The sequence below is a fragment of the Lactobacillus pasteurii DSM 23907 = CRBIP 24.76 genome (assembly GCF_000297025.1).
GTDB lineage: Bacteria > Bacillota > Bacilli > Lactobacillales > Lactobacillaceae > Lactobacillus > Lactobacillus pasteurii.
Genome location: NZ_CAKD01000024.1, coordinates 115,344 through 173,014 on the forward strand (window position 1 = coordinate 115,344; position 57,671 = coordinate 173,014).

The following is a 57,671-nucleotide window of genomic DNA, read 5'->3' on the forward strand; positions in this document are numbered from 1 at the left end:
AATAATAAATTGCTTGCCGTCAGCAGTTACCGAAGGAGCATCCTTCAACTTTTGCCATTCAGCCTTTTGCTTAAGGAATGCTTCAGCCTTTTCCTTGTATTCAGTTACTTGGTCATCAGTTGGCAAGATGATAGCTGCACCGTCTAAACCGTCAGCGATCATCATTTGACCATCAGTAATTTCCTTAGTAATTGAATCAGTACCTACTACAGCTGGCAATTCCAATGAACGTGCCATAATTGCTGAGTGAGCTGTTCTACCACCAATATCAGTTACAAATCCCTTAACGTAGTTCTTGTTAAGTTGAGCAGTATCACTTGGAGTTAAGTCGTGAGCTACAACGATAACTTCGTGATCAATTGATGCTGGGTCTGGCAACTTCTTACCAAGCAAGTGAGCCATGATACGCTTAGAAACGTCACGAACATCGGCAGCACGTTCTTGCATGTAAGGATTGTCAACCATGCTTTCAAAAATAGTAATGAATTTTTGAGCTGTTTCATCAAGAGCTGCTTCGGCATTAACTGATTGGTTCTTAATTTCTTCTTCAATTGCACCAGTAAATTCTGGGTCGTTCAAGATCATTAAGTGAGCTTCGAAAACTTGTGCTTCTTCTTCACCCAAGTTAGTCTTGGCAATATCACGAATATGTTCAACTTCGCTAGTTGAGTCGCTAACTGCTTTCTTGTAGCGAGCTACTTCAGAATCAATATCTTCGATTGTTGACTTGCTGAATGAAAGATCAGGTTCAACAAGAAGATATGCTGGAGCAATAGCAATACCATCACTAGCAGCAATACCATTAAGAGTCTTGGACATTATTCAGCTAAACCTTCTTTTTTCATAGTGTCAGTGATTGCTTCCAAAGCATCTTTTTCGTCGTCACCTTCTGCAGAGATGGTAACATCAGCGTTTTGACCAACACCAAGTGACATAACACCCATGATTGACTTCAAGTTAACTGACTTGCCGTTGTATTCCAAGTTAATGTCTGAACCAAACTTTGAAGCTGCTTGTACTAACAAAGTAGCTGGACGTGCGTGAATACCTGTTTCTGCAATGATGTGAAAATCGCGTTTTTCCATTTGAAATATCTCCTTTAAAATCAAAAAAATTAAACGGTAAACTAAAATACCCATTCGGTTAATAGATTATCATTTTTTTGCCGTTTGCACAACGAAAAAAGCGTAATTATGTAAATGTTTTCATTAACTATTTTTGCGCACTAACACTGGTATAGATAATATTTCCACCCCGCTTGGCCTCGCCAGTAATACTCTGCCTACGACCATAACCGCGCAAAACGCTTTGAAATTCAAAAGCATCCTTTGCTTCAACTTCATACTCAGCCAATTTTCCATCGACTAATTGATCTAAAATTTCTTCATACTTGTTCAAATTATCACATCCTCAATCACCAAGAATACCATTAATTCTACTAAATTTTGGCCCAAAAATTAAATTTTATAATTTTCTTACAAAAGATAAGTATTTCAGCTCTTAGCACTTGACTTTGTAGAGTGCTAATCATAAAATTTGAATTAGTAAAAGTGAAAGGCGGTAAAGAAATTGCTTTGTCAAAATTGTAATAGACGGCCAGCCTCCATCCACCTTTATGCTAAGGTGAATGGCCAAGACCGCGAGATGGATTTATGTCAAACATGTTATCAAGAATTTAGAAACAAACAAAGACAATCAGGTACTAATATGAACAATAATGGTAATAACGATTTCCCAGATCAATTCGATGATTTCAACCAATTCTTCGATTTTCTTGGAAACAATTTAAACTCAAATAACCAAAACCCAAGAAATAATGAACCAAAGAGCCAATTAGGCGGCGGTGGTCGCAAAGGCGGTTTGCTTGATCAATACGGTACTGACTTAACAGCTCTTGCTAAGAAAGGCAAGATCGACCCAGTTATTGGACGTGATCATGAAATTGCCCGCGTAATCGAAATTTTGAACCGTCGTACTAAGAATAACCCTGTCTTAATCGGTGAAGCCGGTGTTGGTAAGACAGCTGTTGTTGAAGGCTTAGCCCAACAAATTGTTGATGGTTCTGTTCCTGCCAAGCTTCAAGACAAGCGCATTATTTCATTAAATGTCGTTTCGCTTGTTCAAGGCACCGGTATCCGTGGTCAATTTGAACAAAGAATGGAACAATTGATCAAGGAACTCCAAAACCGCAACGATATCATCCTATTTATTGATGAAATTCACGAAATTGTTGGCGCTGGCAATGCTGAAGGCGGAATGGACGCCGGAAACATTATCAAGCCCGCTTTAGCCCGTGGCGAATTGCAATTAGTTGGTGCAACCACTATTAAGGAATACCGCGAAATCGAAAAGGATTCTGCTTTAGCTAGACGTTTCCAACCAGTAGAAGTTAAGGAACCTTCTATTGATGAAACTATCAGAATTTTAAAGGGTATTCAAAAGCGCTACGAAGACTACCACCACGTAAAATATACTGATAAGGCCGTTGAAGCTGCTGCTAAATTATCTGCAAGATATATTCAAGATCGTTTCTTGCCAGACAAGGCAATTGACTTGCTTGATGAAGCTGGTTCAAGAATGAACTTGACTATTCCTTATATTGATAAGGAAAAGATGCAAGAGCGAATCAACGCTGCAGAAGAATTGAAGCGCGAAGCTTTGAAGAATGAAGACTACGAAAAGGCAGCCTACTATCGTGATCAAATCGAAAAGTATGACAAGATGAAGGACCAAAAAGTTGACCCTGATAAGTCTCCAATTATTACCGACAAGATCATGAACAAGATCGTTGAAGAAAAGACCAACATCCCTGTCGGCGAAATTCAAAAGCAAGAAGAAGCACAATTGCAAAACTTGGCTAGCGACTTAAAGTCTCGCGTCATTGGACAAGATCAAGCCGTTGAAAAAGTTGCTAGAGCTATTCGTCGTAACCGCATCGGCTTCAACAAGTCAGGCCGGCCAATCGGCTCCTTCCTCTTTGTTGGACCTACTGGTGTTGGTAAGACTGAACTTGCTAAGCAACTAGCAAGACAAATGTTTGGTTCTGACGATGCAATGATCAGAATTGACATGTCAGAATACATGGAACAATACTCCGTTTCTAAATTGATCGGTTCTGCTCCAGGTTATGTTGGCTATGAAGAAGCTGGTCAATTGACTGAACAAGTCCGTCACAACCCATACAGCTTGATTTTGCTTGATGAAATTGAAAAGGCTCACCCTGACGTAATGAACCTCTTCTTGCAAATTCTTGATGATGGTCGCTTAACTGACTCTCAAGGTCGTACCGTTTCCTTCAAAGATACAATCATCATCATGACTTCAAATGCAGGTCAAGGAATCAAGGAAGCTAGCGTTGGATTCACTGCTGAAAATAACAGCGATAAGTCCCCTGACGCTGCTAGAAATGCGATGACTCAATACTTTAAGCCAGAATTTTTGAACAGACTTGATGACGTAATTGAATTCAAGGAATTGGACAAGACTGACTTAATTAAGATCGTCAACTTGATGCTTGCTAAGACCAATGAAATGGTTAAGGATCAAGGTCTTCACATCGACGTAACCGATGCAGCTAAGAACAAGCTAGTTGAAGATGGCTTTAACCCAGCTATGGGTGCTCGCCCACTTCGCAGAACTATTCAAGAAGAAATTGAAGATACTGTTGCCGACTTCAAGTTGGATCACACAGATGCTAAGAACTTGAAGGCAGATTTAGTTGATGACAAGATCGTTATCTTTGATGAAGATACTAACAATCAACCAGCTGAGGAAGCTGAAACAGAAGAATAGTATTTTAAAAGGTGGCGTCAGGTCTAGCTTAAGATGAGTGCCACCTTTTTTTGTATATTTGTTAAAAAAATCATTAATTCAACCGGACAATTAGGTTATACTTAAATTGTAAGGTGATAACTAGAGAAACGGGTGAGATCTATGCATTTAATCGATGTAACCAACAGCTACGCAGAATTAGTTCACAGTCAACTTAATACAACCGACGCTACTTATGTCAAGGTCTATTCATTAGGCAATACTTCAGTCGTCTACACTGAAAGCAAGATTGCCATTGGTATCGTTTTAGAGAATCATGATCGTCGCATTCGTGAAAATGAAGTTGAATTTGTGATCAAGCGTTTAGTTAAAAATCATGATGCTACCTACACTCTTACAGTCGACCGTAGCAGACACTTGATTGAAATTCACCTTGATAAGTAATCAAAAAAATCCCAATAGCCAAAAGCTGTTGGGATTTTTTGTTTATAATTTTTCGCTTAATTCAATGTCAGGATACTTATCCTTGAAGAAGCGTTCGGCAAATTCATTTTCGAATAAGAATAATGGGTTGTCATAGCGGTCCTTAACTAGTAAGTTACGTGAGTTAGACATTGATAAATCTAATTGATCTGGATTAATCCAGCGAGCAACACGGTGGCCAATTGGGGTCATTTCAACTTCAGAATTGTATTCGTTCATCATTCTGAATTTGAAAACTTCAAATTGAAGCTGACCAACTGCACCTAAGATGTAATCATCAGTTTGATAATTCTTGTAAAGTTGGATGGCTCCTTCTTGAACCAATTGATTCATTCCTTTGTGGAATGACTTTTGCTTCATCACATTCTTAGCAGTTACGCGCATAAATAATTCTGGCGTAAATTCTGGCAATTCAGGAAATTCCACCTTGCGCTTGCCTGAATAGATACTGTCGCCGATTTGGAAGTTACCAGTATCGTACAAACCAACAATATCGCCTGCAACTGCGTCATTAACTTGAACACGTTCACTGGACATGAATTCAGTGGCATTGTTCAAACGGATCGTCTTGCCAGTTCTAGCCAAAGTAACGTCTAAGCCACGGTTGAATTCACCACTAGCAACTCTTACAAAGGCAATTCTGTCGCGGTGATGTGGGTTCATGTTAGCTTGGATCTTGAAGATGAAACCAGCAAAGCTTGGATCATCAGCGGCTAATTCTTCGCCGCCATTTACTTCATGGCTACTTGGAGCAGGTGCTAAATCAACGAAACTCTTCAAGAAAGTTTCAACTCCAAAGTTAGTCAAAGCTGAGCCAAAGAATACTGGAGTTTGATCACCCTTGGCAATCTTTTCTAAATCAAAAGTATTGCCGGCTTCCTTGATCAAATCAATGTCATCAAGGGTTTCCTCAAATTGTGGGTCATGGCTTAATTCTTCAGAATCTGGCAAAGTGCCATCTTCAGTCAATGGAATAAAGCGGTCTTCCCCATCTTTGTGGTAAAGCTCTACTCGCTTGTTGGCAATATCGTATAAACCCTTTAAGGTTTGCCCTGAACCAATTGGCCAGTCCATAGCTACGCCTTCAATGCCAAGTAGTTCTTCTAATTCCGCGATCAAGTCTAGTGGTGGGCGTCCATCACGGTCAAGCTTGTTCATAAAAGTGAAAATTGGAATACCACGCTTTTTTACAACCTTGAACAACTTCTTAGTCTGTGGCTCGATACCCTTAGCAGAGTCGATTACCATCACTGCTGCGTCAACGGCCATCAAAGTTCGATAGGTATCTTCAGAGAAATCTTGGTGTCCTGGCGTATCCAAGATATTGATTCTCTTGCCTTCATATTCAAATTGCATTACCGAACTAGTAACAGAAATACCACGTTGCTTTTCAATTTCCATCCAGTCACTAGTAGCGTAATTACCAGTCTTTCTGGCCTTAACCGTACCAGCTTGTCTGATTACTCCACCAAACAAAAGCAATTGCTCAGTAATCGTAGTCTTACCGGCGTCCGGGTGAGAAATAATCGCAAACGTTCTTCTTTTATTTACTTTGTCTATTAGTTTTTCAGTCATTAATCTTCAGTCACACTCTCATTTGTTACTTCAGGAATATCCAAAACTACCGTCAATAAGCGGGAGCCCTTCATTCGGCCTGTTGTTAGCGTCATGCCATTGTCTAGTTCAACCGTTAGCTTTTCTCCTTTAGCAGGAATTACGCCTAATTGCGTAATCACATAGCCGGCTACTGTATCTACGTCTTCTACATCAATATCGGTACCAAATTCGTCATTAAAATCATCTAGCGGCATCTTGCCATAAATCACATATTTATGGTCGCTAAGCTTATCAAACAAAACTTCTGCCCGGTCAACTTCATCGTCAATGTCGCCAACGATTTCTTCAATCAAGTCCTCAATTGTGGCCAGACCCACAACTCCGCCGTATTCATCAAGCAAAATTGCCAGCTGCCTTTGCGTTTGTTGCATTTCGACTAACAATTCGCCTAAATCCGCTGTTTCAGGTGCAAATAATGGCTCACCCATCACATCTTCGTAGTCTAGCTGATCAAAGCCTAATTGACGCGCCTTTCTCAAGACGGTACGGATGTGGATGATTCCAATAATCTTATCCTTATCATGTTGATAAACCGGAATTCTAGAATAAGGTTGTCGCAAAATTTCATTCAAATTTTCTTGAAAACTTACGCTTGCATCAACCATAAAAGCATCAGTTCTAGGCACCATGACTTCACGAACCATCTTAGTTTGAAAACTAAGCAGTCCTTCTAACATTGAAAATTCTGTATCATTGATAACCTGTTGCTCATGTAAATCTTTGATTTCTTGAGCTAAATGTTCGATCGTATTTTCGCCTTTTTCATTTGCAAACTTGTTCCTAAGTCTTGCAAAAATATTTTCCGAGGCGGGGTCGCTATTCATCTGAATTATGCTCTCTTTCTTTAAAATGCTTTATAAATAATAACATTATAGCATAGAGACTTAGGATTTTATGCTAAAATACAGTAAAGAAACGAGGTAAAGCGATGAAAAAGAGTCATGTCATACTGGTCTTCACATTTTTATTACTTATTCCCTACATCTGTAGCTTGGCAGTGATTGGAATTGGCTACAATGCACTAGTATTGCACTCAGCTGAACTTGTCAGAAGTTTGACCGGTGCTTTAGTTGGGGCCTTGATCATGTTTGCAATCAAAGCTACGATTCAAAGGCCACTAGACTTATTAGCTATGCAAATCGACGATAGCTTTCTTAAACAATTGTTGCGCTTTTTCAGTATTAGAAGACGCCGTTTATTTTTATTTGGCAACATCATCTTTGACTTTGTACTTTGCTTTTTAAGTACGCAACTTACTCGCAACATCCTGACTTTGGATCAAATCGTCGGCAACGCCACTGGCATTGTTTTGTTAGTCATGTTTGTTTCAACTTGCCTTGGAGCCTACATTGAATATGACAACCTATCGATCGATCCTGATCAACATTAACTATTTAGCTGACTCATACCAAATTTGAGTCAGTTTTTTTGTATCCAAATCTAAAGCTTGAACGAAATATGGAACTTCGCTGTCGCCAGGATTTTCATAAACTTGCATCCCGCTGTCGCCAACCTTTTTCATTACTTCAGGAATAACGAAGTTAAGTGGCATGCTAAAGTTGCTGATCTGGCCATCGATAGTGTCTTCTGCTACTTCAGCTGCTGGAAGTTGGTATTTCATCAATCCTGCAGGAGATTCAACTTCTCCTTTAACTAAGACGCCGTACCAGTACATAAATGATTCTGGTCCAAAGACTACCATACTGGCACGCTTATTTTCTAATTGCTTACCAGCCAAGAATTGCTTGAAGCCTTCATCTGCTTCTACTTCGCTGTTAGCTTCAATATAAGTTCTTTGCGCATCCATCATTGATGGGGCAAATACCTTGCCGACAAAAGTCATTTGCTTAATTTCTTTTTTTAACATATTTTTTCCTTTCAATATTCGTCTAGTTCATCTAAATCTATCAATTCGCCATTTAAAAAGAGATCAATCTCTGATGATGAAAAACCATGGCTAAATAAATAGCGCTTGATTCTCATCGCTCTGTCAGCGCCAGTATAACGCTTGAAACGCTTGTAGGCTTTGATGCCTTGCATTTTCAGGGCTTCAAGTTGCTTTTCGTCATCCATGCCCAGATCAAGTTCTTGAATAACATCCTCAGTTAAATTCGTTGAAAAGCCGTGACTGAGCAGTTTATTATTGATCTTTTGCTTAAGCTCGCGCTCAGAATATCGTCCCAACTGCTGGCGCATCGACTTCAGCAATCTAACAGCCACTTGTAGCCAGTCTGCTTGATCTACTTCTGCTAGGGCTTGATTGATAATCTCTGGAGCTACGCCTTTTCCGGCTAGTTTTTTATTTAAAACTCTTGGTCCATCATTGCCAACTGCTAAGTCATTTTTGATAAACAATTCGCAATATCGCTCATCATCTAAATAGCCTAGTTCGCTTAACTCATTGATTGCATTGTTAGCAGATTCTGTGCTAACTTCGCGCTTGATCAAATATTGCATGACCTCAAAGATCGTTCTTGGCTCATAGCTCAAGTACCTAGCGGCTAGATCGCTAGCCTTGCTGTCGGCATCATATTGCCTAATCTCTTCAATTTGTTCTTGAGTCAGACTCTTTCCTTTGAGCAAAACATATTCGGCCAAAGTCTTTTCGCTAACTGAAAAAGCATACTGCTCATCCAAAAAAATATTGTAGCGCCCTGGACGTTTTTGAGCTGCTACTTTGGTAATAATTGCCATCTTTTCACCTCGACCTAGTAAATCTCGCCATTAGATAATTTTATTGCTTGCTAAGCACTTTTTGCAAGTAATATAATAGATCAGATATAATATGTCAGACAATTTTATTAGTTTTTTGTAGAAAGAATTTATCATGAAGAAAACATTTAACAAGAAGGCTCAGCCTAAAGAAAAGAATGTCATTATTACGATCAAGCGTCTTGGCATCAACGGCGAAGGAATCGGATACTACCGCAAGAAGATCATTTTTGTGCCAGGTGCACTTCCAGATGAAGTTGTAGTGGCCAAGTTTGTTAAGGAATATCCACAATATATCCAAGCTGAATTAGTTCGCATCAAGGAAAAAAGCCCCGATCGCGTTGATTTCCCAGCAGATGTAAATTCTGAAATTGGTGGCCTTGAACTTGCTCACCTAGCTTATGACAAACAGCTTGAATTCAAGCGTCAAAACGTGCTTGAAGCCTTGAAAAAGTACCACCCACGTGGCTACGCTAAGTACAAGGTTAAGCCTACTATTCCTGCTCCTGATCAATGGCATTACCGCAACAAGGCACAATACCAACTTGAGTTTAACCATGGCCACAGCCAACTTGGACTTTTTGCGCCTAACTCACATCGTTTAATCGACTTACCAAGCATGCCAACTCAAAGCAAAGCAACTCAAAAGACTGAACGCGACATCAAGAAGTTAATCGATCAACTTCAAATCCCAATTGCTAACTACCGCAAGCATCTTGATGGGATTAAGACAGTTGTCGTTCGTCAATCAGAAGCCACTAAGGAAATTCAAGTTACTTTAATTACCATTGGCCACAAGATCAAGGATCTCTTGAAATTAGCTGATCGAATTATGAAGCTTGATCACGTAGTCAGCGTCTACCAAAATGAAACTGACTGGCGCAACCCACAAGTTTGGGGCAATAAGACTGAAAAATTGCTGGGCAAAAATCAAATTACCGAAGAAATTCTTGGTCGCAAGTTTGCTTTGTCACCTAGAGCATTCTTCCAATTAAACCCAGTTCAAACTGCGACTTTATACTCAGAAGCTTTGAAGATGCTCGACTTAACTCCAGACCAAACCTTAATTGATGCTTACAGTGGCGTTGGTACTTTGGGAATATTGGCTGCAGATCAAGTTAAGCAAGTGGTTGGAATTGAAACCATCCCTGAAGCTGTGCTTGATGCTAAGCACAATGTTAAGCTCAACCACATCAAGAATGCCGATTACTTCCAAGGCAGCGTTGAAAAGATCCTACCTCAATTGCAAAGATCTGGCTTGCCAGTTGATGCCTTGATTGTTGACCCACCAAGAACTGGATTAGCTAAGAGCTTGATCAAGACCCTATTGCAGGTTAAACCTCAAACTTTCGTTTACATCTCCTGCAACCCTTCAACTTTGGCACAAGACTTAGTCCTATTAAGCGAAGCTTATGATGTTCGCGTCATTAAAAATATTGATATGTTGCCACAAACCCCACGTTGTGAATGTATCGTTAAACTAGTTTTACGCTAGACACAAAAAAGACTCCTATGGAAAAAACCATGGAGTCTTTTTTGATGAAGTGGACGAGGCAAACTCATCAATTTATAGTCACGAATAAACGCGCTATGACACGGCATGTCGCAACAAAAAATTAACATTCACTTGTTCGGGTCTTTACGTAAAACGTAACACTTATTTATAATAGTCGGAATTGCAACAGCCATCTTACAAAAATATCACTTTAGCTGATCTCTATCGATATAGAGAATCTTACTTCCAACAATACATAATTCTGGAGATAAAAACTTACTTATATTGTTAAATTCAAATTTCTACCTCGTCTACATTTCCATCATACCACAAATGTAATCGCTTGCAAATACTATTAGCATTTTTTATCGTGTCTGGCATCCCTATTTATAATTGAGTAGAATATCAATAGTTACAGCTATCCAAATAGCTAATATTGAAGTAAATTGAGGGGTAAAATTATGACTTTAAATAACTTTTTGGAACTAATCCGCAATATTAATCAGAATTCTACTTTTTATGTAAAAGTTGACCAAAAGCAGCTTCCTTTATCCAAATTTACCCTCAGTTCAAGCGAAAGTTATTTTTCTGTTGGACAAAATCCTATGACTAAGCAAAAATTTATCCGCCTAATCAAGCAGATCTATCGGACTAGCTTGCCATTATACGTCAATTATGACAATCGTAAGATCCCTATCTATGGCTTGCAGATTTCAATCGAATTGGGACGAATTATCCTGATGTAACTACTTTACTTGGCGATATTGGCGAACATAATTTTGCGTCCCGGCAAAATACCAAGTCCCAGGAACTTCATCGCTGGTAATTTCTACCCCATCTTCTGGCTCATTCAATGCCTGAGTGAAGATCTTTTCATATTCATCAATTGATAAAGCTTGGCGACGTTTGAACATTTCTTCTTCATGCTCTAAAGCTAATTGCTTGCGGTAGCCATCAACTAAATTGCCTGAGAAAAATTCTGCCATCGCACCTGAACCATAAGAAAAGAGTCCGATTAAGGAATTTGGTGCAAGTTCTGCATGCTCTAGAAGCGACAACAAACTTAAATACAAAGAGGCAGTGTAAATATTGCCCACCTCCATGCTGAGCTGTTTTGAAGCTTCAAAGCTAGCAGAAAGCTCATCTTGAACGGATTTATCTTCATCTTGAATAGCCAAACGATTGGCCTTGAGGCCTTGCTTAGTAAATGGCAAGTGATAAATCAAAGCTGAAAAGTCTTGCGTTGACCAGTTCTTTTCTTTCTTGTAGCTTTCAAAAGTGTGCTTGAAGAAGTCCAAATATACCTGAGTTGAATACTTGCCTTCTACTAAGGCCGTCTTAAAGCCGTTTGGCCTCCAGAAGTCGTTGATATCATCGCTGTAGGCACTGTGTCCTTCATTAATTGTCAAAATTCTTGGATCAGCCTTGATTAGCATACTGATACTGCCGGCACCTTGAGTAACTTCACCTGGCGTATTCAAACCATAGCGAGCAATATCGCTGCCGATTACGATTGCACTGTGGTGAGGATGTGAGCGAACATAGTCGCGGGCTGTCATCAAGGCAGCAGTCAAGCCAAAGCAGGCTTCTTTAATTTCAAAAGTTCTAACTGCTGGATGCAAGTTCAAAGCCTTTTTGACAAACAAGGAGGCTGACTTAGATTGATCAACGCTTGATTCAGTCGCAAAGATCAACAAGCCCACCTTTTTTTGCTCAATTTCGTTAAAGTATTCAAGCGTCGCATTTATTCCCATCGAAACGGCATCTTGACTAACATCAGCGACAGCCATTTTCTTTTGGCCGATTCCAATCAAGAACTTGTTTGGATCGACATTTCTAGCATGCGCTAGTTCGACCATGTCAATGTACTTATTCGGGGTATAAAAACCGATTTTATCAATTCCAATTTTCATTTTTATTCCTCTCTCAACTGTTGCAAAAATTTCTTTGCAGCACTTGCAGTGTATTCCTTAGTTTGAATCATCTTTTGCAATATCTGCTCTTTTTCATCTGAACTAGCATCAAGTTTGGCTACTAAGTTTCTGGCCTGCAACTTCATGTGCCCGGCTTGAATTCCTTTAGTTGAAATTGCTAGTAAAGCAGCCAAATTGTTGGCTAAGCCGACTCCAGCAATAATTTCTGCTAGCTCTTTTGCATCGACTGGACCTAAAATCTTATAAGCATCTTGCACGTCGCTGCGAACAGAAATCGAGCCACCAACTGTGCCAATTGCTAAAGGCAAAGTCAGCTCACCAATTAAGCGATCTGCTTCAATCCGCCATTTGATTAGGCTCTTTTCTTTGGCAAACATCCCTGTTGCTGCTTCAACTGCGCGAAAGTCGTTGCCTGTTGCAAGCAAGACTGCATCAACGCCATTCATAATCCCTTTGTTGTTAGTCACAGCGCGGTAAGGGTCAATTTGGCCAATTTTGCTTAAAAGAACTATTTTTTCGGCTACTTTTCTTCCGCCGACTGTTTCTAGATCCAAGCTGGCCTTAGCAGTTGCAAATTGACTAGGATAATTTGACAAAATGGCAAAGAGCTTCTCTTCAACTCCAATTTCTAATTCAAATCGACTAGCCAAATATTCCAAAATAGCGTTGGTCTTGTTAGCCCCCATGGCTTCAGCTGGATCAACCAATGTCCGCAAATATACTAGATCTTGGTCTTGTCTAGCACTGATCTGCTTTAGTCCGCCTCCATGCTTTACTAAACTAGCAAACTCGTAATTGACCTCATCGATTAATTTAGGGAAACTAGCCTTGAACTTTTCTAAATCAAAGCTACCTGTTACCTTTAAGACAATCTGTCCATAGATGCCATCTCTTTGACTGCTAGTAGTTATGCCGCCATTTTTAGCAAATAAATTAGCTCCATGATTGGCAGCAGCTACGACCGATGGCTCTTCTGTTGCCATCGGCACTTGGTATGACTTGCCATTGACAACTAGGGATTCAATCATCCCCAGTGGCAGACGCAATTGGCCGACAACATTTTCGCTTAATTGATTTAAGTTTTTCAAGACTTTAGGATCGATTGATCCAAGTTCAATTCCCCTATCAGCTAGAATTTCTCGCCTCTTTTGGGGAGATAATTTATAAAATTTCATTGTCAACCTTTTCAATTTCATAAGCAATTGCTTGGCCACCACCGATACATAAAGTAACTAAGGCTCTTTTTCCCTTAACTTGCTTTAAAGCGCTAATAGCTGTAGCAACTAGTCTGGTACCAGTTGCACCCAAAGGATGTCCTAAGGCGATTGCACCACCTAAAATATTCAACTTTTCAGCTGGAATTTCTAAGTCTCTTGCAACAGCTACTGCTTGAGCAGCAAAGGCTTCATTCAATTCGATTGCATCGTAATCAGCAATGCTTCTGTGAGTCTTTGCTAGCAGCTTCTTGACTGCGTAATAAGGCGTATAGCCCATTAGACTTGGATCAAAACCAGCTTCAGCAAATTCACCCAATTTAGCAATTGGCTTCAAGCCGAGTTCTTTAACCTTTTCAGCCGTTGCCAGAATGAGCATGCTAGCTCCATCATTGACTGGGGAAGAATTTCCAGCAGTAACTTGACCATTAGACTTAAAGACAGGCTTTAAGTTAGCTAAAGCTTCTAGACTAGTATCAGGTCTAATGCTTTCGTCAGTCGTTAAAGTTTGACCATGCAATTCTACTGGAATAATTTCTTCTGTAAAAGCTTGCTCTTCAGTAGCTTTAGCTGCTTTTTGATGAGAAGCTAAGGCAAATTCATCCATTTCTTGTCTAGTAACATGGTATTTTTCAGCAACGTTTTCTGCTGTAATGCCCATTGCTTGTCCAGTAAAGGAATCATTTAAGCCATCGACAAACATACTATTTTCTAAGTGGTCAGCTGCCTCATCTTTGTATTTTTTAGCTACTAAAAATGGCGCATTAGTCATGCTTTCAGCCCCGCCCACTGCTACTAAGCCCAAATCGCCCATCAACATTTGTCCTTGAGCTAGGCGCAAAGCCTTAAGACTTGACCCGCAGACATCATTGACCGTTGTAGCCACTGAAGTTTGACTAAGACCGGCTTTTAAAGCAACTTGCCGGGCCATATTTTCGCCTAAGCCAGCAGAAATTACATTTCCCATCATCACTGCTTCAATTTTTTGTGGATCGAGCTTAAGCTCTTTAAGACTTTGACTTAAAAGCTCACTAGCCAAATCAACCGCAGTTAACTCCTGAAAGAATCCCCGATATCTGCCAATCGGTGTTCTTTTAGCTAAAACAATAAAAATTTCGTCCATAAAAACCTCCATTTTACCGCTACTAAGTGTACAACGGGATCTGTAAGAAAAACTTGTTAAATATTTAAATTTTTACAAATAAAGCGAGCCTGAACAATCAGACTCGCTTCAATGAAATTTATTTTGCAGAACGGCGTCTTTGTTGAATATATGAGGCTACTCTACCAGATGAAAAGTTAACTTGACCGTATCGCATGCGAACAATCGTCGCATTGACACAGGTACCAAATAATAACAATAAGGCAGTTAAATGCAGCCACATCATAAAGATAATAAAAGTACCGACAATTCCGTAATTTTCCCAGCTAATTCTGAAATTATGCAGGTAAAAGCTAAATCCAAATGATAAAGCAATCCAGCCTAGTACCGTCGTAATGACTCCAGGCCAAATTACTCGCTTGCGCAGATCAATATTGGGCAAGGCATAATTTAGATAAGCCACTAGCAAAGTAATCAGCGTCAAAAGCACTGGATACTTGTAATTGAACAAGGTGACCATTTTTCCTAAGGAAAAGCCAAAAATCGGCCTAAGCAATCCTAGAATCTGTTGACCAAAAATCAAGGCCAAGCTAAACACGGTAAACAGCATCAAAATTACGCCGGTCAAAAGAATCGTTACTCCGCGGTTCCAAAGAAAACTGAGTAGCGATAAGTTCAACTCAACCTTATGAACGTCATAGATTCGGTTCATGCCGATTCTGATCGCATTTACCAAGTTAGAGAAGGTCCAAAGAGCCGTCACAATACCAAAGGAAATATAACCAGTAGACTTATTCTTAAGCAGGGAATTAATGATCGGAATAATGTAGTGCGATATTTGCTCAGGTAAGATTAGATTCAAATATTCCGCAATGGGGGCTGTATCAATGTGAAATAAAGGCAAGATATTTCCTACGATCATAATTACCGGAAAAATCGAAAACAAAACGTAATAGGCAATTATGATTGCGCCTTGAATAATCTCTCCTTGCGTATAAATTGTTGAGATTGTTTGATAGAATCTCTTGATTCCCCCACCACTTTTTTTCATTTAGCTAACCACTAATCTTCCATTTCATCAAAATGAGGCAAGTACTTTTCGTAACCATCGTATGGCTTTTGCAAAGTCAAAATCTTTGGACCATCCTTGGTAATTACGAAAGTATGTTCAAATTGAGCTGACTTTGAACCATCTGGAGTAGCATAGTATACCCAATCATCGTTAGGATCAGCGACAGTTCTTTGGTCAATTCTCCAGTCTCCACCAGCTTCAACCATTGGTTCACAGGTAATTGTCATACCTTCTCTTAATCTTAAACCGTGGCCTGCCTTTCCCCAGTGAGGAACTTCAGGATCTTCGTGGATAGTTGGTTGAATACCATGACCAACTAATTCACGAACGTCGCCAAAGTGGTTTTCATCTTCAACATAATGTTGAATAGCAGCACCGATATCACCAATTCGATTGCCCAAAACAGCTTGGTCGATACCTAAGTACATTGCCTTTTCGGTTACATCCATCAAGCGTTGGTCTTCTTCAGAGATCTTTCCTACAGGATAAGTAGTACATGAGTCAGTTTCGTAACCTTCTACATTACAAGTTACGTCAACCTTAACCAAATCGCCTTCTTGCAAGATACGATCTTTTCTTGGAGTTTGGTGGGCAATTTCGTCATTGACTGAGATGCAAGTACCATACTTGTAGCCTTCAAAGCCTTGTTCAGATAAACGGCCGCCTCTTTCTTTCATGAACGCCTGACAAAATTCTTCAATTTCCCAGGTAGACATTCCTGGCTTAATCACATCTCTAAGGGCTTCAAACATTGATGCAAGAAGTCTACCTGACTTTTGCATTCCCTTTAATTCACGTATAGACTTAATTGTAATCACGAGTTGTCCTCTCTTCTAAAAATACTTTTTCTCCATTATATCGTTTTATTTCTTTTTTTTAAACTTTACTAAATTTTCGAAAAATAGGCGAAAATCTTGTATAATAGTATGCATTGATAAATCAAGACTGGGAGGTAAGCATAATGAAGGCGAAAATCGTTTACGCAAGTATGACAGGTAATGATGAGGATATGGCTGATATTCTTGAAGAAGATTTGCAAGATTTGGGTTTCGAAACTGATTCAAGTGAGGTAGCATTTGCGGATGCTAGCGAATACTTAGATAGCGATCTTTGTATTTTTGTCACTTACACCTATGGCGAAGGAACCATGACCGACGAAATCGCAGACTTTTATGACCAATTAAAGGAATTGGATCTTTCTGGCAAATATTTTGCAGTGATGGGATCCGGCGACAAGACTTACGGCGAACACTTCTGCGAAAATGTTTTTGACTACCAAAAAGCATTCCTTGCTTGCAATGCTACTGAAATCACTGCTCCAGTGACAATTGAAAATGCTCCTGACGATGAAGCAATCGAAGCAATTGATCAGGCAGCAAGAGAAATGGCTGATAAACTTAATGGATAAAAAACGACTTACAGTTTCTGACCAAGCCAATATTCGTCGTTTAGGCAAAAAAATTGCCACTAGACACCGCAACTTATGGGCATACATGCTTTTTGGCTTTATTGCTGCCTTAATCAACACGCTTATCTTTATGATTATGCACCAATGGTGGCATATCGTGTTGGTGATCTCCAACACGGCAGCCTTTATTATTTCAAATGCTGCCTCATTTTATTTCAACCAAAAAGCAGTTTTTACCAATAATGTTGACCAAGATCATTCAACTTGGCATAAGTTGATCGTCTTCTTCACTTACCGCATTATTAGTTTATTGCCCGATACCTTGATCATGTTAGTAGGATTATCGTGGCTTCACCTCAACCCCTTGCTAGTAAAATTGATTGACCAAATATTAGTTGGTATCTTCAACTATTTGACTACTAGATCAGTTTTTCAAAAGCAAGAAAAAACTATGATTAAGCGTGCTAAAGCTCGGCTAGAAGAAAGAAAATCTAAGACAAAAAAATAAGATGGTATCTTTATCGATACCATCTTATTTTATTCAAAATCGGTTGGGCGAGTTAAACTCTTGTCAAAGTAGTAGGCAATATCGTCCAAAATCCGATCGCTTGCATGACCATCGCCGTATGGGTTCTTGGCATTAGCCATTTGTTCATAAGCAGCTGAATCTTCAAGCAATCTAACCATTTCAGTTCGAACGCTTTCTTCTTGCGTTCCAACTAGCTTCAAAGTTCCCGCTTTTACGCCTTCTGGTCGCTCAGTTGTATCTCTTAAAACGAGTACTGGCTTGCCTAAGCTAGGTGCTTCTTCTTGCACGCCGCCTGAATCAGTCATAATGAAATATGAACGCTTAGCTAAGTTATGGAAATCAACCACATCTAGCGGATCAATCAAGTGAATTCGTTCATCGCCTGAGAAAACTTCCTTAGCAACAGCTTGAACTCTTGGAGAAAGGTGCACTGGATAGATAATTTCGACATCATCATGACTGTCGACCACTTGCTTCATCACCTTAAATACTCGCCGCATAGGCTCGCCTTGATTTTCGCGGCGGTGCATTGTTACTAAGATTACGCGATTGCCATCCTTAATTTCATCAAGCACTTGGTGGTGGTAATCCTTTTGAACTGTTTCTTGCAAAGCATCAATTGCAGTATTTCCTGTTACGAAAATATTGTCAGCTTGATGATTTTCCTTTAATAAATTAGCCTTGGACAGGTTAGTTGGGGCAAAGTACAAATCTGCCAAGTCATCAGTCATTTGACGGTTCATTTCTTCTGGGTAAGGCGAATACTTGTTCCAAGTTCTAAGTCCAGCTTCAACGTGGCCTAAAGTTGTTTGCTCATAAAAAGTGGCCAAAGAGGCAGCAAAACTGGTCGTGGTGTCACCGTGAACCAAAACGATGTCAGGCTTTTCAATTTGAATTACTTTGGACAAATCGATCATTACCTTGGAAGTAATTTCTGCCAAAGTTTGATTTTTATGCATAATATTGAAATCATAATCTGGAGTAATTTTGAAAATATCCAATACTTGATCTAGCATCTCACGGTGTTGGGCACTAACCACGGTCACTGCTTCAAAGCGGTCGTCTTTTTGCAATTTTAATACTAAGGGTGCCATTTTGATTGCTTCTGGTCTAGTTCCAAAAACAGTCATTACTTTTATTTTTGCCATAATAAACCTCCACATATTAACTATAATGATAACGATTTTTGTGGTACTATTCAACATAGCAAAAAACTAAATCTAAGAGAGGAATAAAAATGGCGATATTAATTTTGGCATCTGTGTTTATTGTTATTGGATGCTTCTGCGTAGTCTTTGGACTTGATAAGTCTCGTTCTCCCAAAACGCGCAAATACTTGCTCTATACAGCCTTTATCTGTGTTTTGCTTGTCTGGGGCTTGATCAGCTTGATCATGCTTAACCCAATGACGACAACTCATGGATAAAATAAAAGCATTGCCACTAGGCAATGCTTTTTTGATGATCCCGGTGAGATTCGAACTCACGACACACGGTTTAGGAAACCGATGCTCTATCCAGCTGAGCTACGAGACCAGTACGAATTAACTTTACCATAAAATGTAAGTTAATTCATTATTTTTTAGAATTCTTTGTTTGCCTCTGCTAGCTTGTTAGCCGCAAAGATAAATGGCATCCATATCAGCAAAGAAATCCCGATATTAAGCAGGCTGACAACGATTGCTCTCCAATCATAATTGCAGGCCAAAAACGGACCAATGATTGGCGGCATAAAGGTTGGAATGGCAACTTGAACCGGATTGACCAGCCCCATTACCGTCATCCAATATGCAAAGGCTACATTAACGACCGGTGCTAATAAAAATGGAATTAAATAAATAGGATTTAAGACCACTGGCAAACCCAAAATAACTGGCTCGCCAATATTAAAGACCCCCGGCGCCAAAGCAACTTTAGCCACGGTTCGATCTTGAACCTTCTTAGAGAAAAGCAAAATTGCAATAATCAATGGTAAAGTGCCGCCAGTACCACCAAACCAAGCAAAAACATCAAAACTTGCTCTACCCCAAATCATCGGTGCTATTTTGCCAGCTTTGACAGCAGTAACGTTGATATTTTGAGCTGTTAGCCAGATCGAATCCAAAATCGGCGCCATTACTCCCAGGCCATTGATTCCAAAAAACCAAAAGATCTGGATCAATAAAGTTACAAGTAAAACTAGGCCAAATCCTTGTCCGATCTTAACTAATGGGATTTGAATTGCCTGCAATAGCCAATCGCCAAAGTATTTTCCAGTGACAAGCTGGAATAAATAATTGATTCCGCCAACTGAAAAAATCGCAATCAACCCTGGAAGCAGCGCCTCAAAGGCTGACATTTCCGCATGTGGATAATTAGTATGCAAAGGCAAAATTATTCTCGCCCTGTAGCAAATAAGATAAATACCAAAGCCAAGCGAGCCAAATAAAATTGCTGTAAAAATTCCAGCCGTAGAAAATTGCTCAATATCAAAGGCTTGCCGGACAATAATCGCATCCCCATCAACCTTAGTTTTGACTAAGTTGGCCACGCTCATCATAAAACAAGACAAAGAGATGATCGCCCCAGCTGGACGATTTGCTTCAAAAGTTTTAGCTAATTGATAGCCGAGAGCCACCGCCAAAAATAAAGCAAATAAAGAAAAAGTCCCCCGCCAAACTATCTGACTGATGGATAAGATCGGCTTAAGTGCCACTGTCAATGCATGCCAGCCTAGCTGGTCATTAGCAATTTCAACCAAACTCTTAATCAAAACAGCCAGCGATCCTGCCATTGTAATTGGAATTACAGAAACAAAGGCGTTTTTTAAAGCTACTAGCCACCTAACCTGTCCAAGTCTAGCTGCCAAGGGCAAAACATAGTCTTCAAGCCAAGCAACTATTCGATTCATTTCTTCACCTTCAGATAATGTGGATGGTATCCCTTATTCTTATTCTTGCGCTTTTTATGCTTTTTCTTGCTATCTTTAGGCTTTGGAGTTGCTGTTGGCTTTTCAGCTTGCTCTTTTTTCTTCTTCTCTGGTTTCTTTTCGCTTAAATGATAGCCGGCAAAGTAAACCCGGCTTACTTCTAGTTCATCGGCTAAAAGTGTCTTCAAATCACGAAAATCGTGGTCATCGCCTAAAGTTACTACATGACCTTCCTTGTTCATTCGGCCCGTTCTTCCTGCCCGGTGCAAGTAAGTATTCACTTCGCTTGGAATATCATAATTGATAACATAAGTTACATCAGGAATATCCAAACCACGCGCAGCCAAATCTGTTGCTAAGAGCAATTTATTTCTACCTAAAGCTAAATCGCGCAAAGCTTCTTCTCTTCTACCCTTGCTAAAGTCGTTTGAAAGCAATTGGAACTTAGTCTTAGTATGACCCAATATTCCGGCTACCTTTAACATGGTTTGGTTAGAATCAAAGAACAAAATCCCCTTGAAGGAATCCAGTTTAGTCATTTTTTGCAAAAAATCGATCTTGTGGGCATTGTCAACTTGCAAGAAATAATGCTTAACTTGTGACTTCTGCCGGTTGCGCACATCGATCAATAAGAATTGCCGTGCAAAAAGTTCTTCCGCATTTTTGGTAATCTGGGAGTCAGTTGCCCCAAAGAGCAAAATCTGACTGCTAGATGGCAAGTTTTGGCCTAATGAGCTAAGTAATTCCATCTTGGTAAATTCCAAAATGTCGTCAGCTTCATCAATAATCAAGGTCTTGATTTGCTTAACCTTAATGCGACTACTTGAAAAGAAGTCAAAAAACCGTCCTGGGGTTGCTACAACAACTTCTGGGTGCTTCTTTTTCAAGACTTCTTCTTGTCTTCTGCGATTTCCCGCACCCACTAAGGACACCCCGCTTAGGCCTAAGGCTGCGATATACGGGTTGATTGCATGGCGAATTTGCACAGCTAATTCAGTTGTTGGCGCAAAAATCACCAGCTGATTTGGCTGGCCTTTTTCTACTCTTTCTAAGCTTGGCAAACTATAAGCCAAGGTTTTGCCAGTTCCTGTCTTAGCTAAAGCTACTAAACTGACTCCATTTAAAATCGCTTCATAAGTTTCAGTTTGAATTAAAGTTGGTTTAGTCTTATGTTCTCTAGTCAGAACTGCTTGAATTTTTTCTTGATACATTATTGTGCTAATTGTCCGTACTTCTGTTTATACTGCATAACCGTGCCATTATAAGCATACATGGTTACGCCTCTATCCAATTCACTAACGTTTTTAACTCGTCCGTTAGTGCTATAACGCCAAAATGAATACTGCAATTTATTAGGCTGCTTGGGTGACATTTTCAAAAACTGCGTATTCTGAGGAAAAAGTCGATGATACTTATAATTAAGTGCCACTAAGACATTCTTTTGCCCAGCTTGAAGCATGCTGACAAAATTTGCCATCGATCTAAGATACTTCTTGGACCTACTACTTACAGCTGGCTTGACCATAATCGGCAAGCTGCCAGTATTATTGCCAACTTGTTTGAAAAAGTAATCATAATGCTGTCTTGCAGTCGATTCATTGCTATAATAAATCACCGTGCCAAAAGCCAATTTTGTTCCTAGAATCTGATCTCGGTAGGTCAAATAATCATCATCAAAGTATGACCGCCCTTGCGTGCTGCGCAAATAGACAAATGAGAGGCCGTTTTCCTGCAATTGATGCAGATCTATTCCAGAATAATTTTGATTTAATTCAACCCCGATTGCACTAGGATTTGCATCGCTAGGCAAGGTCGTATCGCGCTTGAAATTGCTATAGCCCCAAAATAAGCCCCCAATTGACAAAGCCAAAAGCAGCAAAATGAGCGGCAAGGTCAAGCGATGATGAAATCTCTTCACAATATGATTCACCTTCCAATTAACTATTTTACCCAAGTTTTCATTCTATACCAAACGACTTTATTCTTGTATAATAGCATAAGTTCACTTTTTAAATGGGGTAACTTTATGAAAAGACAAATTTCTTTTTTTCAAGCTCTTGCAACTGTAGTCGGAGCTGTAATTGGAGCCGGGGTTTTCTTTAAAATTGGAACAATCACCGCTCAAACAGGCAGCACGTCAATGACGCTTTTTGTTTGGCTGATAGCTGGGATCGTTTCGATTGCTTCAGGCCTAACTATTTCGGAATTGGCCGCCTCTTTAAAAACCAATGGTGCAATTAAATATCTAGATTATACCTATGGTAGTATTTGGGGCTTTTTATTTGGCTGGGCACAGATGATCGTCTATTTTCCAGCTCAAATCGGAGCCTTGTCTTCGATCTTCGGCGTACAATTTACGTCACTGTTTAATCTGCCAAGTCATTATAGCAACCTGATTGCTGTGTTGGTGGTCGTCTTTTTGACCATAACTAATTTTATCAGCACCAAGTTTTCTAGCAAGGTTCAATCAGTCATCACAGTTATCAAAATCATTCCAATTGTTTTGATCATCGTTTGGGGCTTGTTCAATCAACACAAGATCGGAATCCAGCTCTTCCCTGTTACGGTGGGCGCTGGTAGAAGTTGGGCCGGTGGAATGAGCCAAGGCTTATTATCTGCTTTATTTGCTTTTGAAGGTTGGATCGTAGTTACTAACTTAGCTAACGAAGTCAAAAATCCTGAAAAAGACCTTTCTGGATCAATCATTTTAGGCCTATCGATTATCACGATCATTTATATCTTGATCAATTACGCCTTCTTGACAGTGCTTCCACTAGCCAAGATTCAAGGAAACGAAAATGCCGCCTTTTTAGCTTCTAGCAAGCTATTTGGAGATATCGGTGGCAAGATCGTCACAATTGGTATTCTGACTTCGGTCTATGGTGCAGCTAATGCCTACACCTTGACGGGGATGAGAACTCCTTACATTTTGGCACAAGATAAGCTTTTGCCATTTTCCGATAAAATTGGCAAAACCAACATCAACACAGGTGTTCCAGTATTTGGGGCTTTGATTGTCAACTCAATCTCAATTGTCATGATTGCCCTTGGCAACTTCGATATTTTGACAGACATGTTGGTTTTGGTAATGTGGGGCTTTAATACAATGTTAGCTGTAGCTGTATTGATTCTTAGAAAGCGCGAACCAGAGCGCAAGCGTCCATTCAAAGTTCCATTGTATCCAGTGATTCCAATCATTGCCATTGCTGGCGGAGCTTTCATTATTGTAACTACGATTATCAATCAATTTTGGCTCTCGCTAGTGGGAATTGGCTTAACTCTATTAGGAATTCCACTTTACTATCACCAAAAGAAAGTTAACCAGAAAAATAACGACTAACCAAAGAAGCGATTTGCAAATGCAAACCGCTTTTTTGTATGACTATTACTTGATATATTTATCAATGATTTCTGGCTTCAAAATGCCAATGTATGGAAGGTTGCGATACATGTTCAAGAAGTCCATTCCATATCCAACTACGAATTCATTACCAACCTTTGAACCGTAATATTCAACTTCAACTTCAGTAGTTCTGCGAGCTTCCTTATCAAGCAATACGCAGCACTTAACGCTCTTAGCGCCACGCTCAATTAAAAGATCCTTCATAAACTTAAGGGTCAAGCCAGTATCAACGATATCTTCTACAATCAATACGTCTCTACCTGCAACGTCAGCAGCTAAGTCATGTACTATCTCGATCTTGCCAGTTGATTCAAAGCCATCGCCATAGCTAGACACATCAATGAAGTCTAATTGTTGTTCAACATCCATTTGCTTAGTCAAGTCAGTCAAGAAGTAAATTGCACCCTTCAAGGCACCAACTACTAAAGGCTTCTTGCCTGCATAATCTTCGGTCAATTGCTTACCTAAACGAACACAAATTTCATGAATGTCTTCTTCTGTAAATAGCTTATGATCAATAATTCGACCCATATTATCGCTTTTTGCCATGTATATTCCCTTCGCTTTACTCAATCTACTACAATATTCTTGATACAAGTGATTATAACATTTTTATTCTAAAAAAGCGCTAAAAATAGCGCTTTTTCTGAATATTTTTATTTTTACTCTTCTGATTGGTCGTCTTTTTCCTGGTCAAGGGCCTTAACGATGAACCAACGCATAAATCCTTGCTCAATATTGTCAAGTTTGAATTCAAAGCCTTCAAATTCAACGCTCTCGTCCTTCTTCAAATCAGGATAGTGTTCCATCATATAACCACCAATAGTGATAATATCACTGTCCTGGAAGCCCTTGATTTGACTGTGGAAGTAGCGTTCAAAGTCATATAAAGTAGTCTTGCCGGAAACATGAATCAAGCCTTGCTTGTCCTTGATAATGTAATCATCAGAAACATCATCAATTTCGTCCTTAACCGTTCCAAAGAGCTCTTCATAAATATCCTTATCAGTCACAATTCCGCTAGTTCCACCATATTCATCAACTACCAAAACAATTGGAGTGTGCTTTTGAATCATTAAATGCAAAATTTCTTGAATTCGCATTGATTCTGGAACTGTAATAATCGTTCGAATGATTCTAGTAACAGGAACGCTGCCATCAGCTTCGTTTTGCTGGATGATGTCGTAGGCATAGACATAACCAACGACGTCGTCTTTGTCATTATCTCTAACAACTGGAAAACGGCTATAGCCCTCTTCAAGATATTCCTTCAAGGCAAAAGAAATCGTATTAGTTGAATCCAAAACATTCAATCTAGTTCTATCCGTCATGATATCTTTGGCAACTTTGTCGTTTAATTCAAAAGCCCGCTCCATATAAGTTAAATCATACTTATCAAGCGAGCCGCCATGAACGGCATTTTGCGACAAACGAATGATTTCTGACTGAGAATAGATCTCGTTTTCTTCATCTGCTGGATTATATCCTAAAAGATGCAAAAGAGCATTTGAAGAAGTATTCAATAACCAAACAAATGGATAAACCAAAGTGTGGAAAAGCTGCAATGGATAAACGATTGCCAAGAGCATTTTGACGGACTTTTCAATCGCAATATTCTTAGGCACGATTTCTGTTACGACAACTTCTAGGTAAGTCAATAAAACAACCCCTAAAATGGCACTAATAGACTTAACCAAAGAATGCGACATGCTCGTCAAATCGAATAATCGAACAAAGATTTCCGCCAAAGTATCCGCAGAAAACCAACCCAGGATTACCCCAACCAAGGTGGTGCCGACCTGCGTTGTTGATAAATATTCATTAAGATTATGTGACATGTGCAAAGCTTTTTTGAGCTTTTTCTTATTGCCTTGGTCATTTGCCAGCATATCTTCAAGCTGACTAGTCCGCGTTTGCACTAGGGCAAACTCAGCAGCTACGAAAAAGGAAGCAAAAACAAAGATAACCAAAGTAGCAATCACATTTGTAATTATTTGAGCGTTACTCAAAGTTGTTATCACCTTTTTAAAATAAAAATATAAAATAGCCTGAGCTATTTAGAAACTTTATAAATACGATCTAAAGGCAAGCGCTCTGGGTAGTAAATCGGCTTATTAACTTCAGCCGCTCTATCTAGATAACCCACAGCGATACCCATTCCAACTGATTCATTTTCAGGGATGCCAGCATATTTGCGAACAAGGTCTGGATATGAAACTAATGAGTGGGCTGGCATGGTAGCCAAGCCTTCATTAATTGCACCTAGCATCAATGTTTGTGCAAAAATACCTAAATCAAAGACTGACCATGCAGGAGACTCCTTAGGTATAGTTAGATATAGGACACATTGAGCATTGAACATGGTGTTGTTAGCCTTATTAAACAAGGCCAATCTCTTATGGTAGAAGTAGCTTTGCGAAGCACCCATAGTTGCCATGTTCTGACTTGGGAAAGTATCCCACTCAAGTGAGAGCATAGTCGCGAAGTCTTCGTCAGGCTTGATGCCTTCTAAACTTCTAGCTTCATGTTCTTTTCTTAATGCAGCTAACTTATCACCCATTACTGCGTAAATGCGCCAAGGTTGAGAATTAAGCAATGATGGAGAATATTGAGCTTGTCGAATAATATCAGCTAATATTTCTTCATTGACTTTACGATTGGTAAATTTACGCGTAGCTCGTTCTGACTTAAAAACTCTTTTAAAATCCATCGGATGAATCCTTTCTAATAGTTTTTTGGTTTTGGTTTTCCTTTTCTCTGGCTAATTCAGCTTCCTTAATTGCTTTTCTAGCTTCTTGATCATTCTTATGCAAATAGATCAAAGAAAGTACTGTTAGTTCTAATCCTCCACAGCAGATCAAAATAATCCCGATTGGAATTAACCAAGCAAGTTTAAGTTGCGAATAAGTGAAAACTGCCAAAAACCACAGCACTAAGCCAACAGCCATTAAGCCAATGCCAATTGCGATTTGCTTGTTGCTTAGTCTATATTTTTTCATTTCATCAATCCTTTTCCCTGCAACAATCCCTACTAGTTGCTAACACTTAAATTATATCAATATTTTCGCCAAAAAAGAAAAAAGACACGATAAATTTTTCTTTATAAAATGATTTATAATATTTATGATAACGATGGTATCGTTTTCCAATCAAGTAATTTAATCAAGGTGGTTATATGCAATTAACTGATAGCCAAATTGCTGCAATTGCACGCGATTTTTATCTTAACGGACTCAATATTGAAGAATTATCACATAAATATGATCTATCGCGCTATTTGATTGCCAAGTCTCTCAAGGATGCTCGCGATAAGCAAATCGTACAGATTTCAATCAATGATGACGACATGCGTCGAAACTCTGAACTAGAGTATTATTTCAGGCAGATCTTCGACTTAAAAGAAGCCTACATCTTGCGTAAGGGCAGCACTAAGACCGAGGATGCGGAGATTTTATCGCGCTTTGTGGCTAATAAATTGCAGCACATGCTTAGAGAAGTGAATAATGTTGGCCTAACTTGGGGAACAACCAGCATGGACATTATTCAGAATTTCCAGCATGAAAATCTGCCTAATCTAACTTTCGTCCAATTGCTTGGAATAGCGACAGAAACTGGTCATAGAAAAAATCCTTTAGCTCAAACTGCTGCCTATAAATTTAATGCAAGTTTTCAGGAACTTCCTGCTCCTTTGTATTGTGCTAATCCACTCACAATTCAGTATCTAAAACAAGAGCCCATGTTTATTAACTTGAAAAAATACTATAACAATTTAGATATGTTGCTAACAGGTTTAGGTACTTTTCAATCAATTGAGGAAAACAAGGACTTATCTATGCAATATAGCTCTGACTTATTCAAAAATATTGATACTAGCAAAATAGCCGGTTTTATTTTGGGGCGACCATACACAGTTGAAGGAAAAATTTTGGATAATCTTGAGCCATATATCTGCGGTATTGACTTAGCAGAATTAGCTAAAGTCCCCGTCCGCTTTATTGTTGAGAAAAGTCAATTCAAGTCTACTGCTGTTCTCGGAGCCCTTAATTCCGGATTAATTACTCATCTTGCTATAACTGAAGGAATTGCAAATAGAATTTTACAAAAAATCGGTACTACTTCTGCACTCCATAAATAGTTATAACTATTAATAATGCAAAAAGCCTTGATCGAAAAACGATCAAGGCTCTTTCACTAGAATCTTCTATAAACCAATAACATTCATCCATAGGCCACCTACTAAACCATAAAGGACCAAGATTGCCATAACTACCATTGGTGACATACCACCGATAGCATGCTTGATAGTTCCTTGAAGCCATGGAATTACGCCACCTGGTTGACTCAATTGACTTGCCATAAAGATCAAGATTGAGAACCAAATAACAACGTTCCAAGCACCATTTTCATTCAAAATATCCTTGGTAGTCAAGATACCTGAAAGAAGCAATAACGCTGTAGCTAAGAAAGCGACCCAAGTTGCATTAACAGCCGGTACAAAACTTGAAACCATCCATAATACTAATGACAAAATAAAGATAGCTAGCATTAATTTTTCAGACAATTTCATTTGTCCCATTTCTGCCAATTGTCCTTCTGCCCAAGATTTTGCATTTGGAGTTTCTTTAATCTCAGGTGGATATAACTTGTACAAAATAAATGGAACAACGATTAAGGCAATTAAACCTGGAACAATAGCTGCTAATAACCATCCAAACCATGAAACATGAACACCGTTAGCAGCTGCCAAACCGATAGCGGCTACATTTGGTGCAGATGCAGTCATGAACAATGATGAAGTAATAGTATTAGCTTGAAATTCGTTATAAACTAGATATGAACCAATTTTCTTTTCAGTTCCATCTCCGACTTTTGAACCAAAAGTATGAGCTAATATTCAGTACAATAAATATCGTTTTAACATTCAAATTATAAATATGAATACAAAAAATAAGGACTAATTCTAAGCGGATTTTAGAATTAGTCCTTATCAAATACTATGTTTATTTATATTGCATTCTATTAGTTACTTAAGGCCTTCCCATTTCCATTCAGTAACTTCAGGAATATCCTTACCGTTGTCACGAATGTATTGGTGGTGCTTAGCCAATAATTGATCCATTTCGTCAATTACACTTGCACTCCTGTCCTTCAATGCTGGAATGCTTTCAACAGCGTCTTTTACCAAGTCGAAACGGTCAAGGTGGTTCAAGACTCTCATGTCAAAGGCAGTGGTGATGTCACCATTTTCTTCATAGCTGTGAATGTGAACATTGTAGCGCTTGCGAGCAAACCAGATTGATTCCATCATGCTCTTGTAACCGTGCCATGCAAAGATTACAGGAACATCAGTTGGGAACAAGCGGTCAAATTCTTCTTGTGAAATTGCCTTTTCGTTATCCTTTGGACTCATCAATTTCATTACATCAACTACATTAATGTAACGGATCTTCAATTCTGGGAACTTCTTGTGCAAGATGTCGATTGCTGCTAAAGTTTCCAAAGTTGGTTCTGTTTCAGTTGACGCAAAGACAACGTCCGGCTTAGCATTTTGGTCAGTTGAAGCCCAATCTACGTAGCTTAAACCTTGATCAACTAGCTTAGCAGCTTCTTCAATTGAGAACCATTGTGGACGTGATTGCTTTGAAGTTACCAAAACATTGATACCTTCACGATCTTGGAATGCCTTGTTTGCTACAGCAAGCAAAGTGTTAGTATCTGATGGCAAGTATTCGTGAATCATGTCTGGACGGTTCTTTTCGTATAAGTGAGTCAACAAACCTGGATCTTGGTGAGTGTAACCGTTGTGGTCTTGTTGGAATACAGTTGAAGTTGCCACAAAGTTAAGTGATGGGTAGTCATGACGCCAGTATTGTTCCTTAGCCTTACGCAACCACTTCATATGTTGAGTAAGCATTGAGTCAACTACACGACCGAATGCTTCATAAGTTGCAAAGAATCCATGACGACCAGTTAAAACATAACCTTCCAAGAATCCTTCAGCTTGGTGTTCTGACAATTGTGAGTCGATTACACGACCGCCAGTTGACAAGTTTTCGTCGTTTGGTTCGTGTACGTCGCCTTCCCATTGACGCTTTTGTTCATCTAATAAAGTAAACAAGCGATTTGACTTAGATTCGTCAGGACCAAATCCGCGGAAAGTGGTTGGGTTCAATTCAACAACTTTGTTCAAGTACTTAGCCCATTCAACCATATCTTGAGCTTCGATTGAACCTGGCTTGTCAAAGTTCAAGGCAAATTCACGGTAATCTGGCAAGTTCAAGCGCTTAGGGTTGATACCACCATTAGTGATTGGGTTCATTGCCATTCTTTGATCGCCGCTTGCAGTGTTACGAGTAACGATTTCCTTTGGTGAACCATCTTCGTTGAAGAGTTCTTCTGGCTTGTAGCTCTTGAGCCAGTCAAGCAAGAGGTCCTTGTGAGTCATGTCGCCTTGTTCAACTGGAATTGGAATTTGGTGAGCACGGAATGAGTTTTCAATTGGGTTTCCGTCAAGATCTTCTTTCGGACCTGTCCAACCCTTTGGTACTTGGAAGATCAATAATGGCCATTTGGGCATGCTTTTGTCGCCAGTTTCGCGAGCGTGCTTTTGGATTGACTTGATTTCTTCAATAATTTCATCCAAAGTCTTAGCCATTTCTTCGTGGATGTCCATGATGTCCTTCATGCCATCGTAGCGGCCACCCTTAAAGGTTGAAACGATGTATGGCTTCCAGCCCATACCTGAGAAGTATTCAGTTAATTCTTCATCGCTCATCTTAGCAACGATAGTTGGGTTAGAAATCTTGAAACCGTTGATTTGTAAGATTGGCAATACAGCACCGTCTTTAACTGGATTGATGAAACGGTTGCTGAACCAACTTGCTGCCAAAGGACCAGTTTCAGCTTCACCGTCACCAATTTCAACAGCAGCAATTACATCTGGGTTGTCCAAGATAGCACCAGTTGCGTGTGACAATGAGTAACCTAATTCCCCACCTTCGTGGATTGAACCTGGAGTTTCAGGAGCAGCGTGTGAAGCAACACCACCTGGGAAGCTGAAGCGCTTGAAGAGCCTTGTCATACCAGCTTCGTCTTGAGTAATTTCTGGGTAACGTTCAGTGTATGAACCGTCAAGGTAAGAGTTTGAAACCATTACTTGACCACCGTGACCTGAACCTTCGACGTAGAACATGTTCAAGTCATACTTCTTCAATACTCTGTTCAAGTGAGCGTAGATGAAGTTTTGTGGAGAAATAGTTCCCCAGTGACCAATTGGCTTTGGCTTAACATCTTCAGCTACAAGTGGGGTCTTAAGCAAAGGGTTCTTCATCAAAAATAGTTGACCAACTGATAAGTAGTTAGCAGCACGCCAGTAAGCGTCAACACTCTTTAAGTAATCTTTTGAATCGTAATCAACTGACATAGTCAACACCTCTTAAAATCTTTATTAATCTTCGTTCTTTCTTTGTTACAAATTAATCATACCACATTTTTTATAAATTTCAACCATTTATAAAATTGGTACCATCCAATTTTTATTAAGCATATTAAGTAAATGCTTATATCAAAAAGCTGATATAATAACTTATATTAAAAATAATTCAGTATCTACTCTTTCAAATACTGATAAACACTGATTTATATCTTCGAAGCACTTAACAAATGCGCAAAAAAATTATTTATCGTGTTAATTTATAGCTGGAGGCAGTTATGCAACAAGAAAAACGGCTCGAATTTATCAAAGAGCAATTAAAACAAACCGACCATTTAGCAACAAAAGAGATTGCAGATTTGTTAGGAGTCTCCTTTGATACTGCTAGAAGAGATGTAATTAAGCTTTGTTCAACTGGACAAGCAATGCGCGTTCATGGCGGCATCATTGAACTGGATCAACAATCCGTTCCAACTTTCTTAGCCAGAAAGCAAATCCAATCTCCTTTAAAAAAGAAAATGGCCGAAATGGCTAAACGCTTCGTGCATCCTGGCGACCTGGATTTCATCGGTCCATCCACTACTTTGCAGCAACTTTGCTATCAACTAAACGGCATGGATTTAGAGATCGTTACCAACTCCATCGACAATGCGCTGGCATTAATGAATGAATCCCTACCTCTAGTCACAATTTTAGGTGGACAAATTGGCAAAAAGAACCGCCTCGTCTATTCAGCTTCTGCTTTAGACGAATTGCGGTACATGTACTTTAACACTGCTATAATTGGTGCTTCTAAAGTCCGTGCTGATGGAAGCTACACCGCTGAAAGCCAGGATTCGAAATTAATCAGGATGGCAACTAGCAGAGCCAAAAAGGTTATTTTAATTGCGGAAAAATACAAGTTCGTCAATAAAAATGTCTCCCCATTTTTATCGACGCCATTAGATAAAATCGACGTTTTGATTACTGATACTGCTCCAAGTCCAGAAATTCGCCAATGGTTTAGACCATCGACACAGATTATTTCCGTTATAAAGGAGTAGAGCCATGTTAAACTTTCAATTCGTTGCCAAGAAAAACAACCATAAACAAGAAACCCATCAGTTACTCGAGAAGTTCTATGAAAGCTTCTTTATTGATATGTACAATGAATTAAACATTGATCCCTACCGCCCACTGCGCGATGCGATCGCCAATGTTTTGTACAAATTTACAATTGATGACCATCCAATGGCTTATACTGGTAAACTAGTAATGTACATTGAAAGTAAATTAGTATTAGAAGACTTGCATTTGACGAATGAACAAAGAGAAATTCTAAATCAGCTTCGTCAATTAACTAAAAACATTAACTTATCATTTGTTTATCAAAGCCCTTTGACTAGCTTTGATCAATTTGTCAATTAAGGAGAAAATAAATATATGAGTAAACTACCTTTTAAGGCTATAGCTGTAGATATGGACGGTACTTTCATGACCGACAAGCAGGATTTTAACCAGGCAAAATTTGAACAAATTCTTGCTCAATTGCGCCAGCAAGGCGCCCACTTCATTATTGCTAGTGGTCGTCCAATTGGCAAAATTCAAAAAGACTTTGCTCCATACTTGGATCGAATCAATATAGTTGCCGAAAATGGTGGCTTGCTCTATCGCGATAATCAACTTTTAGCTAGATACAGTTTGTCAAAAGAAACTACACCCAAGTTGTTGCAATTTATCGAAGAAAATTATCCACAAGTTGAAATTTTCGTTTCAGCCGTAAATCACTCATACATGAAAAAGAGTACCAGCCAGGAATTTATCGATTTTATGACTTACTACTATCCTGAAAGAATTTTGGTGGATGATTTTTTAGGCGTCGATGATGAAATTATCAAATTGACCCTAAGAATGCCAGTTGAGCTTTCTAGCCAAATGGAAGCAGAATTTAATCAAATAAATCCCGAAAAAGTTCATTTCACCAGCAGTGGCTATAATACAGTCGACGTCATCCCTAGCGAAGTCAACAAAGCCAGCGGCTTGAAATATTTCTTAGATTACTTCAAGTTAACTAGCGATGATTTGATCGCTTTTGGCGACGACTTCAACGACTTAGAAATGTTGCAGCTAGCTAAATACGGTTATGTAATGGCTAATGGCAATCCGGAGCTTTTCCAATATACCGACTATCGCGCTCCAAGTAACAATGACAATGGCGTTTTGCAAGTTCTAGAACAATATTTAGCGGAATAAAAATCAAAAAGAAGCAGTTCAAACTTTTCCAATCAAGAAAAGCCAAACTGCTTCTTTATTTTAGTTATTCAAATTTACGAAGGTATTGAACTTCATATAATTGTAATGCACTCGCATGATTGAAAGCTCAAATGGCGTTCCATCATCCAAGAAGAAAATACCTTCCATCACGCCAACCGGCTCAACCGGCTTGAGCTTCATTTCGCTTTGATCTTCAGAACTAGATGGTTCAACCGTAATGTTCAAATACGATCTAGTTACCGTCTTATTTTGTTCATCTTCCAGATAATTGAACAACGATTCTTGCAAAATTTCCGGCTTGAGCTCTGGCATAATTTTAATTGGAATATAGCCCGTTTCAATCAAAAATGGTTGATCATCAAGTAAACGCAAACGTTTGAATTCATAAACAAAATCATTTTCTGTCAAAAATAGATCTTGCGCGATTTCTTTTGAAGCTTTTACGACATGAAAATCAAGCAACTTAATCTTTTGAGCTTTTCCTGGAACCTTAAAACTATCAGTTAAGCCCAAGTTGGAGCCTTCATAACGAAATAGTGCCCGATTTTTCAAGTAGAGCGGATTGATGAAGGTTCCGCTACCTCTTTTTTTGAAAACAATCCCCTGCTGAGCTAATAGCTCCAAGGCACGCTTCATTGATGAACGGCTAACTTGATAGTGTTCAGCTAAAGATCGCTCATCAGGAAGACGCATCCCTTCGTAGGCGCCTTTTAAAATATTCTGCTTAATATCGTGCATTACTGTCCGATAAACAAAATCTGCCATTACTTACTTCCTTGATCTGCTAGTTTGATACTTTCTACAAACCAATCTGCGAATTTTTCAGTATTAACATTAACTGCTATTTCCGCATTTGGATTTTCTGCCATGAAGTCCATGGCACTTGCTCCATAGGTAACATGTCCAGCTAATTCAATTTCAACTCTTGCTTTTCTTAAATCGTAAAATTCTGGATGCAAAATAATACCTACAGCAGTTGGATCATAAATCATGATCTTGTGATTGCCGTCTGGTTCGTGGATATTAGAGAACATTGCGTAAAGCATTTCCCCAACCTTTCCACAGAACTTGATTCGATCCAATTCTTCCTTGGTAATATGAGCTTGATTGCCAATTTCAAGCGGAGCCACCTTAACTGGCAAGCCACTATGGAAAACAACTTGAGCTGCTTCTGGATCGCCAGCAATATTGTATTCCGCAAATGGACCATAGTTACCATGGCCAATATTTCCGCCCATAATAACAATTTGTTCAATCTTGCTAGTTACTTGTGGATATTGCTTTAGCAATAGCGCAAAGTCAGTCAAAGGTCCAATTCCTAGCAAGGTTACTTTTTCTGAACTAGCCATGATGCATTCATACATTTTGGTTGTAGCAAGTCCTGCTTCAACTAAACTTTGATCAGCCTCAGGAAATTCGAAGCCTGCAATGCCTTTTTCGCCGTGAACATTAGACGCACTAATTGCTGGTCTAACTAGAGGTTGGTTAGCACCAACAATCACGGGAACCTTGGTCTGAAGAAATTTTTCTAAATTAAGCGTATTTTGCAAAGTATAATTTAGCGCAACATTTCCCCAAGTTGGCACAATCATCTTTAAGTCGAATTCCTTGGCAAAAAGACTGATTGTAATTGCAGCAATATCATCGATTCCTGGGTCGGTACTAATAATTAAAGGTATTTTTTTCATCGAATCCCCTTTTCTGAAAATACTAGTGTTCTTTTACTTGTTCTACGATTGTACCATCATCTTGAGCAATAATCACCTGGTCGCAGATATTTAAGAACAAGCCGTGTTCAACTACGCCAACTGTATGATCAAGATAATCAGCTAAGTCATAAGGTTTTTCAATCTTGTCTAAGCCTAAGTCGATAATGTAGTTGCCATAGTGAGTTACGTAGCGCTTTTCGCCATCCATTCTCCAAACTGGCTTTAAGCCCTTTTCTTCAAAACGTTTAAAGTTTTGCTCACAAGAAATTGGCAAAACTTCTACTGGCAATGGGAAGCCTTGAAGAACGTCGTGAACCTTTGAACCATCAACAATCCAGATGTTCTTAGTTGAATTAGCAGCTACATTCTTTTCCAAAGTCAATGCTCCGCCACCACCCTTGATTCCATCAAGGTCACTATTAACGCGGTCTGCACCATCAACAGTCAAGTCTACATGGTCAACTTCACTTAATTCATCAACTTTAAAGCCTAAGCCTTCAAGTTGCTTCTTGCTTCGGTTACTAGTTGTAACGATATGCTTAAGGCTTAAGCCTTCTTCTTTTCTCTTGCCTAAAGCATCAATGAAAAAGGCAACAGTTGAACCAGTACCCACACCTAGGATTATTCCATTTTCAACTAAGTCGGCTGCTTTTTGAGCAGCTTGCTTTTTTAATTCGTCTTGTCTTTGTTTATCCATTTTTACTACCTCATTGCTTCTTTTACTTCTGAAATTGATGGAATTGAAGGTTGTGCACCCAATTTTTGTACAGCAAGAGACGATGCACGGCTAGCCAGGATGGCTGCTTGCTCGATATTAGCCAAGTCTGCTTTCAATCCTCCTGCCAAAAAGCCAATAAAAGTATCACCAGCTGCTGTGGTATCTACGGCTTTAACTTTAAATGCAGGGATCAACTTTTCAACTTGATCAGTAGATAAATATGCACCCTTATCGCCGTAAGTAATCACTACGTTCTTAATGCCAAGTTCGTGTAATTTTTGGGCATTTTTGGCTAGATCAGCTTCTTCATTGATTTTAATACCGGTGATCAATTCGCATTCGGTTTCATTTGGCACAATCATATCAGTCAATTGCAACAATTCTTGGGGAATTTCCTTGATAGCTGGAGCTGGATTCAAAATAGTCAAAGTATTCAACTTCTTAGCCAGCTTAAAGGCAGCAATTGTACTTTCAATTGGCGTTTCAAATTGAGCAATTACGCAGTCAGCCTCTCCAAACAATCGACTTTGCTCTTCAATATCATCAACTGTCAGACTGTAGTTTGCACCATGATCGATGATGATATCATTTTGACCAGCTTCATTCAAAGTGATGTAAGCTTGACCAGTAGATTGACCGGTGGTTTTCATCACGCAATTGGTCTTAACACCATATTTAGTTAATTCACCGATTAAAAAATCTGCAAAATTGTCATCGCCAACTCGGCTGATAAAATTGGTTTCAGCACCGCTTTTGGCAGCAGCAATTGCTTGATTAGCACCCTTGCCACCACCTGCTACGGTCACCTTGCTTGCATTTATGGTTTCTCCAGCTTGTGGAAAGTCCTTCACATGCAAGGTTGTATCAACATTACTTGATCCTATAACAATTATCTTTTTCATAATTCTTCCTCGTGTATACATTAACAACCTTTATTATAGCAAAAGATAGAATCAGATATGGGCAAAAAAATAAAGACCGCGATACAGCGATCTTTAATTTAAGTCGTTATTTGTCGATTTCTGGCGCTTGATCAACCTCTGCAGCCATCATCCAAATTCTTTTTTCAACTGCAGTATGGAAACCAGTCAGCATGTCATTAGTTGAATAGTCGCCTTCTTCATCGCTAGCTTCGATTCCTTTTTCGTAAAGCTTTTCAAGATAGCGATAGCCAGCAATAATCTTTTCAAAGCGCTCCTTAGTGCTTTCACCCCAGGTTCCCTTTTCATCAGGAATCTTAGTCATTTGAACAATTTCACCTAAAGTAGAAACTGGCGAACCATCCAAAGTAATCAAACGCTCTGAAACTTCATCAAGTTGCTCAGCAAGTTCATCCATAACTTTGTCCAAATATGGGTGCAACTTCAAGAACTGACTGCCGCGCATATACCAATGATGTTGGTGCACGATCATTTGCATCTGAGTTAAATCAGCAACTAATTGATTCAAAATTTCTTTAGTTTGTGCGTACTTCATAAAATATCCTCCTGATAACAAGCTATAAATAGATTATAGCAGGATAATTCTCACAAGGATAACAATTTGCTCAAAAATAAAATCACAAGCTAATGCCCCCGGTAACAAAGCCTTTTAACCGTTTTGCCTCCCAGCGCAAGGTATCAGAATCATCAACTTGTGAAATCTTATAGCCAACAAAATATGGCGAAGCATAGAATCTAGGAATGATCTTGCAGCAAGTGCCTTCACCATCATTTAGTGGATAGAAGAAGAGGTTGTATGAGTCCACACCGTGAGATAGAACTGAGCGCATGTACTGTGTACCTTTTTGAATTAAATCGGCCCAAATATCTAAATCTTGATTGTGGAAAGTCAAAATATTGACTTCTTGATATCCCTGAACTGGCGTAGCGGAAATGTTCATTTCAACATCCCCAGACTTACCAACTTCAAAGCCAGTAAAGTTCTCTGGTCCAACATCTTGGTAGCCATCTTTTTTGTATAAGCCAACTATTTGCATATGGGGGTGAGTCAAAGATCCGTCGGACTTTGGTCCAAAATTCTTATACCATAACACGCTCTTATACTTGCCAGAATAATACATCTCATGAAAAGCATCTAGTGCAAACTTCATCAAAGCTTGATTTTCTTCTCGCGTATAAGTTGAAATATCGCCCTGGTGGTCGCTTGATTCAATCAAAATAGTCTGATCAGTATCTAGTAAGGTTGGGTATTTGTTCTTAAGCCAAATCTTATCCCCTTCTCGCCTAAAGATATTTTCCAAATGAGCTACATCACAGAAAGGGCAACTAGCATTCTGGTTGCTCTGCCGATTGCCATAGTCGTAGTCATAAGGCTTGCGCTTGCCGATTGAATAGTTATAAACCAAAGGATCTTTATCCATATTGCCCTCCTTATTATTACTTGATCATGATTGCTGGCTGTTATATTAATCTATTTCCATTATAGTCTTTCAAAAAATTTTTTTCAGAAAAAAAGAGCGTTCGCTAAACGAACTACTCTTCAGATTTATTTTTTAAAATTTTTTCTTCAATGAGACTGCTAGCTAATTTGCTCAAAGACTTGCGCGACGGCAACTTATCTTGCAATTGCTGCATTTTTACTACGGCTAATTTACGAAATTCTCCAGTTGGATCTTTAGAATCAAGCATCTTAGCCAAGTCATTTGATTTCGTTAGCAAGCGTTGCTCACTTCGACTTTCGCGCAGAAATTCTTCATCAACTTCCTTAAGCCTCAGCTTTCCATTAGCATCAAATTGATACCCGCCCCACATATGTTGCGAGATGGGATTAATCTGTCTGCTATCAACATAGCAAAGCCGGCCAACCATATGATGCGTAGCTGTAAAGCCCAAAGTTACCGGATCGTAAATATCGATATAGTTGTTGATTCGCTGACGAAGCTTGCCTACACGACGTCTTTCTGCACTATTGAGCAACTCCCAAATATTAGTTCCTTCATACAAGTATGCCCCAGCAATTCGCTCTGGATGACGGCAATGAGCCAAGGCATACTGAGCATTAATTGCTCCTAGAGAATGCCCATAGATATAGCATGGCAACTCTGGTAACTCGTGCAAGCTTTGATTCAAAACTCTAGCAGCCGAAACTAACTGACTGGGGATTTTAGCCTCTTTATTAATTAAGGCTAACAGAATTGGCAAATTAGTTCTGAGCCATTCATCCCTCCAAGTGGTTGGATTGCCCTTTCTTAGTCCAAAAGAGCCTTTGAACAAAATCGTTATTTCGCTTTGATTGCTGATGACATAGCCTCTGAGACCATCTTCTTCATGGATGATCTTGACTACTTTGCCCAGCATATTTTCACCAATAACAACTTCTGCTCCAATTGCTAGTTCTTCGTATGACTTTTTGGTCAATTCAACTCGCTCAAAATCAGTCAATCTCTCATTGATTCGCATAAAACTTACCTATCGACTATCAAATTTCCTTTGTAAATATGATGCAAACATGGATAGGCAGAAACAAACAACAAAGTACATTGCTGCAATGATCAAGTACATTGGAATCATGTAGTTAGTATTTTGGCTATAGACAATTTGAGCATGGTAAAGCAATTCCGGCAAAATGATAATCGTTGCTAAAGACGTATCCTTTACCAAAGAAACAAATTGCGACAGCAAAGTTGGAATCATCTTAAGCAAAGCCTGTGGCATGACCACATAAAACATGGCTTGGACAAAATTCATTCCGTTGCTTCTAGCACCTTCCATTTGACCTTCGTCAACAGCATTGATTCCTGAACGAACAATTTCAGAAATCATGGCTGATTCAAAGATCACCAGGGCAATAATTGATGCCACTAATGAGTTTACTCTAACTCCTATGCCTGGTAAACCGAAATAGGTAAAGAAGATAATGAGCAGCAAGGGCAAGTTTCTGACAACGTCAACAATGAAGCCCACCAGTTTGGAAATTATTGGCGTTTTCGTATATCTAATTGTTCCTAGCAATAATCCAATCAAAAAACTTAGGGCAATTGAAATCAATGATACATAAATGGTTACCCATAAACCTTGCAATAAAAAGCGAAAGTTTACCCATGATAAAGCATTAACAAAATCCATCAGCTCGCCCCCCTTACTTATTTTCCAAATGTTGCATGTAATATGACAACGGCATCGTCAAAATCAAATAGAAAATCCCAATAATGATGTAAGTTGGAATTGTTTCAAATGTGTTTGAAGCAACAATGTCCCCTTGATACATCAAGTCAAATCCAGCAACGAAGGCTAGAACTGAGGAGTTCTTGATTAAGTTGACAAACTGATTGCCCAAAGGTGGAATCACGATCCTGAAGGCTTGTGGCAAGATAACATAGCGCATTGCCTGCCAATAAGTCATACCGTTACTTCTAGCCCCTTCCATTTGTCCATCACCAACAGCGTTAATACCGGAGCGAACAGTTTCAGCAATAAAGGCTGAAGTATATAAGGTAAGGCCAATAGTACCTGCGGTAAAGCCATTGACTTTAAATAAAAATTGCGGAACGACCAAATAAAAGATCATGGCAATTACCAGCAAAGGGATGTTGCGGAAAATTTCGATATAAATCTTAGCCACAATTCGCCAGAACTTGTTTGGAACAGTTTCTAAAATCGCAAAACCTGATCCAATTACCAAACTACCAATTAAAGCTAAAATACTTGAGAAAACTGTATTCGCAAATCCAATCAAAAAAGTCTGCCAATTATTGATAAATAATTCCCACATTAGCGTGCAGCCTCCTTAATACTGAATCCTGGAATACCATCAAACCATTTATGCATTAGCTTGTTGTAGGTACCGTTTTGTTTAAGTTCTTTAAGAGCTTGGTTGATCTTTTGGGCAAACTCAGTCTGGCCCTTATCAACCGCAATCCCGTACGGCTCATGCGTAAAAGTGCCACCAACAACGCTGTAGCCTTTATTTTCAGCCGCAATACCAGCCAAGATACCATTATCAGTACTCATTGCTTGTCCTTGACCGGCCTTAAGTGCAGTGAAGCATTGACCATAATCGTCAAATTCCAAAACTCTGGCCTTTGGCGCAAACTTATGAATATTGGCAACAGCCGTCGTACCTTTAACTGCTACAACTGTGATGCCATTTTTGTTTAAATCCTTGATTGACTTAATCTTGCTGTCTGACTTAACTAGCAGTGATTGACCAGCGTTGAAGTACGGATCAGAGAAAGTAACCTGCTTTTTTCTGTCAGGCGTAATGGTTACTGTGGCCATCAAGGCGTCGACGTTGCCATTTTTCAAAACAGGAATCTTGGTTTTAGAACTAGTTTGAAATAATACTGCCTTACCATCTTTACCCAAAAGCTGCTTGGTGATTGCTTTAGCTAAATCAATGTCAAAACCAACTAACTTAGCTGATTTAATATCCATTAATCCAAACAAGCGCGTATCGTTTCTTACTCCCCAAATAATTGTCTTGGACTTTTCAACTTGCTTCCAGGTGTTAACCTGACTGCTTGCTGCTTGGCCTGAGCTTTCACAAGCTGACAGGCTAACTGCCAGCACTAAGGCTAAAGCAAGCAAAAAGAAGCGTTTGATCTTGCTCTTCATTCGGCCCCTCCTTAGTGAATAATCTTGCTTAAAAATTCCTTGGCACGATCAGTTTCAGGATTATCAAAGAATTCATCTGGCTTGCGATCTTCTAGAACGCGTCCTTGTTCAAAGAAAATCAAACGATTGCCGACTTCGCGGGCAAAGCCCATTTCGTGGGTTACCACAACCATGGTAATACCTTCTTCAGCAACCAATTTCATAACATCTAATACGTCTTGAATCATTTCTGGATCAAGGGCACTAGTTGGTTCGTCAAACAAAATTACCTTTGGCTTCATTGCTAAAGAACGAGCAATCGCCACTCTCTGCTGCTGACCACCGGAAAGATTGCGTGGGTACATGTGGGCTTTGTTTTCAAGGCCGACTTTTTTGAGCAGATCCATCGCAATTGCTTCGTTTTCTTCTTCAGAGCGATGCAAAACGACTCTTGGAGCTAATTTGATATTGCCTAAAACGGTGTAATTTTCATATAAGTTAAAGTGTTGGAAAACCATCCCAACATTTTTGCGAATTTTATTGATATTGGTCTTATTATCGGCCAAATCGTAGCCGTTAACGATCAAGCGACCGCTATTAATACTTTCAAGACCATTCATTGTTCTAATAAGGGTACTTTTACCTGAACCAGAAGGTCCAATGATAGAAACAACTTCACCCTCATTAATGGTTAAATTAATATCCTTGAGGGCATGGAGCTTGCCATAATACTTATCAACATGTTGAAATTCAATAATTGGTGTCATAGTTTTACCCTTCCTTAAAAAATTCTTTTTTCATTTTACTATCTTTTTCATTTATTTTCAAAATGATTTCAACCCAATTCTCCGAACTTTTTTCGCGATAAAGCTTGTAATATTGCGGTTTTATAGCTAATATGTTTAATGACAAAATAAAGGAGTTACATGATGAATTCACTTGATAAACCCGTAGTTATTGGAATTACCGGTGGTTCCGGTAGCGGCAAAACAACCATTGCCCATGAAGTAGCCAAACAGATTAATGATGACGATCGCATTATGATCATCACCCAAGACTCATACTACAAAGACAATACTGGCCTAGACATGGAAGAGCGAAAGAAGATCAACTATGACCACCCTAATGCCTTCGATATGCCATTGTTAGAAGCACAAATCAACCAATTGCTTCACCGCAAGGCCATTGAAATGCCAACTTACGATTTTACCACTCACACAAGAAGCGATGAAACCATCCATGTTGAACCAGCTGATATTATCATCCTCGAAGGAATCCTAGTTCTATTTAACGAGGATATTAGAAAATTAATGGACATCAAGGTTTACGTTGATACTGATGACGATATTCGTTTTATCCGTCGTTTGCAAAGAGACATGCAAGAACGTGGCCGGTCTTTAGACTCCGTTATTTCACAATACATGGATACAGTAAAACCAATGTATCATCAATTTATCGAACCAACTAAGCGCTATGCCGACATTATTATTCCAGAAGGCGGTGCAAATGGAGTTGCCATCGATATGTTGACCACTAAGATTCGTTCAGTCTTAGCTAGAAAACAAGAAAAATAAAAAAATGCGAATCGATCCAATTTATACTAACCGGATCCTTTCGCATTTTTTATTGCCTATAAATTCTTTAAAAAGTCTAAAGCCTTATCGTAATCTGGTTCGTTAGTTTGTTCGATCAACAACTGACGGTACAAAACTTTACCAGTTTCATCTAAAATCCAAACGCTACGCTGGTCAATACTCTTGTCAGGAATAAGCAATTCTGACTTCTTGCCGAAATCAAAGTCTGCATCTGACAACAATTCCATCTTTTCTACGCCTTCAGCAGCACACCAATGCTTTTGATCTTCAACTGTATTAGTTGAAATAGTATAGAAGTTGATTCCTTCGAATTGATCAACTGATTGGTTGAAGTGCTTAGTTTGAAGGCTGCAAACACTAGTATTAATGTCTGGTACAACTGAAATCAAAGTAGTGCCCTTTAATAAAGCGCCGCTTTTGACAGTTTCGCCTTGACTGTTTTTCACTTCAAAACTTGGAAAAATTTCACCAACTTCTGCTGGAGTACCAACAGTTTCAATTGGTTCGTCAAAAAATGTGATTTTCATAATGGAATGTCCTTTCTGAAGTAATTTACTTAGATACTATTATTTATAGCTAACTTCAGACAAAATTGCGAATGATTTGCTCACAAATTATTCCACTACTGGCTTCAAAGCTCGGTCAAACAAGTTGGTAATCAATTTAACCAAAACGCCGTCGAATAAAAGCGCTGAAATCATACCAACAATGAACATTACGATTTGCAAGTTGACAGAATACTTGTACCAACCATAGATAAAGTATTGCAAAGCATATCCACCCAAGTTAGCAAAAAATGCCCCAGTCAAAACTGACTTCCATGAGAAATCTTGGTATCTCTTTTTCTTAGGGAAGAAGCCAATTTCATTGAAAAAGCCTTGGCAAAGTCCTTCAAGAATAGTAAGTGCACCCCATTGACCACCGATCGCCATTTCAACAGTCGCTGCTAATACTTCACCCAAAGCACCTGAGCCAACATTTGGTACAAAGTACATTGATAAAGGTGCAGCAATATACCATAATCCTGATAAAGCCATATCCATTGCTGGTGCATAGCCTGTTGGCAGTAAAATTAACTTGGTTACGTTATAAAGGTTGTTGACGCCGTAAGTGTAAACAACTCCCATAATTATCCCAATCAATGCAATCAAAATAATTGCTTTTATATCCCACTTTGATGATCGTTTAAACATAAAAAACACTCCTTCTAAACTTGTCAAATTTGATAAGTCAAAAGGAGCGTTTGCTTTCGATTAAAAATGCCAGCACTTTCCTTACGCAAGGATTATCTTGTTCAGGTTCGAGGGTATTTCTCAGCTTTTTACAGCACCCCTAGTGACTTATAATATAGAGTCATTATAACAAATTTTCTGACTTTGTGAAAATCTTTTGCCTTAATTATCGAAAAAAATACCCTTGTAATCACAAAGATCACAAGAGCATTGCTAAATTTATTCGACAAAAATACTACCATCAGCGGTCTTAGCATATAAAGCAGTTGCTTGATCTGGCTTAACGATATAGGTGTAGCCTTCATCTTCTCCTTTGATTACTACATCCCCGTCATCGCTTTGCAAGTGATAACCTGAGACGCTAGTCAAGCGGCTGATAATGTCACCTTCTAAGGAACTAACAAAAACTCGGCCAGTCAACTTACTATTAGCAAGTTCAAAATCGCCATTGGTAATCTGACACTTGCTATTGCCAAGTTGACAAAGATCAAAATAAGCATCCCCATAAGTGAGCATCAATCTAAATTCCTGAGTCTGCATCTGTCTAGCTGATAAATCGCCATAGCGACTATTCAAGTTCAAGACATCGAACTTATCCCCAGCTAAAGTCAAATTACCTTCATTGGTATCAATATTTACCTGTCCGATTTTTACGCGGTTTAGTTCAATATTTCCTCTAAAAGCAAAAATGCTTAGTTCGTCGATCTCGGCTGGTAAAACTACTCTAACTAAGTAGCCCGGGTTGTATTCGTGGCGAATTCTTCGATTGAAAGTCTGGCTAATTCTAAGCACATCTTCGTCCAAGTTTACCCGAGGAATCTCATCTTCTGGTCCCGTAAAGACCACTTCGAAGCGATTGCCGCGAACAACCTTTACATGGCTATTTGCCAAAATTAAATTCAATTTACTAAAGGGTTCATCATAGAGAACAGTTTTGATTAACTTTCCTTTTGCTAACAGTTTCATTGATAAATACCCCCTATCTCAATTTTTAGAAGCGCTTAAAGCTTTCCAACTTTTCAACTGTCAAGTCGCGAATAATTGCAACTGCCAAGTCAACTGAAGCCTTGAAGTCCTTGTATGCGCTGTAGCAATATGGCGAGTGTTCGTAACGAACAGGAATACCAATAACGATGGTTGGAGCACCATTTTCGTAGTAAATAGCCGCTCCGTCTTGTCCACCACCAGTTCTAACTGAACGAGTGTAAGGAATACCGTTCTTATCAGCTAAGTCACAAGCATATTGTTGGAACTTAGGATTTGGCAAGAAGGTAGTATCCATATCTCTAAGCATTGGTCCACGCTTTAAGCCAGTTTGTGAAAGCCAATCTGGCGTAAAGGTGTCATCAGCTGGACAACTTTCCAAAACCAAGCAGACATCAGGCTTAATCTTGCGAGCAGTTACGTATGCACCGCGCAAGCCAACTTCTTCTTGAGCTGACAAGGCAGCTACCACATCAAAGTTAACTTCTTCGCCCTTCAAATTGTCCAAAACGTCAACCATTGCACCAGCACCAAAGCGGTCATCGAAATCCTTGCCAAAGAATAAACCAGTGCGGTCGTTGTATTCGCATTTCACATCAACGAAAATTGGGCAACCAGTATCAATCTTAAAGTCGTTGATAGTTTCTTCTCTACTCAATGAACCCACATCAATTGACATGTCAGCTACATCTGGAACGTTGTTTCTTTCAGCAGCAGTCATAAAGTGAGGTGGCTTAGTTGCGACAACACCTGGAATATATTCTCCATCGCGGTTGCGAATCTTAACTCTCAAGGCTGGGATATTGTACTTAACCCATCCGCCAAGTGGAACGAACTTGATCATTCCATTTGGACGAACAGCTTGAGTAATAAAGCCAACCGCATCAGAGTGAGCATCTAATTGGATAACTGGACGATTGCCCTTGTTTTCCTTTTTGGAAGCATAAACATTGAGCATACCGTCAACTTCGACATCGGCTAAATCTTTAACATGTTCAGTAAAAAGCTTAACGAATTCTTCTTCAAAACCAGAAGTTGAGTTGGCATCAGAAAAATCCTTTAACATTTGAATTTCTTGTTCTTTTTGCATTCGCATCACCTTCGTTTTAAATAATCCTACTACAACTATTTTAACCTATTTTCAGCGCAGTCTTCCATGTTATTTACAAAAATACCGTTAAAGCGTAGGATTGACTATTATTTGTTTTAGAATGGTGATTTTATTGAAAGCTCAAACTCCTACTTGGAAGAAAAATTTATTTATTCTCTCAATTGCTGTCTTCATCGCCGGAATTGCCTTTTCAGAAATTATGCCTTTTTTGCCCTTGTACGTTGATAGTCTAGGACATTTCTCTCATCAAGAACTTAATTTCTGGTCGGGGCTGGTTTTTTCTGGCGTGTTCTTTGTTTCGGCCTTTATTTCGCCACTCTGGGGAAAACTAGCTGACAAAAAAGGTCGCAAACTCATGACTCTGCGGGCAGCTTTAGGAATGGCTATCGTAATTGCCCTCATGGGATTAGTTACCAATGTTTGGCAACTGTTTATTTTACGGATGGCTCAAGGGATCTTTGCTGGTTTTGTTTCTAATTCTAACGCCCTTGTAGCAACTGAGACGCCTAAAGAAAAATCTGGACAAGCAATGGGTACAATGACTTCAGCTTTTACTGCCGGCAATTTGCTAGGACCATTTGTTGGTGGAGCTTTAGCTAGTATTTTTTCTTATCGTATTCCCTTTTTAATTACTGGAATATTGCTTTTGATCTGCTTCTTCTTGTCGCTATTTTTCGTTCATGAAGATAATTTTCAACCTTCTCAAAATCAGCAACTAACTAGCAGCAAAGGTATTATTCATTCCTTAAAAAGTCCAGCCTTGATCTTTGGTTTATTATTAACGACCATGATCATTCAAGCAGCCAATAATTCGATTAATCCAATTGTTTCTTTGTATCTAAGACAATTAATGCCAGGCAGCTCTAATGTCGTTTTTGTTTCTGGCGTAATTGCCGCCTTGCCAGGAATTGCCACTTTTCTAGTAGCAGCAAGGTTTGGCGCTTTAGGCGATCGAATTGGCACCCAGAAAATTATCGTCGGTGGTTTGATTGCCGCATCGATCTTTTTCTGTCTGACTGCTTTTGTGCAAAATAGTTTTCAATTGGGAATTTTGCGCTTTATGGTTGGATTTTCTGATGCCTGCCTATTTCCACAAGTGCAAACCATGTTGACCAAAAATACTCCGATCGAAGTAACGGGGCGGATTTTTTCTTGGAACCAATCAGCCATGTACATCGGCAATATTTTTGGCCCGTTATTGGGTTCGACAATTTCCGCTTTCTGGGGCTACAGTGCGGTTTTCCTTGTGACAACGGCGATCGTTTTGCTTAACCTTTTATTATTCAAAATTAACGTATTGAGAAATCTTTCTTAACATTTTCATTGACAAAATCACAAAAAAACTGTTAAATATATTCAAATGTTAGTGATGACCTTTAAGATTAGTCCCGTGAGGCTAAGAAGGAAATCTGAATAGCGTATTTTTGTCATACGTCAAACAGAAGACCATCTTAGACCCGGTGTCTAGGATGGTCTTTTTTCTTGGGTCATCTGTTTGAGAGGAGTTTCTTATGTCAAAAGAAGAATCATTCCGCAACCCTGACGCGGTGCTCGATGTTTACGAACACCCAGGGCTCGGACAAGGAGTACTTTTATCCTTGCAACACATGTTCGCCATGTTTGGTTCAACTGTTTTAGTGCCGATCTTGATTGGCTTAAATCCAAGTATTGCTCTATTAGCTTCAGGTGTGGGTACCTTAGTTCACATGCTCTGCACTAAGTTCAAGATCCCTGCCTACCTTGGTTCAAGTTTCGCCTTTGTTGCGACAATGCAAGCCTTGATGAAGACAGACGGCTATCCTGCTGTTGCCCAAGGTGCGATTGCTTCAGGTATTGTTTACTTGATCGTTTCCTTTGTCATCGGCAAGATCGGTTCTGCCTGGGTTAACAAGGTTTTGCCACCAATCGTGGTTGGACCAATCATCATCGTAATCGGCTTGTCGCTTGCAACAACTGCCGCAAACGATGCCATGCTCAAGAACCAAAAGTATGACTTAACATACTTTGGCGTAGCCTTGTTCACCTTGGTCATGACCTTGATCTTCCAAATGTGCTTCAAGGGCTTCACTAGCTTGATCTCAATCATGTTAGGAATTATCTGTGGCTATGTGCTTTCACTATTCTTAGGAATCGTTGATTTATCTGGTGTTGAACAAGCTGCTTGGTTCTCCTTGCCAGCATTAGACGTGCCATTCATTAGCTACCACTTCAAATGGTACCCAGCAGCCATCTTAACTATGGCCCCAATTGCCTTTGTTACTATGACTGAACACATGGGTCACATCATGGTGCTTAACTCCCTAACTAAGCGCGACTTCATGAAGGATCCAGGTTTGCACAAGACTATGCTTGGTGATGGTCTTTCAACAATTATCGCCGGTTTCATCGGTGGTCCCCCAACTACTTCTTACGGTGAAAACATTGGTGTCTTGGCCATGACTAAGGTTCACTCAGTGTCAGTCTTAGCCGGAGCTGCCGGATTTGCCATTCTCTTCTCCTTTGTTGGAAAAGTAGCAGCCTTGATCGAATCAATTCCAATGCCAGTTATCGGTGGTATCTCCTTCCTACTCTTTGGAACAATCGCTTCTAACGGTTTGAAGATCCTCGTTGACCACAAGATCGACTTTGGCGAAAAGCGCAACATGTTGATTGCCTCAGTCATTTTAGTTATCGGTATTGGTGGTGCCTACTTGCAACTTGGCAATTTCCAATTAACTTCAGTTGCCCTTTGCACCATCATCGGAATGCTTCTCAACTGGCTTCTTCCTAAAGAAGCTGCTAGCGAAAGAGCACTTGAAGAACGTCGTGCACAAGAAGGCAAGATTTACCAATAAAATCCAAACCTCTATAAATATCTCTTCTAAAATCTACTATCAAGTGGAATTCGTAATTCCCAAATAACCTTATTCTTACTAGCCAGATTTCAAACTTCAGAAATCTGGCTTTTTTATTGCATGCAAAAAGCCTTCCCGCTTGGAAAGGCCGTTTTTATTTTTCAATCTTAAATTGGTAAAAGCCAAAGCTCATCTTCTTCAAGTCCTTAATGAAACCTGGCTTATTGAACTTCTTTCCAGTGGTTAAAGTTTCAAATTCACCATCTTGATCCTTGAGCATCTGCTTAGTCCGGTGGAAGCCATTCTTTTCATAGAACTTCAACCGACTTACGCGCTGCTTGTAGTTCTTAGCTGAGCTGACTACTGGCTCAATGTCGATGATGATCTGCTTGTCTGGAAAACGGTCTTCAAGTAAACTCAAGACCTTGCTGCCATAGCCTTGACCGCGAAGCTGCTTATTAATTGCCAAGTAGGTCAAATACACAGTCTCGTCGCCTTCGACATAGTAGGCTAAGCCGCAGAAAACATCTCCATCATACAAGGCATGGAACTTTACGCTTGGCCTTAAGCTCATCACTAACAGGGATGGCAAGGAGAAACGCTCCCAGGCTGGAAATGCACTCAAATATAACTTCTTTGCGTCACGATATGCTTTTGTGCCCCATCGGGCAGGTTTAGATTCTAAAATAATATCCTTCTTCTCTATCTAAAATTCTAAATATTATTATAGACTCTTAAAATTAATAGTAAATCAATGTAAGCCCTATCTTCCAGTTTTTTTGCCATTAAAGTAAATATTGAGCAAGAAAGTAATGACTAATAAGGCACTAGCGCAAATCATAATCTCTTGCAAACCTGAATGGAAGATTTGGCGCATAAGTGGCAATAAGTCTTGTGGCAAGCTTTTAGCACTAGCAGCATCACTAAGCTTATTGAGCATGCCCATAGTTACTTCTTTATGATTAGCTACCCCTCTTGCTAAAGCCATGTTCATAATTACACCGTAAATAGCTGCCATGACTGTTTGAGCCAAGATCCTAATCAAGTATGACAAAGAGGTCGCCGGAGCCATATTTTCATCCCCAGCATCGACTTGAACCTTAATCTGCAAAATAACAAAGACGCATCCCACGCCAAAACCAGAAAATGAAGCCAAAATTGCCAAAATCCAAATGTTGGTATCACTTGGCAAAATCACCATACTAAAGCTGGAAACTAGCATGCACAAAATACAAAAGGCAATCAACTGGAACTGACCAAATTTGGCCTTAAGCGGATTGACTAATTGCGTTCCAAGCGTATCCATCAAGGAGTTAGGCACCAAAATCATCCCACCAATCAAGGCGCTGGTACCTAAAAGTCCCTGCGCCCACATTGGCAAGTAAGTGTTCACCGCCAAAAATGCTCCCCAAGAAAAGATGAACAACAATAGATCTCCAACTAAAGCCTTATTTTTGAACATTTCAATTGGAATAATTGGGCTATCTACTTTTTGTTCATATTTGACAAACATCGCAAGTAATCCAAGTCCCAAGACAAGGAAGATTGCAACTACCATCAAGCTGGTCATGCCCACCAATTGAATTCCTAGCAATAAGAAAATCAAGCCTGGAACAACTAACCCAGCTCCGATCAAGTCAAACTTGCTGTCTTCTGCCTGGCGATCTTCGCTGTAGTAGATGATCGATAGCAAGATGGCAATTAAGCCAATTGGAATATTAATGTAGAAAACCCAGTGCCAGGACAAGGTATCTACTAGATACCCCCCAACTAATGGTCCTAAGATCGTCGCAATACTGAAGCTTGCACCTAGGTAGCCTAGAATTTGGGTCCGTTTTTTGATATTGCTAAAGATATACCCGGCCATGATATAAGGAATTGATCCCATCCCGCCGGCGCCAATTCCCATGACTGCTCTAGCAATCAAGAAGAAATACATATTCTTGGCTAATCCTTGGCATAGCGACCCCGTTACGAAAAATAAGATCGATAATTCAAAGGCAAGCTTGTTGCCAAAGCGCTCGCCAATCTTGCTCCAGATGGGAATTGAAACGGACATCCCCAGCAAAAGCAAGGCCACGATCCATCCCATAAACTGAATTCCATGCAAATCCGCAATAATTGCCGGCAAGGCAGTGTTGACAATCGTACTGTCTAATCCGGCCATCACATTACCTAGCACCATCGCCCAGGTAACCATCGTTATTTGTTTCTCGGTCATTTTTCCCCCTCTAAGTCAATTGATCTTTTGCAATAAAAAAGCTTGATTGAATTTAAAAAATCAATTCAATCAGCTTATTAGTTCATCCTCAATTTATTGTCCACCTTGTGAGCGCTTTTTGTAAAGAAAACAAGGATTATTTTTGAGTTAATTCGTAACTTGTCTGTAAGTAATTAGCAATCTCTTGAGAATCAAATTCATTAATTCGAAGCGAGATCCAGTGAGCTTTGTTCATATGATAAGCTGGCAAGAATCTTGAATCTGCCTGCAGAATTGAGATTAGATCATCAGGCAATTTCAAGTTAAGTAAGTCTTCCTTGCCGCTTCCTGCTAAACCCAGCTTGTCTTTTTCGACATCCATTAACAGGCCATACCATTTGCGATTGTGGTTATGCCTTAAAACCGCAAAGCTTGGATATTTTTTCCATAAGTATTCTGGCTGGGTTTGATACTTATCTAATACTAAAGCTAGAATTTCATCCTTAGTCACAACACTCACCTACTTTGATTATTGATTCTGCTTGACGCCTCTAGGCTTTCGACCATATTGCAAAATGTAAATTGCGCCTAAAACCAAAACAATTCCCAAAATTTCGATTGCGCCAATATCAAGCTTGAAAAAGATCACACTCAAAAGCGTAGTCGTAATTGGCTGCAAGGCATCCATGATGCTGACAACATCCGATGGGGCCATGCAACTAGCATGCAAGAGCAGCCCAAATGGCACGATTGTTCCAAGCATAATTACAGTAGCAACTGAACCAACTAAAGTTGGAGTTATCTTTGGCACGTTAACCCACATTGGGTTCAAAAAGTTAAAGAAAATACCCGCAATCATCGTTCCCCAACCTAGAACTAGGATTGGTGGATTCTCTTTGGAAGCCTTTTGTGGCAAAACAACATATAGGGCAGCCGTAATTCCTGATCCAATTCCCCATAGTAGCGACACCATTGGTACAGCTAAGTGGGTCAAATCGCCTTTAGTGATGCATAACAAAACCCCAATCAAGGCAATCACAAAGGCCAAAACATCCGTTCTCATTGGACGATGGCGATAAAATACTACCCCGCCCAAAACAATGAATAATGGCGATAGATACTGCAAGATTGTTGCAGTTGACGCATTACCTGTTTGAATCGAATAGTAGAAAGTCATCAAATTAGCTGCTAGTCCCAAAAGTCCATAAGCAAAAACTGAAATGCAGGACTTACGAGTTTTAAAAACATCAAAAATCCTACCCTTATATAGGATTGTACCAATAAGAAGCAAAATCAAACCAGTGATAGTTGTTCTGGTTGAAAACATCCAAGGACCTGGCACTTCTAAATCTTGCGAAATTAGCTGCAAGACTGTTCCCGACACGCCCCAGCTCAGTGAGGCTAATCCAGCCCAAGCCATTCCTTTAACAACTTGATTATTTTGATCCATCAATTTTCCTCCATTTTGCAATAATGAAATAACTATACCATTTTATCTTTTACCTTCGCAAACAATTTCCCTTATCTTTACATTTTCGTAAAAAAATACGCCCTCAACTTGTGAGGACGTGGTAATAAGTTATTTATCTTTTTTCAAAACAATGGATTCATATAGCTTTACAGTCAATAAGTAGTAAATCAGGTATAAAGCTAAGAAGAGGACAAATGGAATCCAGATATTCTTGTATGGATCTGGCAACAATGCCTTGAAGAATTGCAAGCCAAACAAAACATCAACAATTCCCAAGATTGCTGGCAGGCTGAACAAAACGCCGATTTCTTTAGCAATAGACTGCTTGAGCAATCTAGTTTGAGCTCCGACCTTCCAGAGCATTTGGTAGCGTGGACGGTCGCTGTTAGCACCAGATAGCACCTTGAACATCAAAGTTGAAGCAAGCATAGCTAGGAAAGCTAGTCCTAAGAAAAAGCCCATGAATTCAAAGCCTGATGCAACCAGCATGGCAGCTTGATAGTTAAAGACTTTTGGGCTAATGCCCGAGTACTGTTTATCAGAATTCTTAATTACTGTTTCCTGAATTTTAGCAATTTTCTTCCAATTCCTTTCGAAATTCGAAATTCTGTAGACGTTAACTACTAAAGCTTGGCCTTTAAGTGCCTGGAATTGTTTTTGAGAAACATATTTTGGAAGGTCATAGTTTGTTGGAAGATTTTGATTGAAGTCTGAGCTATCAATCTTGTCAAAGTTCTTCTTATTAAGGACAAGGGTCTTATAGTGAGCTTGTGCATTCTTAACATAGAAGTATTGAATCTTGATTTTCTTCTTGAGAATTTCATCCTTAGAAACGTAAACCTTTTCTCCTTTCATCTTAAAAGGAATCCGTTCAGTTTCTTCAATCCCTAAATTGTCAATCTCAGCTTGATATTTCTTAGGGTTACCTGGAATTATTAAGTCATAGTACTGTGTCTGCTTATTCTGCTCGGTCATACCATTAAAGTTCAAGCCAACAGTAATTGCACCTAAAGCTAAAGCAAATAATAATGACACAATGGTCAAAATTCGGTTGTAAGAGTAAATTCTAAACTTTAATTGACCAAGAGAAAAAGCGTGCAAGCCCTTAAAGGTGTAGTTGGCATTCTTGCGCAAGAGATTGATCATCATCGTAAAGAATGATGAAAAGACCAAGTATGACCCTGACACAATTGTCACCAAGGCAACTGGAATAGAAGTTTCAGCCAAAAGCTTAACCGCTGACATTGCCCAGTAGCCAATTGCTAAGAGGATGATTCCGGCAATTGCCATCAAGATCAAGCGAGCGTTGTTCTTTTGCAATTTAACTGGTTGTTGATCTTCGTGCAATAAGTCAATCAAGCTGCTGCGTGTCAACTTGATCCGGTTCCAAATAGCTGCTAGGAAAAAGAGAATTGCAAAGAACAGCAAAGTCCATAAAACAGCTGGTAGATAAAAACCAACAAAATGGTGGATAACTAGCTGCAATTGGCTGATCAATAGGTTAGAAATACCTTGAGCCAAGAAGACCCCAATCAAGATTCCAACTAAAGTTGCGATAAGTCCAACGACTAAGGTTTCGCTAAAAATCAAGCGGCCAATCTTGCGATTCCTTGCTCCCAGCATCATGTAAGTTCCATAGTCGCGCTTGCGCATGCTGAGCAAGAAGCTGTTAGCATAAACGATATAAACCAGGGTAATAATCGCCAATAAGACGATCCCAAAACCAAAGACTACTTGCGTAATTTGATAGCCGATTGGCAAGGCATCCTTCAAGAATTTCGGATTAAGCGCCAGTGCCAAAAACATATAAAAGATCGACGCTGATAAAGTTAAGCCGGAGAAGAGCACGGCATAATCTTTAAAGCGACTCTTGATCCCTGTTAAAGATAATTTCCAAAGCATTATTATTCCCCCTCTTAACGGCGACCAAGTTCAGCGATAATTTCTTGATAAAATTCTTCGCGACTCTGTTCGCCCTTCTTCAATTCATTGCCGATCTTACCATCCTTGATGAAAAGAATTCTGTCAGCGTAAGAAGCAGAATATGGATCGTGCGTTACCATCAAAATCGAAACTTGATCTTGACGGTTCAACATGCTCATGGTCTCCAATAATTCAGTTGCAGACTTAGAATCCAAAGCACCAGTTGGCTCATCCCCGTACAAGATAGATGGATTATGTACTAAAGCTCGAGCTGAAGCAACTCTTTGCTTTTGTCCACCGGAAACTTCAGCTGGATACTTGTCCAAGATAGTTGTAATGCCAAGCTTTGACGCAATAGCTTCAACCTTGTCATTGATAATGCGGGCCTTAACATTTTGCAAAGCTAGCGGCAAGGCAATGTTTTCACGGTTGGTTAAGTTTTCCAATAAGTTGAAGTCTTGGAAGATAAAGCCGATTTCCTTGCCTCTGAAGTCTGACATCTTATTCTTAGTTAAAGCTGTAATATCTTGATTGTTGATGAAGACTTGACCAGAAGTTGGCTTGTCCATTGTTGACAAAATATTAAGCAAAGTCGTCTTACCAGAACCAGACGCACCCATGATACCAACAAATTCGCCTTTGTCTACGGTAAAGGAAATTCCCTTGAGGGCTTGATATTGCTTCTGGCCCTTCTTGCCGTATGTTTTGGTTAATTGTTCAACCTTAAGTATTTCAGTCATAATTTATTTCCTCTTTCAAGTAATACTGTATTATTTACATAATACAGTATATCATATATATGATTTTGTCAAACATTAAACAAAAAAAGCCTCAAAACCTTGATAGGTCTTGAGACTTGAAGTTAGATTTGATCAAAGGTAAACAGCTGGCAGCTAGTTTTTTGGAAAAATTACTAAATTACGATTTAGCAAAATTAAGCATCAAAAAATGGCCCTGTTGCTAGAGCCATTTTTGATTTCTACTTCACCGTGTATGATACTTCATCTGCTATATCACAAATTTCAGCGATTTTAGCAATAATTGCCAAGATCACGCTGGCAGAGAAATTAGTTTCGATTACCACACCATTATCTAATCTTTCTGGACTTCTACGATTTCCTTCAAAAAGCATCTTGTTCAAGGAACTATCGTTTCTGATCTTTTCATAGTTGCGACTGTCAAGATTCCAGATATATTCCATAAATCCAATTAGCATCTTGCGCCATGAATCAAGTTGAATATCTTCATCACTAATTGTAATTCTAGTTGGTTTCTTTCCAGTAATATCAACAGATTCTGTAATAGCATGTTCCCCTGAAAGCTCTTCAACTCTTACCTTATCGCTTGGCTTAGGGAAGATCGAAATCAACTCTTGGGTTAATTTCTGAGTTCGATCAATGATACTCTCCTTATTCCATTCAGGATAATTTATCGCAATTTCTCTTGTTAAAGTAACATTTGAATTTATATATTGCTCTTTCTTCTTGCTATAGACTTTATTGCTCATTTCCTGGTTGTACTTGGTCAAGGCTAAGTTACCAATAACGCCGCCAAATTCTTCGTTAACCTTATCAGCATTTTGTACTTCAAGACGCCAATCGTTGTTCAAGCGCTGTGGCATAATATGCTCAACTTGGGCATCTTCAAAGTCAATAGTTTCCTTAGTCCTAGATTTCTCTAAAACTACTAGGGCTAATTTAGCCAGGTTTCGTTGCTTGTAGAGGTTTACTTCCATTAAACTTTCTGCGAGCTCTTTATCATCTGGGAATCTTAAACTTAGCATATATAATAGTCTTCTACGATAATCATTTTCTGCCTTATCTTTATCACATAGAGAAACTACAATTCCGTTCAAAAAGTTTGTTGATCTGTCACAAGCCTTTAACCGGAATAAAAAACTTTCAAAGATCTTAGCCACTTCAATAACTGTTTCTATAGTAGTCTCGCCAGTTGCAGCCATATCCAACATCATCAAAAGATATGGATAAATTACCTTACTATCCATGATATTGATATTATTCAAAATCTCGTCTAAGGTCTGATTGCCAGTTTCTGCATGCATCAATTGTCGATAAAAGACTGCAAAGCGATATAAGTCCTTCAACGCGTCTTCAGAATTCAAACCAGCAGTTTGGTAAAAACTCTTATACAAAGGATAAATTTTTCCTTTATTGATTTTTTTATGAGTTTTCATGATTAGGTAATTACGAACAAATTCTGCGAAAGTATTTGTAGTAAAAATTTGTTCCATTTTTGCCCAATATTCTTTATATAAGCGTGCTTGACTTTCTGAATCTAGCTCCATCAAAAGGAAATTTCTAACTAAATCTGATGCAGACAAAGATACGCCTGTAGAGTTCAAACTCTCAAAAATAACCTGTGGGTTTTCATCCTGTACGCCATTAGTCAATTCGATATAAACCATGTTGAAATGATTTAAGGCATCAATCAATTCTGAACTTGATAAAGATGCAGCCTGAATTTTCTTTTTAAAGTATTGGTAATTTTCAATTACCTTAGATGGCTGCGCGTATTGATCAATCTTGTCTTCCATCACTGCTTGAAAGGCTTCTAGATCATGTTCAACTGGCTTCAATTTAAGGTGATTATTCTCGTCAAAATACTTATTAGTTAAATACTCTTCCTTAATCTCTTCCCGCTTTTGTTCATCAACATCAGCTAAAGCCTTTAAGAGCAAAGTCAAACTCATCATTCTTTGCTGACCATCAATAATGCGATAGATGTGACTCATTTCTTTTCCTGTTTCAGTCACGTAAACAATCGCACCAATAAAATGGTCTTGTCCACTTTCAGCGGCAGTTACTAAATCCTTGAAAAGCTGGTCACATTGCTGTTCTCCCCATTCATAATTACGTTGAAAAACGGGAATTTCAAAAATAGTTCTGCTACCATTTCTCAAAAAATCGAATAGATGAATACTATCAGCTTTCATTCTATTCTTTACCTCCAAATTCTTTTTGAATAACTTCTTCTAGAGTTCCATTTTTAGCATATTCAGCAGCATCAA

60 protein-coding genes, 1 tRNA gene, 1 pseudogene and 1 riboswitch (2 of these 63 cut by a window edge) are annotated in these 57,671 nt (G+C 39.2%); of the genes and pseudogenes, 16 read left to right on the top strand and 46 right to left on the bottom strand.

Features of this window, described 5'->3' with window-relative positions; all coding sequences use genetic code 11:
- From ptsP to BN53_RS08310, 3 genes are all read right to left on the bottom strand, one after another.
- Positions 1-819, bottom strand: partial view of a phosphoenolpyruvate--protein phosphotransferase gene (gene ptsP, locus BN53_RS08300; RefSeq protein WP_009560515.1) — the 5' portion only. It extends 915 nt beyond the left edge of the window; the window shows 819 of its 1,734 coding nt (coding positions 1-819); it begins with the start codon at positions 817-819; the stop codon falls past the left edge of the window.
- Complete coding sequence (locus BN53_RS08305) at positions 819-1,085, bottom strand: phosphocarrier protein HPr (RefSeq protein WP_009560516.1); 267 nt, start codon at positions 1,083-1,085, stop codon at positions 819-821. The genes ptsP and BN53_RS08305 overlap by 1 nt, the downstream gene beginning before the upstream one ends.
- A 127-nt stretch (positions 1,086-1,212) precedes the next feature.
- The gene (locus tag BN53_RS08310; protein WP_009560517.1) at positions 1,213-1,398 is read right to left on the bottom strand and encodes a hypothetical protein; all 186 of its coding nucleotides are present in this window, start codon (positions 1,396-1,398) and stop codon (positions 1,213-1,215) included.
- 171 nt (positions 1,399-1,569) lie between these two features.
- Here BN53_RS08310 and BN53_RS08315 point away from each other — a divergent pair, with 171 nt between their 5' ends.
- The gene (locus BN53_RS08315) at positions 1,570-3,792 is read left to right on the top strand and encodes an ATP-dependent Clp protease ATP-binding subunit (protein ID WP_009560518.1); all 2,223 of its coding nucleotides are present in this window, start codon (positions 1,570-1,572) and stop codon (positions 3,790-3,792) included.
- A gap of 141 nt (positions 3,793-3,933) precedes the next feature.
- A complete protein-coding gene (locus BN53_RS08320) occupies positions 3,934-4,215 on the top strand; it encodes a DUF1827 family protein (protein WP_009560519.1) in 282 nt (93 codons plus the stop codon).
- A 42-nt stretch (positions 4,216-4,257) separates the two neighbouring features.
- On the opposite strand, the gene BN53_RS08325 is transcribed toward BN53_RS08320, so the two are convergent.
- Positions 4,258-5,829 carry a peptide chain release factor 3 gene (locus tag BN53_RS08325; protein ID WP_009560520.1) on the bottom strand — a complete coding sequence of 524 codons (1,572 nt, stop codon included), beginning with the start codon at positions 5,827-5,829 and terminating at the stop codon, positions 4,258-4,260.
- Positions 5,829-6,695, bottom strand: coding sequence for a hemolysin family protein (locus tag BN53_RS08330; protein WP_009560521.1), 867 nt, complete (start codon positions 6,693-6,695; stop codon positions 5,829-5,831). Before BN53_RS08330 ends, BN53_RS08325 begins: the two co-directional genes overlap by 1 nt.
- 104 nt (positions 6,696-6,799) lie before the next feature.
- Here BN53_RS08330 and BN53_RS08335 point away from each other — a divergent pair, with 104 nt between their 5' ends.
- Entirely contained in the window at positions 6,800-7,261 is a 462-nt protein-coding gene (locus BN53_RS08335) for a hypothetical protein (RefSeq protein ID WP_009560522.1), read from the top strand.
- Here the strand turns inward: BN53_RS08335 and BN53_RS08340 are convergent, their stop codons facing one another.
- Entirely contained in the window at positions 7,262-7,738 is a 477-nt protein-coding gene (locus BN53_RS08340) for a hypothetical protein (protein ID WP_009560523.1), read from the bottom strand.
- A gap of 11 nt (positions 7,739-7,749) precedes the next feature.
- Positions 7,750-8,565, bottom strand: coding sequence for a recombination regulator RecX (gene recX, locus BN53_RS08345; protein ID WP_009560524.1), 816 nt, complete (start codon positions 8,563-8,565; stop codon positions 7,750-7,752).
- Positions 8,566-8,698: 133 nt separating this feature from the next.
- Here recX and rlmD point away from each other — a divergent pair, with 133 nt between their 5' ends.
- Together rlmD and BN53_RS08355 are read left to right on the top strand one after the other, a co-directional pair.
- The gene (rlmD, locus tag BN53_RS08350; RefSeq protein ID WP_009560525.1) at positions 8,699-10,078 is read left to right on the top strand and encodes a 23S rRNA (uracil(1939)-C(5))-methyltransferase RlmD; all 1,380 of its coding nucleotides are present in this window, start codon (positions 8,699-8,701) and stop codon (positions 10,076-10,078) included.
- Positions 10,079-10,539: 461 nt separating this feature from the next.
- Positions 10,540-10,824, top strand: a complete 285-nt coding sequence (locus BN53_RS08355; RefSeq protein ID WP_009560526.1) for a hypothetical protein — start codon at positions 10,540-10,542, stop codon at positions 10,822-10,824.
- Here the strand turns inward: BN53_RS08355 and BN53_RS08360 are convergent, their stop codons facing one another.
- The 5 genes from BN53_RS08360 to map form a co-directional block, all read right to left on the bottom strand.
- Positions 10,825-11,991, bottom strand: a complete 1,167-nt coding sequence (locus tag BN53_RS08360) for a hydroxymethylglutaryl-CoA synthase (RefSeq protein WP_009560527.1) — start codon at positions 11,989-11,991, stop codon at positions 10,825-10,827. It lies immediately after the preceding gene.
- 2 nt (positions 11,992-11,993) lie between these two features.
- On the bottom strand, positions 11,994-13,187 hold the full coding sequence (locus BN53_RS08365) for a hydroxymethylglutaryl-CoA reductase, degradative (protein WP_009560528.1): 1,194 nt from the start codon (positions 13,185-13,187) through the stop codon (positions 11,994-11,996).
- Positions 13,174-14,349, bottom strand: a complete 1,176-nt coding sequence (locus BN53_RS08370; RefSeq protein WP_009560529.1) for a thiolase family protein — start codon at positions 14,347-14,349, stop codon at positions 13,174-13,176. Before BN53_RS08370 ends, BN53_RS08365 begins: the two co-directional genes overlap by 14 nt.
- Before the next feature lie 118 nt (positions 14,350-14,467).
- Positions 14,468-15,379 carry a YihY/virulence factor BrkB family protein gene (locus BN53_RS08375; RefSeq protein WP_009560530.1) on the bottom strand — a complete coding sequence of 304 codons (912 nt, stop codon included), beginning with the start codon at positions 15,377-15,379 and terminating at the stop codon, positions 14,468-14,470.
- An 11-nt stretch (positions 15,380-15,390) separates the two neighbouring features.
- Positions 15,391-16,218 carry a type I methionyl aminopeptidase gene (gene map, locus BN53_RS08380; protein ID WP_009560531.1) on the bottom strand — a complete coding sequence of 276 codons (828 nt, stop codon included), beginning with the start codon at positions 16,216-16,218 and terminating at the stop codon, positions 15,391-15,393.
- A 143-nt stretch (positions 16,219-16,361) separates the two neighbouring features.
- Between map and BN53_RS08385 the strand changes: the two genes are divergently transcribed.
- A complete protein-coding gene (locus BN53_RS08385) occupies positions 16,362-16,808 on the top strand; it encodes a flavodoxin (RefSeq protein ID WP_009560532.1) in 447 nt (148 codons plus the stop codon).
- A complete protein-coding gene (locus BN53_RS08390) occupies positions 16,801-17,316 on the top strand; it encodes a GtrA family protein (protein WP_009560533.1) in 516 nt (171 codons plus the stop codon). Before BN53_RS08385 ends, BN53_RS08390 begins: the two co-directional genes overlap by 8 nt.
- A 29-nt stretch (positions 17,317-17,345) precedes the next feature.
- Here the strand turns inward: BN53_RS08390 and wecB are convergent, their stop codons facing one another.
- Positions 17,346-18,485 (bottom strand): non-hydrolyzing UDP-N-acetylglucosamine 2-epimerase, encoded by a 1,140-nt coding sequence (wecB, locus tag BN53_RS08395; protein WP_009560534.1) that lies wholly within the window; start codon positions 18,483-18,485, stop codon positions 17,346-17,348.
- Between the two features lie 89 nt (positions 18,486-18,574).
- On the opposite strand from wecB, the gene BN53_RS09305 reads away from it, so the two are divergent.
- Positions 18,575-18,763: a hypothetical protein gene (locus tag BN53_RS09305; protein WP_009560535.1), complete on the top strand. Its 189-nt coding sequence runs from the start codon at positions 18,575-18,577 to the stop codon at positions 18,761-18,763.
- Between the two features lie 35 nt (positions 18,764-18,798).
- On the opposite strand, the gene BN53_RS08405 is transcribed toward BN53_RS09305, so the two are convergent.
- The 4 genes from BN53_RS08405 to BN53_RS08420 form a co-directional block, all read right to left on the bottom strand.
- A tRNA-Arg gene (locus BN53_RS08405) sits at positions 18,799-18,872 on the bottom strand.
- Between the two features lie 46 nt (positions 18,873-18,918).
- Positions 18,919-20,226 carry a PTS sugar transporter subunit IIC gene (locus BN53_RS08410; protein ID WP_009560536.1) on the bottom strand — a complete coding sequence of 436 codons (1,308 nt, stop codon included), beginning with the start codon at positions 20,224-20,226 and terminating at the stop codon, positions 18,919-18,921.
- A complete protein-coding gene (locus tag BN53_RS08415) occupies positions 20,223-21,455 on the bottom strand; it encodes a DEAD/DEAH box helicase (protein WP_009560537.1) in 1,233 nt (410 codons plus the stop codon). Before BN53_RS08415 ends, BN53_RS08410 begins: the two co-directional genes overlap by 4 nt.
- Positions 21,455-22,162, bottom strand: coding sequence for a GH25 family lysozyme (locus BN53_RS08420; RefSeq protein ID WP_009560538.1), 708 nt, complete (start codon positions 22,160-22,162; stop codon positions 21,455-21,457). Before BN53_RS08420 ends, BN53_RS08415 begins: the two co-directional genes overlap by 1 nt.
- 108 nt (positions 22,163-22,270) lie before the next feature.
- Between BN53_RS08420 and BN53_RS08425 the strand changes: the two genes are divergently transcribed.
- Positions 22,271-23,584, top strand: a complete 1,314-nt coding sequence (locus BN53_RS08425; RefSeq protein WP_009560539.1) for an APC family permease — start codon at positions 22,271-22,273, stop codon at positions 23,582-23,584.
- A gap of 45 nt (positions 23,585-23,629) precedes the next feature.
- Here the strand turns inward: BN53_RS08425 and hpt are convergent, their stop codons facing one another.
- The 4 genes from hpt to BN53_RS08445 all read right to left on the bottom strand — a co-directional run bounded on the left by hpt (position 23,630) and on the right by BN53_RS08445 (position 26,646).
- Entirely contained in the window at positions 23,630-24,196 is a 567-nt protein-coding gene (hpt, locus tag BN53_RS08430) for a hypoxanthine phosphoribosyltransferase (RefSeq protein WP_009560541.1), read from the bottom strand.
- A 113-nt stretch (positions 24,197-24,309) separates the two neighbouring features.
- Positions 24,310-25,656, bottom strand: a complete 1,347-nt coding sequence (locus BN53_RS08435) for a hemolysin family protein (RefSeq protein ID WP_009560542.1) — start codon at positions 25,654-25,656, stop codon at positions 24,310-24,312.
- 44 nt (positions 25,657-25,700) lie between these two features.
- Positions 25,701-26,357 carry a nitroreductase gene (locus tag BN53_RS08440; RefSeq protein ID WP_009560543.1) on the bottom strand — a complete coding sequence of 219 codons (657 nt, stop codon included), beginning with the start codon at positions 26,355-26,357 and terminating at the stop codon, positions 25,701-25,703.
- Positions 26,347-26,646: a hypothetical protein gene (locus BN53_RS08445; RefSeq protein WP_009560544.1), complete on the bottom strand. Its 300-nt coding sequence runs from the start codon at positions 26,644-26,646 to the stop codon at positions 26,347-26,349. The genes BN53_RS08440 and BN53_RS08445 overlap by 11 nt, the downstream gene beginning before the upstream one ends.
- Before the next feature lie 176 nt (positions 26,647-26,822).
- Here BN53_RS08445 and BN53_RS08450 point away from each other — a divergent pair, with 176 nt between their 5' ends.
- Positions 26,823-27,782: a sugar-binding transcriptional regulator gene (locus BN53_RS08450; protein ID WP_009560545.1), complete on the top strand. Its 960-nt coding sequence runs from the start codon at positions 26,823-26,825 to the stop codon at positions 27,780-27,782.
- Positions 27,783-27,893: 111 nt separating this feature from the next.
- Here the strand turns inward: BN53_RS08450 and BN53_RS08455 are convergent.
- Positions 27,894-28,538: pseudogene (locus BN53_RS08455) on the bottom strand (anion permease); the annotation flags it as partial.
- A 132-nt stretch (positions 28,539-28,670) separates the two neighbouring features.
- Entirely contained in the window at positions 28,671-31,070 is a 2,400-nt protein-coding gene (locus BN53_RS08460) for a phosphoketolase family protein (protein ID WP_009560547.1), read from the bottom strand.
- Between the two features lie 287 nt (positions 31,071-31,357).
- Here BN53_RS08460 and BN53_RS08465 point away from each other — a divergent pair, with 287 nt between their 5' ends.
- The 3 genes from BN53_RS08465 to BN53_RS08475 are packed head-to-tail and all read left to right on the top strand — an operon-like array spanning position 31,358 to position 33,311.
- Positions 31,358-32,122, top strand: coding sequence for a DeoR/GlpR family DNA-binding transcription regulator (locus BN53_RS08465; RefSeq protein WP_009560548.1), 765 nt, complete (start codon positions 31,358-31,360; stop codon positions 32,120-32,122).
- 4 nt (positions 32,123-32,126) lie between these two features.
- Positions 32,127-32,486 carry a hypothetical protein gene (locus BN53_RS08470; protein ID WP_009560549.1) on the top strand — a complete coding sequence of 120 codons (360 nt, stop codon included), beginning with the start codon at positions 32,127-32,129 and terminating at the stop codon, positions 32,484-32,486.
- Positions 32,487-32,501: 15 nt separating this feature from the next.
- Positions 32,502-33,311, top strand: a complete 810-nt coding sequence (locus BN53_RS08475; RefSeq protein ID WP_009560550.1) for a Cof-type HAD-IIB family hydrolase — start codon at positions 32,502-32,504, stop codon at positions 33,309-33,311.
- Positions 33,312-33,371: 60 nt separating this feature from the next.
- On the opposite strand, the gene BN53_RS08480 is transcribed toward BN53_RS08475, so the two are convergent.
- From BN53_RS08480 to BN53_RS08530, 11 genes are all read right to left on the bottom strand, one after another.
- On the bottom strand, positions 33,372-34,097 hold the full coding sequence (locus tag BN53_RS08480; protein ID WP_009560551.1) for a GntR family transcriptional regulator: 726 nt from the start codon (positions 34,095-34,097) through the stop codon (positions 33,372-33,374).
- Positions 34,097-35,020: a nucleoside hydrolase gene (locus tag BN53_RS08485; protein WP_009560552.1), complete on the bottom strand. Its 924-nt coding sequence runs from the start codon at positions 35,018-35,020 to the stop codon at positions 34,097-34,099. The genes BN53_RS08480 and BN53_RS08485 overlap by 1 nt, the downstream gene beginning before the upstream one ends.
- A gap of 22 nt (positions 35,021-35,042) precedes the next feature.
- Entirely contained in the window at positions 35,043-35,738 is a 696-nt protein-coding gene (rpiA, locus tag BN53_RS08490) for a ribose-5-phosphate isomerase RpiA (RefSeq protein WP_009560553.1), read from the bottom strand.
- Between the two features lie 5 nt (positions 35,739-35,743).
- A complete protein-coding gene (gene rbsK / locus BN53_RS08495) occupies positions 35,744-36,661 on the bottom strand; it encodes a ribokinase (protein WP_009560554.1) in 918 nt (305 codons plus the stop codon).
- 106 nt (positions 36,662-36,767) lie between these two features.
- Positions 36,768-37,235 (bottom strand): Dps family protein, encoded by a 468-nt coding sequence (locus tag BN53_RS08500; protein WP_009560555.1) that lies wholly within the window; start codon positions 37,233-37,235, stop codon positions 36,768-36,770.
- Between the two features lie 82 nt (positions 37,236-37,317).
- Complete coding sequence (locus BN53_RS08505) at positions 37,318-38,121, bottom strand: DUF4931 domain-containing protein (protein ID WP_009560556.1); 804 nt, start codon at positions 38,119-38,121, stop codon at positions 37,318-37,320.
- Between the two features lie 112 nt (positions 38,122-38,233).
- Positions 38,234-39,160 carry an alpha/beta fold hydrolase gene (locus tag BN53_RS08510; RefSeq protein ID WP_009560557.1) on the bottom strand — a complete coding sequence of 309 codons (927 nt, stop codon included), beginning with the start codon at positions 39,158-39,160 and terminating at the stop codon, positions 38,234-38,236.
- A gap of 9 nt (positions 39,161-39,169) precedes the next feature.
- Positions 39,170-39,826: an amino acid ABC transporter permease gene (locus BN53_RS08515; protein WP_009560558.1), complete on the bottom strand. Its 657-nt coding sequence runs from the start codon at positions 39,824-39,826 to the stop codon at positions 39,170-39,172.
- Between the two features lie 13 nt (positions 39,827-39,839).
- Positions 39,840-40,472: an amino acid ABC transporter permease gene (locus tag BN53_RS08520; RefSeq protein WP_009560559.1), complete on the bottom strand. Its 633-nt coding sequence runs from the start codon at positions 40,470-40,472 to the stop codon at positions 39,840-39,842.
- Positions 40,472-41,314 (bottom strand): transporter substrate-binding domain-containing protein, encoded by an 843-nt coding sequence (locus tag BN53_RS08525; RefSeq protein ID WP_009560560.1) that lies wholly within the window; start codon positions 41,312-41,314, stop codon positions 40,472-40,474. The genes BN53_RS08520 and BN53_RS08525 overlap by 1 nt, the downstream gene beginning before the upstream one ends.
- A gap of 11 nt (positions 41,315-41,325) precedes the next feature.
- Complete coding sequence (locus tag BN53_RS08530) at positions 41,326-42,060, bottom strand: amino acid ABC transporter ATP-binding protein (RefSeq protein ID WP_009560561.1); 735 nt, start codon at positions 42,058-42,060, stop codon at positions 41,326-41,328.
- Positions 42,061-42,222: 162 nt separating this feature from the next.
- Here BN53_RS08530 and udk point away from each other — a divergent pair, with 162 nt between their 5' ends.
- Positions 42,223-42,867, top strand: a complete 645-nt coding sequence (gene udk / locus BN53_RS08535; RefSeq protein WP_009560562.1) for a uridine kinase — start codon at positions 42,223-42,225, stop codon at positions 42,865-42,867.
- Positions 42,868-42,923: 56 nt separating this feature from the next.
- On the opposite strand, the gene BN53_RS08540 is transcribed toward udk, so the two are convergent.
- The 4 genes from BN53_RS08540 to BN53_RS08555 all read right to left on the bottom strand — a co-directional run bounded on the left by BN53_RS08540 (position 42,924) and on the right by BN53_RS08555 (position 46,194).
- Positions 42,924-43,415 (bottom strand): thiol peroxidase, encoded by a 492-nt coding sequence (locus BN53_RS08540; RefSeq protein ID WP_009560563.1) that lies wholly within the window; start codon positions 43,413-43,415, stop codon positions 42,924-42,926.
- 87 nt (positions 43,416-43,502) lie between these two features.
- The gene (locus BN53_RS08545) at positions 43,503-44,081 is read right to left on the bottom strand and encodes an ECF transporter S component (protein WP_009560564.1); all 579 of its coding nucleotides are present in this window, start codon (positions 44,079-44,081) and stop codon (positions 43,503-43,505) included.
- 60 nt (positions 44,082-44,141) lie between these two features.
- Positions 44,142-44,232: riboswitch (TPP riboswitch) on the bottom strand.
- A 107-nt stretch (positions 44,233-44,339) separates the two neighbouring features.
- A complete protein-coding gene (locus BN53_RS08550) occupies positions 44,340-45,086 on the bottom strand; it encodes a DUF4097 family beta strand repeat-containing protein (protein ID WP_009560565.1) in 747 nt (248 codons plus the stop codon).
- A 25-nt stretch (positions 45,087-45,111) separates the two neighbouring features.
- Positions 45,112-46,194, bottom strand: a complete 1,083-nt coding sequence (locus tag BN53_RS08555) for a M42 family metallopeptidase (RefSeq protein ID WP_009560566.1) — start codon at positions 46,192-46,194, stop codon at positions 45,112-45,114.
- A 121-nt stretch (positions 46,195-46,315) separates the two neighbouring features.
- On the opposite strand from BN53_RS08555, the gene BN53_RS08560 reads away from it, so the two are divergent.
- Both BN53_RS08560 and BN53_RS08565 read left to right on the top strand, forming a co-directional pair.
- On the top strand, positions 46,316-47,530 hold the full coding sequence (locus BN53_RS08560; RefSeq protein ID WP_040537398.1) for a multidrug efflux MFS transporter: 1,215 nt from the start codon (positions 46,316-46,318) through the stop codon (positions 47,528-47,530).
- 196 nt (positions 47,531-47,726) lie between these two features.
- Positions 47,727-49,049: a uracil-xanthine permease family protein gene (locus BN53_RS08565; protein ID WP_009560568.1), complete on the top strand. Its 1,323-nt coding sequence runs from the start codon at positions 47,727-47,729 to the stop codon at positions 49,047-49,049.
- A 154-nt stretch (positions 49,050-49,203) separates the two neighbouring features.
- Here BN53_RS08565 and BN53_RS08570 read toward each other — a convergent pair whose 3' ends face one another.
- From BN53_RS08570 to BN53_RS08605, 8 genes are all read right to left on the bottom strand, one after another.
- Positions 49,204-49,674: a GNAT family N-acetyltransferase gene (locus BN53_RS08570; RefSeq protein ID WP_009560569.1), complete on the bottom strand. Its 471-nt coding sequence runs from the start codon at positions 49,672-49,674 to the stop codon at positions 49,204-49,206.
- Between the two features lie 138 nt (positions 49,675-49,812).
- On the bottom strand, positions 49,813-51,270 hold the full coding sequence (locus BN53_RS08575) for an MFS transporter (protein ID WP_009560570.1): 1,458 nt from the start codon (positions 51,268-51,270) through the stop codon (positions 49,813-49,815).
- Positions 51,271-51,406: 136 nt separating this feature from the next.
- On the bottom strand, positions 51,407-51,760 hold the full coding sequence (locus BN53_RS08580) for an MmcQ/YjbR family DNA-binding protein (RefSeq protein WP_009560571.1): 354 nt from the start codon (positions 51,758-51,760) through the stop codon (positions 51,407-51,409).
- An 18-nt stretch (positions 51,761-51,778) separates the two neighbouring features.
- Positions 51,779-52,699 (bottom strand): DMT family transporter, encoded by a 921-nt coding sequence (locus BN53_RS08585; protein ID WP_009560572.1) that lies wholly within the window; start codon positions 52,697-52,699, stop codon positions 51,779-51,781.
- A 129-nt stretch (positions 52,700-52,828) separates the two neighbouring features.
- On the bottom strand, positions 52,829-54,622 hold the full coding sequence (locus BN53_RS08590; RefSeq protein WP_009560573.1) for an FtsX-like permease family protein: 1,794 nt from the start codon (positions 54,620-54,622) through the stop codon (positions 52,829-52,831).
- Between the two features lie 14 nt (positions 54,623-54,636).
- Complete coding sequence (locus BN53_RS08595; protein WP_009560574.1) at positions 54,637-55,383, bottom strand: ABC transporter ATP-binding protein; 747 nt, start codon at positions 55,381-55,383, stop codon at positions 54,637-54,639.
- 239 nt (positions 55,384-55,622) lie between these two features.
- Positions 55,623-57,596 (bottom strand): DUF262 domain-containing protein, encoded by a 1,974-nt coding sequence (locus tag BN53_RS08600; protein ID WP_009560575.1) that lies wholly within the window; start codon positions 57,594-57,596, stop codon positions 55,623-55,625.
- Between the two features lies 1 nt (position 57,597).
- On the bottom strand, positions 57,598-57,671 hold the final stretch of the coding sequence (locus BN53_RS08605; RefSeq protein WP_009560576.1) for a DEAD/DEAH box helicase family protein. Its footprint extends 3,274 nt past the window's final position; only the last 74 of its 3,348 coding nucleotides appear in the window; its start codon lies beyond the right edge, outside the window; it ends in the stop codon at positions 57,598-57,600.

Coding starts and splice junctions, on each gene's coding strand:
- BN53_RS08330 (WP_009560521.1), bottom strand. CDS start 6,695: ATGAATAGCGACCCCGCCTCGGAAAATATTTTTGCAAGACTTAGGAAC.
- BN53_RS08445 (WP_009560544.1), bottom strand. CDS start 26,646: ATGAAAAAATATAGACTAAGCAACAAGCAAATCGCAATTGGCATTGGC.
- BN53_RS08560 (WP_040537398.1), top strand. CDS start 46,316: ATGGTGATTTTATTGAAAGCTCAAACTCCTACTTGGAAGAAAAATTTA.
- BN53_RS08390 (WP_009560533.1), top strand. CDS start 16,801: ATGGATAAAAAACGACTTACAGTTTCTGACCAAGCCAATATTCGTCGT.
- BN53_RS08585 (WP_009560572.1), bottom strand. CDS start 52,699: ATGGATCAAAATAATCAAGTTGTTAAAGGAATGGCTTGGGCTGGATTA.
- BN53_RS08545 (WP_009560564.1), bottom strand. CDS start 44,081: ATGTTTAAACGATCATCAAAGTGGGATATAAAAGCAATTATTTTGATT.
- BN53_RS08355 (WP_009560526.1), top strand. CDS start 10,540: ATGACTTTAAATAACTTTTTGGAACTAATCCGCAATATTAATCAGAAT.
- BN53_RS08575 (WP_009560570.1), bottom strand. CDS start 51,270: ATGACCGAGAAACAAATAACGATGGTTACCTGGGCGATGGTGCTAGGT.
- BN53_RS08505 (WP_009560556.1), bottom strand. CDS start 38,121: ATGGATAAAGATCCTTTGGTTTATAACTATTCAATCGGCAAGCGCAAG.
- BN53_RS08465 (WP_009560548.1), top strand. CDS start 31,358: ATGCAACAAGAAAAACGGCTCGAATTTATCAAAGAGCAATTAAAACAA.
- BN53_RS08410 (WP_009560536.1), bottom strand. CDS start 20,226: ATGAATCGAATAGTTGCTTGGCTTGAAGACTATGTTTTGCCCTTGGCA.
- BN53_RS08590 (WP_009560573.1), bottom strand. CDS start 54,622: ATGCTTTGGAAATTATCTTTAACAGGGATCAAGAGTCGCTTTAAAGAT.
- BN53_RS08500 (WP_009560555.1), bottom strand. CDS start 37,235: ATGAAGTACGCACAAACTAAAGAAATTTTGAATCAATTAGTTGCTGAT.
- BN53_RS08305 (WP_009560516.1), bottom strand. CDS start 1,085: ATGGAAAAACGCGATTTTCACATCATTGCAGAAACAGGTATTCACGCA.
- BN53_RS08525 (WP_009560560.1), bottom strand. CDS start 41,314: ATGAAGAGCAAGATCAAACGCTTCTTTTTGCTTGCTTTAGCCTTAGTG.
- BN53_RS08365 (WP_009560528.1), bottom strand. CDS start 13,187: ATGAAATTTTATAAATTATCTCCCCAAAAGAGGCGAGAAATTCTAGCT.
- BN53_RS08595 (WP_009560574.1), bottom strand. CDS start 55,383: ATGACTGAAATACTTAAGGTTGAACAATTAACCAAAACATACGGCAAG.
- rlmD (WP_009560525.1), top strand. CDS start 8,699: ATGAAGAAAACATTTAACAAGAAGGCTCAGCCTAAAGAAAAGAATGTC.
- BN53_RS08510 (WP_009560557.1), bottom strand. CDS start 39,160: ATGCGAATCAATGAGAGATTGACTGATTTTGAGCGAGTTGAATTGACC.
- BN53_RS08360 (WP_009560527.1), bottom strand. CDS start 11,991: ATGAAAATTGGAATTGATAAAATCGGTTTTTATACCCCGAATAAGTAC.
- BN53_RS08335 (WP_009560522.1), top strand. CDS start 6,800: ATGAAAAAGAGTCATGTCATACTGGTCTTCACATTTTTATTACTTATT.
- BN53_RS08375 (WP_009560530.1), bottom strand. CDS start 15,379: ATGAAAAAAAGTGGTGGGGGAATCAAGAGATTCTATCAAACAATCTCA.
- BN53_RS08450 (WP_009560545.1), top strand. CDS start 26,823: ATGCAATTAACTGATAGCCAAATTGCTGCAATTGCACGCGATTTTTAT.
- udk (WP_009560562.1), top strand. CDS start 42,223: ATGAATTCACTTGATAAACCCGTAGTTATTGGAATTACCGGTGGTTCC.
- rpiA (WP_009560553.1), bottom strand. CDS start 35,738: ATGGATAAACAAAGACAAGACGAATTAAAAAAGCAAGCTGCTCAAAAA.
- BN53_RS08515 (WP_009560558.1), bottom strand. CDS start 39,826: ATGGATTTTGTTAATGCTTTATCATGGGTAAACTTTCGCTTTTTATTG.
- BN53_RS09305 (WP_009560535.1), top strand. CDS start 18,575: ATGGCGATATTAATTTTGGCATCTGTGTTTATTGTTATTGGATGCTTC.
- BN53_RS08460 (WP_009560547.1), bottom strand. CDS start 31,070: ATGTCAGTTGATTACGATTCAAAAGATTACTTAAAGAGTGTTGACGCT.
- recX (WP_009560524.1), bottom strand. CDS start 8,565: ATGGCAATTATTACCAAAGTAGCAGCTCAAAAACGTCCAGGGCGCTAC.
- BN53_RS08320 (WP_009560519.1), top strand. CDS start 3,934: ATGCATTTAATCGATGTAACCAACAGCTACGCAGAATTAGTTCACAGT.
- BN53_RS08480 (WP_009560551.1), bottom strand. CDS start 34,097: ATGGCAGATTTTGTTTATCGGACAGTAATGCACGATATTAAGCAGAAT.
- BN53_RS08565 (WP_009560568.1), top strand. CDS start 47,727: ATGTCAAAAGAAGAATCATTCCGCAACCCTGACGCGGTGCTCGATGTT.
- BN53_RS08520 (WP_009560559.1), bottom strand. CDS start 40,472: ATGTGGGAATTATTTATCAATAATTGGCAGACTTTTTTGATTGGATTT.
- BN53_RS08425 (WP_009560539.1), top strand. CDS start 22,271: ATGAAAAGACAAATTTCTTTTTTTCAAGCTCTTGCAACTGTAGTCGGA.
- BN53_RS08340 (WP_009560523.1), bottom strand. CDS start 7,738: ATGTTAAAAAAAGAAATTAAGCAAATGACTTTTGTCGGCAAGGTATTT.
- BN53_RS08370 (WP_009560529.1), bottom strand. CDS start 14,349: ATGGACGAAATTTTTATTGTTTTAGCTAAAAGAACACCGATTGGCAGA.
- BN53_RS08540 (WP_009560563.1), bottom strand. CDS start 43,415: ATGAAAATCACATTTTTTGACGAACCAATTGAAACTGTTGGTACTCCA.
- BN53_RS08475 (WP_009560550.1), top strand. CDS start 32,502: ATGAGTAAACTACCTTTTAAGGCTATAGCTGTAGATATGGACGGTACT.
- BN53_RS08325 (WP_009560520.1), bottom strand. CDS start 5,829: ATGACTGAAAAACTAATAGACAAAGTAAATAAAAGAAGAACGTTTGCG.
- BN53_RS08385 (WP_009560532.1), top strand. CDS start 16,362: ATGAAGGCGAAAATCGTTTACGCAAGTATGACAGGTAATGATGAGGAT.
- rbsK (WP_009560554.1), bottom strand. CDS start 36,661: ATGAAAAAGATAATTGTTATAGGATCAAGTAATGTTGATACAACCTTG.
- BN53_RS08600 (WP_009560575.1), bottom strand. CDS start 57,596: ATGAAAGCTGATAGTATTCATCTATTCGATTTTTTGAGAAATGGTAGC.
- BN53_RS08470 (WP_009560549.1), top strand. CDS start 32,127: ATGTTAAACTTTCAATTCGTTGCCAAGAAAAACAACCATAAACAAGAA.
- BN53_RS08550 (WP_009560565.1), bottom strand. CDS start 45,086: ATGAAACTGTTAGCAAAAGGAAAGTTAATCAAAACTGTTCTCTATGAT.
- BN53_RS08440 (WP_009560543.1), bottom strand. CDS start 26,357: ATGGATTTTAAAAGAGTTTTTAAGTCAGAACGAGCTACGCGTAAATTT.
- BN53_RS08415 (WP_009560537.1), bottom strand. CDS start 21,455: ATGTATCAAGAAAAAATTCAAGCAGTTCTGACTAGAGAACATAAGACT.
- wecB (WP_009560534.1), bottom strand. CDS start 18,485: ATGGCAAAAATAAAAGTAATGACTGTTTTTGGAACTAGACCAGAAGCA.
- BN53_RS08555 (WP_009560566.1), bottom strand. CDS start 46,194: ATGCAAAAAGAACAAGAAATTCAAATGTTAAAGGATTTTTCTGATGCC.
- hpt (WP_009560541.1), bottom strand. CDS start 24,196: ATGGCAAAAAGCGATAATATGGGTCGAATTATTGATCATAAGCTATTT.
- BN53_RS08530 (WP_009560561.1), bottom strand. CDS start 42,060: ATGACACCAATTATTGAATTTCAACATGTTGATAAGTATTATGGCAAG.
- BN53_RS08485 (WP_009560552.1), bottom strand. CDS start 35,020: ATGAAAAAAATACCTTTAATTATTAGTACCGACCCAGGAATCGATGAT.